The sequence below is a fragment of the Stenotrophomonas sp. PS02297 genome (genome assembly GCF_029959705.1).
In the GTDB taxonomy this organism is placed as follows: domain Bacteria; phylum Pseudomonadota; class Gammaproteobacteria; order Xanthomonadales; family Xanthomonadaceae; genus Stenotrophomonas; species Stenotrophomonas nitritireducens.
Map to the genome: position 1 here is coordinate 1 of NZ_JASCOS010000018.1, position 48309 is coordinate 48309.

Below are 48309 nucleotides of genomic sequence, written 5' to 3' on the forward strand. Positions count from 1 at the left end.
CGCAAGGCGCGACCAGGCTTCCGCCGATGCGGCCCCCTCGCGACTTGCGTCGCTCCTGCAGGCCTACGGGCGGATTGCGAGCAACCGATGACCCACGCCAAAGCCACCCTGCTGCTTCCCGCCCGCAACCGCTTCCCGAACGGCGCGTTGCCGGCACAGGTGGCGAGCGCGCTCGGCCGCGCCGACCGCAATGAGGGCGAGGCCGGCGAGTCGGCGCAGCTGCGCCGGCATTTCGACGTGCAGCCCGATGCCTGGTCGGCGGCCGCGCTGACCCGCCAGGTCGATGCCGGCGATGCCGCGGGCAGCCTGTGGCTGCGCGCCGACCCGGCCAACGTGCAGCCGGACATGCAGGGCGCGCGGCTGATGGCCTCGGCCGAAACCCTGCGCCTGGAACCGGCCGACGCGGCCGCGCTGCTGCCGGCGCTGCAGCCGCTGTTCGCCGGGTTCGGCTTCCAGCTCGATGCACCGGCGCCATCGCGCTGGTACCTGCGCCTGCCCGACGACACGCCGCTGCCGGCCTTCACCGCGCCGGACCTGGCGCTCGGCGACGACCTGTTCGAACACCTGCCCGAAGGCGACAACGGCCGCCGCTGGCGGTCGCTGCTGACCGAGGCGCAGGTGGTGCTGCACCAGCATCCGTGGAACGAGGAGCGCGTCGCGCAGGGCCGTCGCGCGGTCAATTCGCTGTGGTTCTGGGGCGCCGGGCGACTGCCGCAATCGGTACGGACGGCGCATGCGCAGGTGCGCAGCCGCGATGCGCTGCTGCAGGGCCTGGCGGCGATGGCCGGCGTCCGTGTCGATGGCCCGGGCCCCGATGACGGCCGGGCCGTCGACGCGCTGGTGGACCTGCGCCAGCTGCGCTCGCTGGAGCAGCTCACCCGCGACGCCATCGCGCCGCTGCTCGATGCCATCGGCCGCGGCGAACTGCGCGAACTGCTGCTCGATTTCGAGGATGGCGTGCGTTACCGCATCCATCGCGGCCAGCGCTGGCGTTTCTGGAAGAAGCCGCAGGCGGCGCTGCGCGATGAGTGATGCCCTGAAGATCGTCCGCCGCGACGCCGTCGAAGGCGGGCAGTGGGACGAGGGCACGCTGCCGCTGCTGCGCCGCATCTATGCCGCGCGCGGCGTGCGTTCGCAGGAGCAGGCGCAACCGAAGCTGGCGCAGCTGCACGCGCCGGAACTGCTCGGCGGCATGCAGGCCGCGGTGGAGCTGCTGGCCGCGGCGATCGCCGACGGCCGCCGCATCCTGATCGTCGGCGACTTCGACTGCGATGGCGCCACCGCCTGCGCGGTCGGCGTGCGCGGCCTGCGCCTGCTCGGCGCGCGCGACGTGGTGCACGCGGTGCCCAACCGCATGGTGCACGGCTACGGCCTGTCGCCGTCGCTGGTGGCCGAACTGGCGGCGCTGCAGCCCGACCTGCTGGTGACGGTGGACCACGGCATCGCCTGTCATGCCGGCGTGGCCGCGGCCAAGGCGCTGGGCTGGCAGGTGCTGGTGACCGACCACCACCTGCCCGGCGAACAGCTGCCGGCGGCCGACGCCATCGTCGATCCCAACCTTGGCGGCGATGCGTTCCCGAGCAAGGCGCTGGCCGGCGTCGGCGTCATCTTCTACGTGCTGATGGCGCTGCGGCGGCACTTGCGCCAGGCCGGTGCGTTCGCCGACGACAAGGGGCCCGACCTGACCCCGCTGCTGGACCTGGTGGCGGTGGGTACCGTCGCCGACCTGGTCGTGCTGGACGACAACAACCGGGCGCTGGTCGCGGCGGGCCTGCGCCGGCTGCGGGCCGGGCAGGGCTGCGTGGGCCTGCGCGCATTGATCGAGGCCAGCGGCCGCGACGCGCGCAGGCTGAGCGCCAGCGACATCGGCTTCGCACTGGGACCGCGCCTGAATGCTGCCGGGCGGCTGGAGGACATGGCGCTCGGCATCGAGCTGCTGCTCACCGAGGACGCCGCGCAGGCGCGCGGGATTGCAGCCCTGCTGGAAGAGATCAACGCCGAGCGCCGCGCGGTGCAGCGGTCGATGACCGACGACGCCGAGCTGGCGGTATCGCGCGCCTTGCTGGCCGACGACGGCCATCGCCCGGTCGCGGCCTGCCTGTTCGACGCGCAGTGGCACCCCGGCGTGGTCGGGCTGGTGGCCTCGAAGATGAAGGACCGCCTGCATCGCCCGGTGATCGCCTTCGCCCCGGCCGAGCCGGGCGCACAGGCGCTGCGCGGTTCGGCGCGCTCGATCCCCGGCTTCCACATCCGCGACGCGCTGGCCGCGGTGGATGCGCGCCATCCCGGCCTGATCGAGCGCTTCGGCGGTCACGCCATGGCCGCTGGCCTGAGCCTGCCGCAGGAACGGCTGGACGCGTTCCGCGAGGCGTTCGAGCGGCAGGTGCTGGCGACGCTGGATCCAGCCCTGTTGCGACAGCAACTGCTCAGCGATGGCGAACTGTCCGCCGCCGAACTGGATTTCCGCCATGCCGAGGCGCTGCGCCTGGCCGGGCCCTGGGGGCAGGGCTTCCCCGAGCCCTTGTTCGACGGCCATTTCGAGGTCGTGCAGTGGCGCGTGCTCAAGGAGCGCCACCTGAAACTGGAGCTGCGCCTGCCGGGCATGGCCGGCGCACTCAACGCCATCCATTTTGGCGGCTGGACCGGCAACGATCCGGGCCGCCATGTGCACCTGGCCTATCGACTGGTCGGCGACGACTACCGCGGCGGCAGCGCGATCCAGTTGATCGTCGAGCATTGCCAGACGGTCTGATGGGCGAGCCGATCGCCCGCCGCCAGACGGCAGCGGGTCTTTTTCCCGGATGGGGCGGCGTGGTCAGGATCGCGCGTCGGCAGTGCCCGCCAGCGCGATGGCCGCTGGCGCCGCCCGCGGCCTGAGCCCGAACAACGGCCGCAGCCAGCCGACGCGGCGGATCAGCTCATAGGCGCCCAGGCACAGGGCGAAGGTCGCCACCACCAGCAGCACGGCTTCGGCCGCCGCCGGGATGTGCAATGGCTTCAGCGCGTGGGCCAGCACCACGATCACCGTCTGGTGCAGGATGTAGAGCGGGAACACGGCCAGGCTCAGGTAGCGCAGCGCCGGGCTGTCGACATCGCGCCAGCGGTAGGCGAAGCCGAGCAGGGCGGCGATGGCGCACCACTGGTCCAGCGCCCAGGCGCCGCGCAACCACAGCCGCAGCGTTTCGGGCACCGGATTGGCATCGTCGTGGCCGGAGAAATACCAGCTGTGGATCAGCAGCGCATAGCTGGCCAGGGCCAGCAGCAGTGCCGGCCAGCGCAGGCGATGCAGGGACTGCCAGAAACCCTCGTCGAAGGCGGCCAGGAAGCCGATCAGGAACACGCTCGCGTACTGGGCATGGTTGTACCAGTCGTCGACCAGCGCGTGGGTCTGCTCGAAGCGCGCCACCAGCAGCAGCCTTGCCGCCGCCAGCAGCAGCACCGGCACCAGCAGCGCTCTCCAGCCATGCAGGATGCGGCCGGTCCATGCGCGCAGCCCGGCCAGCGCACCCTCCGGCAGGAACCGCCACAGCAGCCAGGCCGACAGGGTGTAACACCACAGGTAGGGCAGGAACCACAGGTGGTTCCAGGTCGGCAGGATCAGGCATTTGCCGTCGATGCCGCAGAAGCCGTGGTAAGCGCCCAGGTACTTGCCATAGAAGTCGAGCCAGCCGCCGGAATAGCCGCCCGGCAGCTGTTCGACCACCTGCAGGTAAGCCTGTGGAGGCACGATCACGAACATCCCGAACAGCAGCGGCAGCAACAGCTGGCGCGAACGCCGGCGCAGGAAGCCACCGGCGGTGCCGCGCAGCATGAAGGCGGTGGCCACGCCCGAGATCAGGAACAGCAGCGACATCCGCCAGGGACTGGTCAGCAGCATGAACGGTTCCGGCGCGACGCTGGCGGCCGGGCTTTTCACGTGCCAGCCCCAGCTCACGTAGTACATGCCCACGTGGTAGAGCACCAGCAGGCAGAAAGCGAAGACGCGGACCCGGTCCAGGTCGTGGCGGCGTTGCATCGTGATTCCATCCCATCGCATTGGAGAGGCGTCCAGCCTTGCCGCGGCGGATGCGCCGGGCCAGCACGAGGGGATGGCCCGGGGGCCGAAAGTGACGAATGGTGGGCGCATGGGGACGGCTGGAATGGCGCGTCCGGCTTGAATGCGGCGGATGCGCGATACCGAACCGGTTCGTGCGAGTGATCCTTACCGGCGGTGCCTGCCCGGCTGTGCTTCGACGGCGACTGCTCAAGGATGGCGAACTGCCTGCCGCCGAAATGGATTGCGGCCATGCCGAGGCCCTGCGCCTGGCCGGGCAGTGGGGACACGTATTCCCCAAATCCCTGGTCGATGGCGTGTTCGAAGTTGTGGCGTGGCCCGCGCACGCACAGCGCCACTTCATCCTGGCGCTGCGCATGCGTGGTCCCTGGCATGCATTAGCGCGATCCATTTCAGTGGCTGGAACGCAATGCCCCGCATCGCGCGCGCCGTTTGCCTATGGCTGGTCAGCGACGACTACCTGATCAGCAACCCGATGCAATTGCCCGTGGAACATCGCAGGCCGGCCTGGGCGGATGTGCGGCCCGGTTCCGCCGCCCGCTGCGAGGCTTATGGCTGCATGCCGGCGGTCTTGGGTATCGGTATCGATGGTGCGGCTGGCCTTGGCTTCAGGCCAAAGAGCGGCCGCAGCCAACCTACACGGCGGATCAGGTATTCGTGCACCATCAGGCAGCCCGCGACGGTACCGCCGACAACCAGGGCGGCTTCAAGTCCCCCTCCTAGTTTCATGGGAATGAGCCAGTAGGCGATGGCGATGATCAGGGTCTGGTGCAGGATGTACCACGAAAACACCGCTTCGCCCGCATAGGGGAGCCAACGGAAAGGGTGGTCGAGCAGGGCACGGCCCCAGCCCAGGATCGCCAGCAGCGCCATCCAGGTGTAGGTGACGCGGGCGATGCGTTCGACCAGGTACCACGGGACGTGCAGTGCCCATTCCGGCATCGGCCCGGAAGGAGGATGGTGGCCGAACCAGCGCAGGCAGAGTTCCACGCCAATCGCCAGCAGCGCTGCGACCAGTGTTCGCCAGCGCTGCTGCCGCGCCCAGTTCCAGAATCCTGATTGGATCGCCAGCACGTAGCCTAATAGGAACAGCGGCAGCGATTCCGCATGGACAACCCAGTCATTGCGCAGGGCATGGGTTTCTTCGAAACGCGGTGCCAGCCACAGGCGAACGCCCAGCAGCCAGAGAACAGGCAGTGTCAGCAACATGAAGACCGATAGCCGCCTGGGCTCGCCTGCATTCCCCCAACGTCCCCGCAACCATTGCAGCAGCGGAAGCGCCGCCAGCAACAGCAGGGTGTAGGGCAACAGGTAAGCCAGGTACCACAGGTGGTTCCATGTCGGGGTGACGAGGCATTGGTCGATGCGACAGAGTCCGCCGCTGGCATAGGGCTTGTAGAAGTGCGTGAATCCGCCGGTGTAGCCGTATTGCTGGATGATCTGGAAGTAGGTCTGCGGCGGCACCACCACCAGCATGCCGAACACCAGCGGAAGAAGCAGGCGCAGGCTGCGTGTTCCGGCGAAGCGCAGGCGGTGGCCCTCGACCCGTGCCAGCCCGATGGCAATGCCGGAGATCATGAAAAGCAGAGGCATCCGCCAGCGGTTCAGCGCGATCATCGGGTATTGCAGCCATTCGGCTTGATACGTGCTCTTGATGTGGAAACTCCAGTCGGCCACGTAGACCATCGCCGAGTGGTAGAGGATAAGGAGGGAGAAGGCGATGACGCGCAGGGCGTCGATATCGTGCCGGCGTGGCATGCGTCGGTATCCGTTGGTGGGGATGCAGACAGCGTCCGCGCCCGTGGGGCTGCTCTTCCACCGGAAAGTGACCATGCGATAGGGGTTTGGGACAAGCCGCGGATTCGAGGGATGGGCCGGGGACGGGGGAGCGAGGGGCAGCCCCTACAATGCGCGGATGGATATGAGCCCTCCGACCTTCTACCAGCGCTATCAACCGTGGCGACGTTTCACCGAGATCGGGTTCTGGGTGGTCCAGTACCTCGCCAGTGGGCTGGCCAACAGCATCACCGTGAACATGGATGTACGCCGGCAGCATCTGGATTTCAGCGCCTGGCAACCGATGGTATGGGAAACCAGCTCCGCCCTGGCGGCGCTGGCGCTGGTGCCTGCTGTGGTCTGGTTCACTCGCCGCTTCCCTTTGCACGTGGATGACTGGCGGCGGCTGTTGCCGCTGCACCTGCTGGGGAGCCTTGCGTGGTCGATGCTGCACGTGGCCGGGATGGTGGCGATCCGCAAGTTGGCCTACGCCAGTGCCGGAGACAGCTACGATTTCGGGTCATGGTGGCGCGAGTTCGGCTACGAATACCTGAAGGACGTTCGCTCCTACGCCGGCATGGTGCTGACCATCGAGGGCTATCGCCTGTTGCTGCGCCGCCTGCAGGGCGAGGCCATGCTGCTGTCGCTGCCCGACGAGGGGCCGCCCGTGGAGCCGGTGGATCGTCCCGAGCGTTTCCTGGTGCGCAAGCTCGGCCGCGAATTCCTGGTCGCCGCCGCCGACATCGAATGGCTGCAGGCCGCCGGCAACTACGTCAACCTGCGGGTGCGCCAACACGATTACCCGCTGCGCAGCACCATCGCCGGGATCGAGGCCAAGCTCGACCCGGACTGCTTCGTGCGCATCCACCGCAGCTACATCGTCAACCTGTCGCAGGTGGCCTCGATCGAGCCGCTGGACAGCGGCGACGCCCGGGTCCACCTGCGCGATGCCACGGTGCTGCCCTGCAGCCGCCGCTACCGGGCAGGACTGCGCGCCCGCGGCGGCGTTGAATAGCGCTCCCGCCCGGCCGGGCTCCCGTCTGAACGGGGCATGCCGGGCAAGCCCGCCGGGCGTTGCCCGGCGCTACAGAACCGCAGCGACCCGCTTCCTGTAGGGCGGGGCAACGCCCCGCTGGGGTATTACCGGGCAAGCCCGCCGGGCGTTTCCCGGCGCTACAAAACCGCAGCGATCCGCTTCCTGTAGAGCGGGGCAACGCCCCGCTGGGGTATTACCGGGCAAGCCCCGCCGGGCGTTGCCCGGCACCACAAAGCCACGGCGATGCCGGGCTTTGCCGGGGATTCCCTGATGAACGCTACGGAGCCGTGACTTACCTGCGGCGGACCAGCAGCCGATAGGCGCCGCTCGCCGACGGGTCGAAGCTGTGCGCCATCAACACGTAGCGGCCGGCTTCCAGTTCGACTTCCAGCATAGGGTCCAGGCTGGTCTCGCTGTCGTCCTGCGAGGCCACTTCCTGGCCGTCGCGCATCAGGGTGACCATGCCGTCCAGGCCGTTGCTGCCGGTCATGGTGATGACGTAACGGCCCTTGCGCGGGATGTCGAGCGTGTACAGGCTGCGCGAACCGGGGATCAGCTGGCCGCTGGTCTCGCGGCCCAGGGCCAGGACCGGGCGGGTCGGGCCATCCGCTGCCGGCGCGGTGCTGGTGGCGAGCTGGAAAATTCCGCCGCGGCCGTTCACCGAGCGCACCGAGACGTTGTATTCGCCCGGGTCAAGTACCTGCGACAGGCGCGAATTGACCCCGTCGCCGCCATCGTCGTCGCTGAGCGTGATATCGGCACCCTGCAGGGTCAGGAGGGTATCGAGGTCGCGGCTGCTGGCGTCGAACTGCACGCGGCGGCGATCGGGCAGGGAGAACACGAAGCTGCGGGTGTCGCCTGCGTTGATGAAGCCGCTGGCCATGTCGTCGATCGGCAGCGCGTGGCCATCCTCGAACACCAGCCCTTCCGGGAGGTCGGTCCGTTCCACGCCCAGATAGAACGCCCCGCTGCTCTGGCTGAAACCGCCGGCGCTCACCGTATAGCGGCCCGGCTGCAGCGGAGCGACCAGGCGCGAATTGGTGCTGTTGCCGCCGTCGTCGTCTTCCAGTTCCACGCCGTTGCCGCTCAGGCCCAGCACGGTGTCGAAGGCGTCCGATTCCAGGTTGAGGGTGTACAGGCCGGGCTTGTCGACCTGCAGCGAATAGGTGTGGCGGGAGTCGACCAGCCAGTCGGCGATGCGCTTGCCGGCGGCCAGCGGCTGGCCGTCATAGGCGACGATCGGCGTGGCGGTGAGCTGGAACGGGCCATAGGCGTTGGCATCGGCACCGCTGACGGCGACGAGGTATTGCCCGGCCTTGTCTGCGCGCAGGCTGAGCCGGGCGCTGTCGCCGCAGTCGCAGCTGGACCCGGAGCCGGATCGGCTGACCAGCAGGTCGCGATGGAAAACGGCGAGGCTGCCCTTCAATGGGCCATCGAGTTTCAGCGACACCGCCTGGCCGGCGGCCAGTTGCAGGCTGAACAACTGGCTGCGGCTGCCGTCGCTGTAGTTCAGCGCGGCGGCGGACGTGATTTCGCCGGAGACTTCGCCGTTGCTGGCGAGCGGACGGGCGGCGGGGGCGGCGTGAACGGTGGCATTCAGGCCGGTGGCGATGGCGAGGGTCAGCAATCCTGCTGCAAGTCGCTTCACTTTGGTTTTTCCTTGGTCTGGAACGGGGGAAACAGGGCCGGCACCGAGCGCGTCGCGCACGACGCTCCGGGAGTGGCCCAGGGGGAGTCGAACGGCCGGCAGGCGCGCGCCCGCCGGCCGGAGACGATCAGTTCGCTACCGCCGCTGCCGCGGCTTCGGCCGCCGCATCGGCGGCATCCTTGCGGTTGCTGTTGGCCGGTGCGGCCATGTCGGCGCCGAGGTCGCTGGTCTCCAGTTCGAACACGCCCTGCTGGCTGCCGAAGCTGGAGACGGTCACGGTGTAGCGGCCCGCGCCCATGTGCAGGGTCAGGCGGGCATTGGTGCCATTGCCGCCGTCGTCGTCCTCGGCATCGATGCCGGGTCCGCTGATGCGCAGCACCGAATCGAAGTTATCGGCGATGGCGTCGAACTGCAGGTGGCGCGCACTGTCCAGGTTGAGCACGAAGCTGCGGCGGCCGCGCGAATCGACCATGCCCTGCGCGGTCTGGCCGATGGTCAGGGCGCTGCCGTCGCGGATGACCAGATCCTTGTCGACCGGGGTCAGGCCGACCTTCAGCTTGAACGAACCGGTGCTGCCGTTCAGCGACGAGGCGCCGATGGTGTAGTCGCCCGGCTCCAGGTAGGCGCGGATGCGGGCGTTGAGGTTGTTGCCGCTGTCGTCGTCCTCGATGTCGACGTTGCGGCCGGTCAGGTGCAGGTAGGAGTCCAGCGTTCCCGACTCCATGCCGATGGTGTAGATGCCGGCCTTGTCCACCTTGAACTTGTATTCCTGCTTGTCGCCCATCAGCCAGTCGATGGCTTCGCTGTCGGCGCCCAGCGGCTTGCCGTCGTACGGGGTGACCGCGCTGCTCTTGAGCTTGAACGGGCCGAACGAATCCGAACCGGCGCTGTTCACCGCGACCAGGTAGGTACCGTCCTTGGGCGCCTTGAACGCCAGGCTGACGTCGCCCGGACCGGCTTCGCCCTCGTAGCCACGCGCCGAGGCGGTGGCCAGCAGGCTCTGCCCATCGAATACCGACAGCTGGCCGTTGAGCGAACCGCCCAGTTCCAGGGCGACGGCCTGGCCGCTCTTGAGGGTGACCTTGTAGCCCTGGTGGCGGCTGCCATCGTTGTAGTTCAGGCGGCTGGAGGAGGTGATTTCACCGGAGACGCTGTCGCCCACGGCAAGGCTGGGGGCATTGTCGGCAGCGCCGCCACCGGGCTTCTGGCAGGCGGCCAGGGCCAGGGTGAGCAGGGAAAGGGCGGCGAACAGGCGGGGGGGGCGTGTATTCAAGCGAGAGTCCTTATCGGTTGAAAGGGCCGCGCGGGGGCACGGCTGGCCGGGATTCTAACGGCAAGCGCCGGCCGCTCCGTGAGAACCCGGCCCGCTTCCCGCATCGCCGACGAGGCGGGTGCGCGATGCTAGAATTGCCGGCTTGTCCGCACCTGCATGGACCGACCATGATCGAACTGAATCCCATCCGCCAGCGAATCGCCGATCTGACCGATCGCGTGGTCTCGCTCAGGGGGTATCTTTGACTACGACGTCAAGAAAGAACGTCTTGAGGAAGTAACCCGGGAGCTGGAAAACCCGGACATCTGGAACAACGCCGAATACGCGCAGAACCTGGGCCGCGAGCGCTCCCTGCTGGAGAAGACCGTGGTCGGCATCGCCAACGTGCTCGATGGCATGGCCGAATGCGGCGAACTGCTGGACCTGGCCGAGAGCGAGCAGGACGAGGACACCGCGCTGGCCGTGGTCGCCGACCTGGACAAGTACCAGGCGCAGATCGAGAAGCTGGAATTCCAGCGCATGTTCTCCGGGCAGATGGATTCGGCCAACGCCTTCGTCGACATCCAGGCCGGTGCCGGTGGCACCGAAGCCCAGGACTGGGCCGAAATCCTGCTGCGCATGTACCTGCGCTGGGCCGAAAGCCGCGGCTGGAAGGCGGAGCTGATGGAAGTCTCCGGCGGCGACGTGGCCGGCATCAAGTCGGCGACCTTCCGGGTGGAAGGCGATTTCGCCTATGGCTGGCTGAAGACCGAGATCGGCGTGCACCGGCTGGTGCGCAAGAGCCCGTTCGATTCGGACAACCGCCGCCACACCAGCTTCACCTCGGTGTTCGTGTCGCCGGAAGTGGACGACAGCATCGACATCGACATCAACCCGGCGGATTTGAAGACCGACGTCTATCGTTCTTCCGGTGCCGGCGGCCAGCACGTCAACAAGACCGAATCGGCGGTGCGCATCACCCACGTGCCGACCAACACGGTGGTGGCCTGCCAGACCGAGCGCAGCCAGCACGCCAACCGCGACCGCGCGATGAAGATGCTGGCGGCCAAGCTGTACGAGCTGGAAGTGCAGAAGCGCAACGCCGAGCGTGACGCGCTGGAAGCCACCAAGTCCGACATCGGCTGGGGCAGCCAGATCCGCAACTACGTGCTGGACCAGAGCCGCATCAAGGACCTGCGCACCGGCATCGAGCGCAGCGACACGCAGAAGGTGCTGGACGGCGACCTGGACGAATTCGTCGAGGCCAGCCTCAAGTCCGGCCTGGAAGCCGGCTCCAAACGCATCGACGCGTAAGAACGGCGCGGCCGCTGGTGCGGCCGTGCCCATTCGCTCTACCGCCCGTCCATCGGCATGATGGCCGGGCCTGTTTCCTCCCCCCGCAACCACCCAAGCCAACGCCATGAACGACCAGACCCCCGCGCAGCAGCCCCCCGCCGACGAGAACAGCCTCATCGCCGAGCGCCGCGCGAAACTCACGGCGCTGCGCGGGCAGGGGATCGCCTACCCGAACGACTTCCGCCGCCAGCACTTCGCCGGTGCGCTGCTGGAAGAGTTCGATGGCAAGGACGGCGAGAAGAAGGAGCAGTGGAGCGCCGAGGCGCTGGAAGCCTCGGGCCGCACGGTGAAGATGGCCGGCCGGTTGATGGCCAAGCGGATCATGGGCAAGGCCAGCTTCGCCCAGATCCAGGACGAATCCGGCCGCATCCAGCTGTTCCTGCAGGCCACCGCGCTGGACGAGGCCTATGCCGCGTTCAAGGGCTGGGACGTGGGCGACATCATCGCCGTCGAAGGCGGCCTGACCCGCACCAAGACCGGCGAGCTGTCGGTCAAGGCCACCGCCCTGCGCCTGCTGACCAAGTCGCTGCGCCCGCTGCCGGACAAGTGGCACGGCCTGGCCGACGTCGAGCAGCGCTACCGCCAGCGCTACGTGGACCTGATCGTGACCCCTGAGTCGCGCGAGGTGTTCATCAAGCGCTCCAAGATCATCCGCGCCATGCGCGCCTGGCTGGACGCGCGCGACTTCCTCGAAGTCGAGACGCCGATGATGCATTACATCCCCGGCGGCGCCACCGCCAAGCCGTTCACCACCCACCACAACGCGCTGGACCTGGACCTGTACCTGCGCGTGGCGCCGGAGCTGTACCTCAAGCGGCTGGTGGTCGGCGGCCTGGAGCGCGTGTACGAGATCAACCGCAACTTCCGCAACGAGGGCGTGAGCACCCGCCACAATCCGGAATTCACCATGATGGAGCTGTACGAGGCTTATGCCACGTACAACGAGGTCATGGACCTGACCGAGGGCGTGATCCGCGACGTGGCGCAGCAGGTGCTGGGCACCACCACGGTGGAATGGGATGGCGCGACCATCGACCTGGCCCCCGCCTTCCGCCGCTGGCGCATGGACGAGGCGGTACGCCACCACAACCCGGAGATCAGCGCGGCCGACTGCACCGACCGCGACGCGCTGCTGGGCCACTGCGGGCGGCTGAAGATCAAGGTCAAGCCGTCGTGGGGCTGGGGCAAGCTGCTGCTGGAGATCTTCGAGGCCACGGTCGAGCACACACTGGTGCAGCCGACCTTCATCACCGATCACCCGGTCGAGGTCTCGCCGCTGGCCCGGGCCAGCGATGCCGGTCCGGGCTATACCGACCGCTTCGAACTGTTCATCAACGGCAAGGAGATCGCCAACGGCTTCTCCGAGCTGAACGACCCGGAAGACCAGGCCGCGCGCTTCCAGGCGCAGGTGGAGGCCAAGCAGGGCGGCGACGACGAGGCCATGCATTTCGATGCCGATTACATCCGCGCATTGGAATACGGCATGGCGCCGACCGGTGGCCTGGGCATCGGCATCGACCGCCTGGTGATGCTGCTGACCGGCCGCGGCTCGATCCGCGACGTGCTGCTGTTCCCGTACATGCGCCCGGAAAACTGACCGCGGCAGGTCGTACCGGTCCCCGTGAAGGGCGCGCGAGGACCCTCGTCCGCGCGCCGGTGTATTGCAGGGCCGGCGCATGCGGTTGATGATGCGATGTCCGCCGGATCGCGCCCTCAGGGGCCGGTGAGGAGGCGCGGCGTGCCGGGAGCCTCCCTTCCCGGCAACAGCGGTTTCATCGGACAGACAGTCACATGCGCTTGGAAATCGTCATCGTCGACGACCAGACATCGGCCCGCAGCATGGTGCGGCACGTGCTGGAAGACATCTCGCCGGAACTGGGCGTGCACGACTTCGCCGATCCGCTGGAGGCGCTGGCCTGGTGCCAGTCGCACGAGACCGACCTGCTGCTGCTCGACTACCGCATGCCGAACATGGACGGCCTGGAGTTCGCGCAGCGCTTCCGGCGCCTGCCCGGCAACCGCGACGTGCCCATCGTGCTGATCACCGTGGTCGGCGACGAACCGCTGCGGCAGAGCGCGCTGGAAGCCGGGGTCATCGACTTCCTGGTCAAGCCGATCCGCCCGCGCGAACTACGCGCCCGCTGCAACAACCTGCTGCAGCTGCGCCGCCACAGCCAGAGCGTGCGCCAGCGTGCGCTGTCGCTGGAACAGCGGCTGCTGGCGAGCATGCACGAGGTCGAGGAGCGCGAACGCGAGACCCTGTCGCGGCTGGCGCGCGCCATCGAGTACCGCGACGCCGGCACCAGCGCCTTCCTGGAGCGCATGGCCCATGTCGCCGGACTGATCGCCGATGAGCTCGGCCTGCCCAGCGAGGACGTGCGCACCATCGAGATGGCCGCGCCGCTGCACGACATGGGCAAGATCGCCATCCCCGATTCCATCCTGCTCAAGTCCGGCAAGCTGGACGAGGAGGAGATGGTGGTCATGCGCCGCCACCCGCGCATCGGCCACGAACTGCTCAGCGGCAGCAACAACCGCTTCATCCAGATGGGCGCGACCATCGCCCTGCGCCACCACGAACGCTACGACGGCAGCGGCTACCCCGATGGCCTCGTCGGCGATGCGATCCCGCTGGAGGCGCGCATCGTCGCGGTGGCCGACGTGTTCGACGCGCTGCTGTCGCCGCGCCCCTACAAGGAAGCCTGGTCGATGGACGCCGCGCTGGCCTATCTCTATGCCCAGCGCGGGCGCCTGTTCTGCCCGCGCTGCGTCGATGCGCTGCTGCAGGCGAGGGAACGGCTGGAGGAAGTCTGCGCACGCTATTCGGCCGCCTTCCCGAGACCGGAAGCCTGAAATGACGAACGCGTTCGCCTGGCTCCGGCAACGCCTGCGGCAACGCGGGGACAGCGAGCACGCGCAGGCGCTGGTGCGCATCGTGATGATCGCGCTGATCCTGTGCTACGTGCTGTTGTCGGCCGGCCGCTGGAGCCTGCCGCCGGCGCAGCTGCGGCTGGTGATCGCGCTGATCCTGATCGCGCAGGGCCTGTCGCTGGCGCTGATGGGCTGGCTGCTGTGGAAGCCCGGGCGTTCGGACCTGCGCCGCATTCTCGGCATGGTCGACGACTACGCACTGATGTCGGCGGCGATGAGCACCATCGGCGAGCCGATGGCCTGCATCTACGTGGTGGTGATGTGGGTGACCGTCGGCAACGGCATGCGTTTCGGCAACCGCTACCTGATGCTCGCGGTGGTCATGGCCACCGCCAGTTTCGGCATCACCCTGGCCCTGAGCGACTACTGGCAACGCAACCTGGGCCTGGGCATCGGCCTGCTGGTCGGGCTGGCGGCGATCCCGCTGTATTTCTCCAGCCTGCTGCGGCAGCTGACCGAGGCCATGGCCGAAGCGCGCCGCGCCAGCGACGCCAAGAGCCGCTTCCTGGCCAACATGAGCCATGAGTTCCGCACGCCGCTCAACGGCCTGTCGGGCATGACCGAACTGCTCGCCACCACCCGCCTGGACGAGGAGCAGCGCGAGTGCCTGGGCACGATCCAGGCCTCGGCACGGACCCTGCTGGCGCTGGTGGAGGAAGTGCTGGACATATCCGCCATCGAGGCCGGCAAGCTGCGCATCAGCGCGCAGGACTTCTCGCTGGCCGAGCTGGTCCAGTCGATCGGCCTGATCCTGGGGCCGCAGGCGCGCGCCAAGCGGCTGGACTACCGGGTATTCGTGGAGTCCGGCGTGCCCGACGGGCTGCATGGCGATGTCGGCCATCTGCGCCAGATCCTGCTCAACCTGGCCGGCAACGCGGTCAAGTTCACCGATCAGGGCCAGGTGGAGATCCGCGTCTCGGTGAGTCCGTCCGGGGAGGATGGGCCGCTGCGGCTGCGCTTCGAGATCCTCGATACCGGCATCGGCGTGGCGCCTTCGTTGCGTCCGCGGTTGTTCGACGCATTCGAGCAGGCCGATGTTTCCATGGCCCGGCGCCACGAGGGCACCGGATTGGGCACGGCGATCGCCAAGGGCCTGGCCCAGGCGATGGGCGGCCAGATCGGCTATCGCGAGAACCTGCCGGTCGGCAGCTGCTTCTGGGTGGAGCTGCCGCTGGGCCGGGCCGCGCTGGCGGCGGCCGATGGCGAGGCGGCCGCGGCGGCCGAACCGCTGGCGGTCGAAGACCCGGGCAATGTCATCGCCTTCACCGATCCGTTCCGCCGCCACCGCGCGCGCGTGCGCAGCCTGGACATCCTGGTCGCCGACGACCACGAAGCCAACCGCATGGTGCTGCAGCGGCTGCTGCAGAAGGCCGGCCACCGCGTCACCTGCGTGCATGGCGCCGAGCAAGCGCTGGATGCGATGGCCGCGCGCGATTTCGACGTGGCCATCACCGACCTGCACATGCCGGGCATGAGCGGGCTGGACCTGCTCAGGCAACTGCGGGTGATGCAGGCCGGCGGCGGCGCGCGCACGCCGGTGGTGATCCTCAGCGCCGACGTCACGCCCGAGGCGATCCAGCGCTGCAACCAGGCCGGCGCGCACGCGTTCATGGCCAAGCCGGTGGTGGCGGCCAGGCTGCTGGAAACCATGGCCGACATCGCCAGCGGCGCCGCTGCCGGCAGCCGCGACATGGCCGCGGTGGTTCCCGCCGTCATCGATGGCGATGCCGTGCTCGACACCGGCGTGCTCGACGAACTGGCGGCGCTGGGCATGGGCAAGGGCTTCGAGCGCGAGTTCGTGCGCCAGTGCCTGGAGGACCTGGAAAGCGGGATCGGCGCCTTGCCCGGCGATGCGCAGGCGCAGGACTGGACGCGGATGCGCGAGCACGCCCACGCGATCAAGGGCGTGGCCGCCAACCTTGGGTTGCTGAAAGTCGCCCGGCAGGGGGGAGAGCTGATGCGCATGGCCGACTGGCAACTCAAGGGCGAATGGAAGCCGCTGCACGCGCGCATCGGTGCCGCGCTGCAGGAGGGACGCCAGGCGCTGGACGCGCGCGCGCGCGGGCGCGCGCAGTCGCACGACGATGTGACCGGCTGAGGTCCATCGCCGCCCAGGCTCGGCTCAACCGCGCACCTGTCCGCTGCGGCGGGTCTGCGCCTTGACCAGCCGGTCCATGGTGCGCAGCGACTTCTCGTCCAGCGCCAGCGCCGCATCGACCCACACCCGGGTGATGTCCAGCAGCTCCTGGTAGTCGACCCGGTTGGAGATGCCGCGCACCGCGTTCATCGCCAGGTACGACTGCGGGATGCGCTGCTGCTGGCGGATCAGGTCGTTCACCGCCTGCTCGCCCTGGCCGCGCGGCACCAGGATGTCGACCACGCCCATGGCGTGCATTTCCTCGGCCGTGTGCACGCGGCCTTCCAGGATGATGCGCTCGGCCAGCTGCGGCGACACGCGGCGGCTCAGGAAGTTGTACGCGCCCATGCCCGGGAACAGGCCGAACAGGACCTCCGGCAGCCCCATGCCCACGCCTTCCTCGGCGACGATGGTGTGGCAGGACAAGGCCATTTCCAGGCCGCCGCCGAGCGCGTCGCCCTGCAGCAGGGCGATGGTGCGGAAGCTGCCGTCCAGGCCGGCGTGGAAGCGGTATACGCCGTCGATGCAGCTGCGCGCATAGCGCAGCAGGCCTTCGCCGTCGCGTGCGCGGATCAGGCCGGAGAACACATCCAGGTCGCCGCCGAGATTGAACGCGTCGGCCGCGGACGCCAGCACCAGGTGGCGCAGGTGTCCGGACCGGGCCTGCGGAGCGCCGGTGATGCCATCCAGGTAGGCATGCATCTCGGTCATCAGCGGCTTGCGGAAGCAGGGGCGCACGCCGGGGCCTGCGTCGGCATGCATGTGCAGCCAGTGCACGTCGCTGGCCGCGTCGTCGTGCACGCGGATGGTGGAGTAGGGGGTGGCGGGGGCGCCGACAGGCAGCAGTTCGATCGCATTCATGGGCTGGGTCCTTGCAGGAGGCCCGCGGAATCGGAAGCGTGGGCGGCGGGCCGGACGCTGGCACTCCGCGATCCTACACGCGGTACCAGTCCCGTGAATGCGCGAAGGCCCCGCCGGAGCCGGCGGGGCCTTCACGGGGACGGCTGGACAGGCCGGCTTCAGCCGGTCGGCGGCGCGTCGCGCAGTTCGCGGCGCAGGATCTTGCCGACGTTGGTCTTGGGCAGTTCCTTGCGGAACTCGACGATGCGCGGGTGCTTGTAGCCGGTCAGGTTGGCGCGGGCGAACTCCTTCACCTGCTCCTCGGTCAGGTTCGGGTCCTTCCTGACGATCACCACCTTGACCACCTCGCCGGACTTCTCGTTCGGCACGCCGACCGCGGCTACTTCCAGCACGCCCGGCATCATCGCGATCACGTCCTCCACTTCGTTCGGGTACACGTTGAAGCCGGAGACCAGGATCATGTCCTTCTTGCGGTCGACGATGTAGAAGAAGCCCTTCTCGTCCATGCGCGCCATGTCGCCGGTGTGCAGCCAGCCGTCGGCATCCATCGCCTTGGCGGTCTCGTCCGGGCGGTGCCAGTAGCCCTTCATCACCTGCGGGCCGCGGATGCACAGCTCGCCGACTTCGCCGGTGGCGACCATGTTGCCGTCGTCGTCCTTCACGCAGGCGTCGGTGGAGGGAATCGGCAGGCCGATGGCGCCGTTGTACTCGGCCAGGTCCAGCGGGTTGATGCAGGCCGCCGGCGAAGTCTCGGTCAGGCCGTAGGCTTCCACCAGGGTGGTGCCGGTGATCTTCTTCCAGCGCTCGGCCACCGCACGCTGCACCGCCATGCCGCCGCCCAGGGTGACCTTGAGCGCGGAGAAATCCACGTCCTCGAAGCCGGGCGTGTTGAGCAGGCCGTTGAACAGCGTGTTGACGCCGGTGATGGCGGTGAAGCGGTTGTTGCGCAGCTCCTTGACGAAGCCCTTCATGTCGCGCGGGTTGGTGATCAGGTAGTTCAGGCCGCCCAGCTTCATGAAGACCAGGCCGTTCGCCGTCAGCGCGAAGATGTGGTACAGCGGCAGCGCGGTGATGATCACTTCCTCGCCCGGCTTGACTCCCGAGGCCGAGATCCACGCCGAGGCCTGCTGCATGTTCGCCACCAGGTTGCGGTGGGTCAGCATGGCGCCCTTGGCCACCCCGGTGGTGCCGCCGGTGTACTGCAGGAAGGCGATGTCGTCGTGGCTGACGTCCACCGGCGGCAGCGCATGGCGCGCGCCCAGGCGCAGCGCCTCGCGGAAGCGGACCGCACCGTGGATGCGGTAGTCCGGCACCATCTTCTTCACGTACTTGAGCACGAAGTTGACGATCGCGCCCTTGGGGAAGCCGAGCATGTCGCCCAGGCCGGTGGTGACCACCTGCTTGACCGGCGTATCGGCGATGACCTGCTGCACGGTGTCGCCGAAGTTGTCCACCACCACCAGCACCGAGGCGCCGGCATCCACCAGCTGGTGCTTGAGTTCGCGGGCGGTATACAGCGGGTTGACGTTCACCACGGTCAGGCCGGCGCGCAGGATGCCGAAGGTGGCGATCGGGTACTGCAGGCAGTTGGGCATCATCACCGCGACGCGGTCGCCCTTCTTCAGCTGCAGCTCGCCCAGCAGGTAGCTGGCGAACTGCGTGACCAGGGCATCGGCCTGCCCGTAGGTCAGCACCTTGCCGAAATTGGAGTAGGCGGGACGGTCGCGGAACTTGGCCACGGAGGCATCGAACACCGCGGCCACGGAGCGGAATTCATCGACGTCGATCTCGGCCGGCACGCCGGCGGGATAACTCTGCAGCCAGGGACGTTCCTGATTCATCTTCCCCTCCAGGAAATGGTTTGTGGTCTAGTTGGCATGGGCGGCCGTCCGCCGATGGCGGCCGTCACCGCAGCATACCGTCCAGAATGGAAAAGGCGAAGGGAGCGATGATCCGAACGGTCCTCAACTGCGCGCGTATTGCGCTGATCGTGCTGGCCCTGGCCGCGTGCGCGCGGCAGGCGCCCGAGCAGCGCCTGCGCCAGGCCGTGGCGCAGATGCAGGAAGCCGTGGAGCAGGGCAGGCCCAGGGACTTCATGGCCGACGTCGCCGACGACTTCATCGGTAACGATGCCCTGGACCACGCTGGACTGGATCGGCTGCTGCGCGGCCAGCTGCTGCTCAACGCCAAGGTCGGCATCCGCACCGGACCGTTGCAGGTGGAGATGGGGCAGGGCGATACCGCGACGGTCCGCTTCGGCGTGCTGCTGACCGGCGGCGACGGCCGTTTCCTGCCCGAGCGCGGGCAACTACAGCAGGTGACCAGCCAGTGGCGCGAGCGCGATGGCCGGTGGCAGGTCTACAGCGCCAGCTGGGTGCCTGCCGTGGAATAGATCCGCCCCCTCTTGCCCGCGGGGGAGGGAGGCATGCGCACCATCGGTCCGCTGTCCCTTGAAGGTTCCCGCGTCGGGACAGGAATCCGCGCACCGGGCGGGAGTCGAAGCGGCCGCTGCGGCGATGCGCGGCAATCCGCGATTCCGTCCCCCCCGGGGAATGCTCTGGCCGGACACCTGCGTCATGGATCCTACCGGCCTGGACGTTTCCCCGCGGGCGGCGCCTGCTCATTCCACCGCTATCTGCCCGCCGCCAGCTCCTTGCCGGACCACACCCTTCGGTTCCACCCTCGGACAGCTACCTGAATGGAGGCCCCGCGAGGCACCGTGTCGTCATGCGCCAATCGCGCAGGCCTGTTTATGCTGCCCGCGCAAATCACGCTGGCATGGCCGGCCCTAGACGGAGATTCCCCGATGAGCACCCGCACCGTTATCCGCACTCTTTCCATCGGCCTGGTGACCGCCGCCGTGCTGTCGGCCTGCGCTACTGGCGGCTCCTATGTACAGAGCGACCCGTACGGCAACCAGACCCAGCAGCAGAACCGCACCGGCAAGGGGGCGCTGATCGGCGCGGCCATCGGTACCGCCGCCGGACTGCTCAGCGGCAGCAGCGCCACCGAGCGCCGCCAGCACGCGATGATCGGCGCAGGCATTGGCGCGCTGGGCGGCGCGGCCGTCGGCAACTACCAGGACCGCCAGGAACGCGCCCTGCGCGAGCGCACCGCCAACACCGGCATCGACGTCCAGCGCCAGGGCGACAACATCACCCTGAACCTGCCCGACGGCATTACCTTCGACTTCAACAAGACCACACTCAAGCCTCAGTTCTATGGCGCCCTCAACGGCGTGGCCTCGACCCTGGCCGAGTACAACCAGACCATGATCGAAGTGGTCGGCCACACCGACAGCATCGGCACCGACGCGGTCAACAACCGCATCTCCAAGGAACGCGCCGACGCCGTGGCCGCCTATCTGGCCGCGCAGGGCGTGCAGCGCGAACGCATCGAGACCCTGGGCGCCGGCAAGAACTACCCGATCGCCAGCAACGATACCGACGCCGGCCGCGCGCAGAACCGCCGCGTCGAGATCCGCGTGATCCCGCTGCGTTCGTGACCCGGCCTTAGTCCCGGTCCTGGAAGAGCCGCGCAAGCGGCTCTTTCTTTTTGTGGATTCCCGCCAGGGCACGAAGCCGCGGCCGGCACGGCAGGCGTGATTGCCGGACAGATGATCCCGGGGCGCACGATGCGCTGTAGCGCAGGGCAACGCCCGGCGAGGCTTGGCCGGTAATGCTCCAGCGGGGCGTTGCCCCGCTCTACAGAAGAGGGGCGCTGCTGTTCTGTAGCGCCGGGCAACGCCCGGCGGGGTTTGGCCGGTAATGCTCCAGCGGGGCGTTGCCCCGCTCTACAGAAGAGGGGGGCGCTGCTGCCCTGTAGCGCCGGGCAACGCCCGGCGGGGTTTGGCCGGTAATGCTCCAGCGGGGCGTTGCCCCCGCTCTACAGAAGAGGGGCGCTGCTGCCCTGTAGCGCCGGGCAACGCCCGGCGGGGCCTCGCCGGGGACGCTCCGGCGCGGGGTTGTCCCGTGATCAGCGACGGGCAGGTTTCTTCTCCGTTTGTCCGGCAGTGCTGTGGGGGAGCGCCGTGCGGCTCAGCCCAGGTCCTCGGCGATCACCACGCTGTTGCGGCCATTGCCCTTGGCCAGGTACAGCGCCGCGTCGGCGCGCGAGAACCAGTCCTGCCAGTACTGCTCGCCGGCATACATCGCCGCGCCCAGCGAGATGGTGATGCCGCCGCCGGGGCCATGCAGGGATTGCTGCACCGATTCGCGCACCCGCTCGGTGAAGCTGGCCAGCGCGTCGCGGCTGCCGGCCTCGGCCAGGATCACGAACTCCTCGCCGCCGAAGCGGAATACCTTGTCCTGCTCGCGCAGCTCCAGCCGCAGGATCGCCGCCAGCTCGACCAGCGCATTGTCGCCGGCGGTATGGCCGTAGTGGTCGTTGACGTCCTTGAAGTGGTCGATGTCCAGGATCACCAGGGCATGCCGGAACCGGCCCTGGCGGGCGCTGCCGATCTCCTGCACCAAGGTCTTTTCCAGCGCACGGCGGTTGGGCAGGCCGGTCAGCTCGTCCAGCGAGGCCAGCAGCTCCAGCCGTGTACGATCGCCCTGCAGGCGCCGCGAGAAGCGGAAGCCGAAGCCCAGGATCAGCGCGATCACCACCAGCGCCTGGATATCCAGCGCCGGCGTGCGCAGCACGCCCGGCATCGCCAGCAGGCCGGCCACCATCACCAGGTTCGCCGGGGTGGCGATGCGGTTGTGGACCAGGAAGAAGTTGACCATCAACGCCAGCAGCGACCAGGGCAGGGCGCGGTGGCCCAGTTCGCCCACGGCCAACAGGCAGCCGGCCACGTTCGACAGGCACAACAGCAGGCCGGCGCTGGACAACTGCGCAGTGCGCTTGTGTACCAGCCAGGTCGCCACCGCGGCCGGCGCCGCGCAGGCCAGCGCGGCCAGCATCTGCAGCGGCAGGCGGTGCCATGCCAGCCAGCCGGCGAACACCAGCAGCGCCAGCGTGGCGACCGGGGCGATGGTACGCAGCGGCACGCTGCGCAGTTCGCGCGGCAGCGAGGGAATCGTCGGAGGTCCGGCGGCGGGTTTCATGACTGCGCAACATAGCAAGGAAGGTGGCAATCAATCCTTCACTCAGTGCGCACCTTCGGCTTGTCTTCCGCCGCCGCCCCTCCGGATGCCCGGCCATGCCGGCCGTGGCCTGGCCCCGCGGGTGGGCGACCCCTTGCTTATGGCCCATCCGCCGGCAGCGGGCGCGGTGCTAGATTCGGCCGCTACCGGCTTCCATGCCGGCGTCTTTCCAGCGCATGAGGGAAACCATGAGCGTCCGTTGCACTGCCTGGTCCGCGGTACTCGCCGCGACCGCCACCACCTTGTTGGCCAGCATGCCCGCGCATGCCGAATACGCCAAGCCGCCGGCCGAGCTGCTGAAGGTGCTGACCGCACCGCCACCGCCGGCGCCCAGCGTCGACCCCACCGGCAGGCGCCTGCTGCTGACCACCAGCCAGACCTATCCGTCCATCGCCCGCGTCGCCCGGCCCTATCTGAAGCTGGCCGGCCTGCGCCTGGAGCCCGGCAACCGCAGCCGCCATGACACCCCGGGCGGCTACGGCATTCCGGCCTGCGTGGCCGATTTCACCCTGGTGGACATCGGCAGCGGCAAGGAAACCCGCGTGCCGCTGCCGAAGGACGCCTGCGCCGGTGGCGCGCTGTGGTCGCCGGACGGCCAGCGTTTCGCCTTCCAGAACGTCGTCGCCGATTCGGTGCAGCTGTGGGTGGGCGACGCCGCCAGCGGCCAGGTCCGGCAGGTTGCGGGGGCGCGCCTGAACCCCATGTTCGGCAGCACCGTGCAGTGGCTGGACGGCGGCAACCGCCTGCTGGTCAAGCTGGTGCCTGCCAACCAGGGCCCGGCGCCGGCAGGCGATGACGTGTATGGCCCGGACGTGCAGGAATCGCTCGGCGCCAAGGGCGTGAGCAGCACCTACGAAACCCGCGACACCCTGGCCAGCGAACACGACGAACGCCTGTTCGCCTACTACGGCCAGTCGCAGCTGGCGGTGGTCGAGGCCGCATCCGGCAAGGTGAGCCCGGTCGGTGCGCCGCAGCTGTACAACGGCGTCAACGGCGCGCCCGACGGCGTGCACGTGCTCACCCAGACCCTCAAGCCGCCGTTCTCGCACGCGGTCACCTACCAGCGTTTCGCCTACGACGTGGACGTGCTCGATGTGGCCACCGGCAAGAGCGTGCGCATCGCCGCGCTGCCGCTGGCCGAGCGGGTGCCGGTGCATGGCGTGCCGGAAGGCCCGCGCGATTTCGACTGGCGCGCCACCGACCCGGCCACCCTGGTCTGGGCCGAGGCGTTGGACAAGGGCGACTGGAACGTCAGCGTGCCGCAGCGCGACAGGCTGATGCTGCAGTCCGCACCGTTCACCGCAGCGCCGCGCGAGATCGCCCGCACCACCCAGCGCTATGCCGGCCTGGAATGGACCGCGCGCCCGCAGCGCAGCTTCCTGCACGAATACGACGAGAACCGCCACTGGCAACAGACCCGCATCGTCGACATCGATGATCCGAAACAGGAAGCGCGCCTGCTGTGGGACCTTTCCAGCGACGAGCTGTACGGCGACCCGGGCAGCTTCGTCTACCAGCGCCTGCCCAGCGGCGCGGTGGTCGTGCGCGAAGAGGACGGCAAGGTGTTCCTGCGCGGGCAGGGCGCATCGCCGCAGGGCGACCGCCCGTTCCTCGACCGCCTGGACCTGGCCACGCTCAAGAGCGAGCGCCTGTTCCGCAGCGCCCCCGACGCCTACGACCAGTTCCTCGGCTTCACCGCCGCGCCGGGCCGCTACCTCACCTGGCACCAGTCGGTGATCGATCCGCCCAACGCCTGGCTGCGCGAACTGGGTGCGCGCGACGCCGCGGCGAAGGAAGGCGAAGCGCAGTACGCGGCCGACGGCCGTGCGCTGACCCACATCGCCGACCCCACCCCCGAAGTGCGGCAGATCCAGAAGAAGCTGGTCACCTACAAGCGCGCCGACGGCATCGACCTGTCCTTCACCCTGTACACCCCGCCGGGCTACAAGGAAGGCCAGCGCCTGCCGGCCATCCTCTACGCCTATCCGGCCGACTTCGCCAACAGCGCGCAGGCCGGGCAGGTGTCCGGCTCGCAGCAGACCTTCACCCGCCTGGCGCCGTACCGGCTGATGCTGCTGGCCGGCTACGCCATCATCGACAACGCCTCGTTCCCCATCGTCGGCGACCCGAAGAGCGCCTACGACACCTACCTGGAACAGCTCACCGCCGACGCCAAGGCCGCGGTGGACAAGGCGGTGGAACTGGGCGTGGTGGACCGCAACCGCATCGGCGTCACCGGCCACAGCCACGGCGGGCTGATGACCGCCAACCTGATCGCCCACACCGACCTGTTCAAGGCCGGCGTGGCTACCAGCGGCTCGTACAACAAGACCTTCACCCCGTTCGGCTTCCAGAACGAGCGCCGCTCGGTATGGCAGGCGCAGGACGTGTACCTGAAGGCCTCGCCGTACTTCTACGCCGACAGGATCAAGCTGCCGCTGCTGCTGGTGCATGGCGAGGACGACGCCAATCCCGGCACCGAACCGTTCCAGTCGCGCAAGCTCTACCAGGCCATCCGCGGCAACGGCGGCACCACCCGCCTGGTGATGCTGCCGCACGAACCGCACTGGTACACCGCGCTGGAATCCAACGAACAGCTGGTGGCCGAAATGCTGGCCTGGTTCGACCGCTACGTGAAGAACGCGCCGGCGGCTTCGTCCAAGTGAGCCGAAGGTGAGTTGATCGATCAACAGGAAGAAGCCCGCGCAAGCGGGCTTCTTTCTTTCCACGTGTTGGCGGATTGGGTTGCACGAATAAAGCCAGCGGCGTGCGCTGGTGGTTGAATCACTGCTGCCCGGGACCGCCTGCTCGCCCTTCTTGCCATGGCTGATCAACAACACCCCGTTGCCGACTGCCACCTGCAGCCATCGCCCACTGCAAACCCGCAATGCTCCAGCCAGCGCCGGACAAACGAAGCCTGCGCACCGCACAGCCGATGATCTGCTCACCGTGGCGCGCGGGGCAGTGCAATGGCCCATCGTGCAACGCGTGGGCTGGCGTGCGCGGCCAGGAGTCGCAAGCGGGGGAGGGCGTGCCTGTTGCTGTTCCCTTTGCGGGCATCCTGCACATTCAAGCGTGGTGCGTCGGCTTGATGACGGGAACGTCGATGGAACGCTTGAAAAGGCTGCTGTCGGACTCCCCGTTTCCGTGGGAGTCCACCATGGCGCTGTCGATCGCGATGGCGGACGGTACACGGTTGGCAGACCGGACTGGCGGACCATGCGGTCTCCACGCACCACCTGCCATTTGGTCATGCGCGGAAGGCGCCAGCATCAATGATGGGGGCTGTGCACCTCCGTCTTTCAGGCTGTCAAACCCCGCTGCGGAATTCGCCGTAGCGGGTGAATGGTGCGATCCGCTCTCCAGGGATGCGAATCGGACTTTCCCGCATTGATCCGAAGCAGAAAAAGGCGAGGCGATACCGCTCGGCCGACAGGGCGGAATGACGGTCCGCCGATCGCTTGTTGGCCGGATTCGGCCGACCTAAGATTGCCAGGGCAGTGCCTGATGACGGCCTGGAACCATGGCCGATCACCTTCCGGCCATCGCAGTCCGGACCCGGCAACTGGGGACTGGCCGGCTCTGTCAAAGCAACGCTCATCCGGTGCGACAGGTTCATCGCCTGCCGCTGGCAGGGCATCACCCACCCGATCCACCCAAGCGAGCGATATGAAGAGATTGGCTGCCCTGTTGTTGCTTCTTCCGGCGTTCGTGCTCGCGCATGCGGCCCCTGTACCGGCGCAGGACCTGCATGGGGAAAGGCTGGACGATTTCCTCGGCTACGTGGAAAACAACAATGGCGGCATCGGCAGCCTGACCATTTTCAGGGGCGGCCGCGAGGTCTATGGCAGGAGCTTCGGGCAGAACAACCTGCCTGGCGTTGCCCATGACGGGAACAGCAAGTACCAGATCGCGTCCGTGACGAAGATGGTGACGGCGATACTGGCGTTCAAGCTGATCGAAGACGGGCGATTGAGCCTGGATGACCGCCTGTCCGCCTTCTATCCCGACATGCCGTCGTCGCGGGAAATCACCATCGGGCACCTGCTGGCGCATACCAGCGGCCTGGGGAATTTCGCGATCCGGAACGGCTCGGTCTGGGTGGTCGACGAAGTCGGCCAGCCGCAGATACTGGAGGAGATAAAGCGGCAGGGCACGGCTTTCGAGCCCGGCGAACGCGTCGCTTATTCCAACTCCGCCTACTTCCTGCTGCGGATGATCCTCGAGCAGAAATATGGGCGTGCCTACCATGAGATCGTCGCGCAGGAGATCGCAGAGCCGCTTGGCCTGAGGAATTTCGCCTCGGCAGGATCCCATCCCGCCAACACCTTCAAGTCCTATGCGTTCGCGGGGCAGTGGGGAGAAATCAAGGACATCGCCTACTCCAATGTGATCGGCGTGGGTGACATCGCAAGCACGACGCGGGACATGGGGGCGCTGATCACCGGCCTGTTCCAGTACAGGATCCTGCGCAGGGACACCCTGGAGCAGATGGAGCCGGCCCCGGGCAACGGCTGGGGCCGGGGCCTGGCGGAGTTCACGTACGGAGAGAAGCGCTTTCTGGGCCACGCCGGCGACGTGCTCGGCTCTCATTCGCGGGTCATCTACAACCCGAAGGACGAGGTGGCCATCGCCTACTCGACCAATGGCGAGCGCATTCCGACCAATGCGTTTCTGGAAACCATCGTGGGCATCGTCTATGGCGATGACGTAGCGTTTCCGGAAATAAAGTAGCCGCTCCAGATCCGCAGGACATCCGGCGGGCGCGACCCATCCTTCGGCATGATGGATCGCTGGTGTCGGTCGTAAGCCGGCAATGGGCCCATGGGCAGCAGACGCCATTGCTGGCGCTCACCTCAAGCGCAACGCGACAGCTCGCTTGGCTGCCAGCCGTCATCAGTGCTGAGCCGATGCCGCGCTCTTGCGCTCCAGGCGCGCGGAGTACGGCCGGACCCTTCGCCGGAGTTGCCGCAGAGGCGCCGCCACACGGTGCATGAGGTCCTCATCATCCAACGTCACCAATGTGACTTCCTGCTGCCCGCTTTGCGCAGGGAATCGCGACGCAGTGTCCGCATGCCTGTATCCAGCGCATTGCCGGTGTTGTCGCGTGACCATGCCGCATCGAAGCAATCGACATGGCTGTCCTCGCAGATGAATCGGGAGGAGCCGGCGACATCCCTGGAAGACCCGCCGTGTAAAAGCGATGCACTCATCAAGGCAGGCTGCTCGTCCCTGACTGGGGCTCGGATGCTTCAGACAGCTTTGTGACAGCTGATCGGATGCTGCAGGTTCTGCACGATATCGATGGATCCAGGTCGCAGTTCCTGCGCGTTTGCGCATCTTCACGACCCTTCCACGTGCGCCAACATCAGCTGAAGGCGGGGTCATGGCTTCTGCGAAAAGGCCGCTATATTCCAAGCTCCCCGACGAAGGAGGAGTGGAATGTTTCTGACCAAACAACATCTGAAAACCGCGGGCATGCTCGGCGTCGCATTCGTCGCCACCTCTGGCCTTGGCGCCTGTGCCACCTACAAGAACGAGTTCGCGAACATCAACACCCGCCTGGACCAGCTCGACGCCAAGGTGCAGGGCGCAGCCCAGAGCGCCGAATCCGCCAATCAGTCCGCGCAGCGGGCCAACCAACGCCTGGACCAGATCGAAGGTCGCGTCCAGCAGCTCGAAACGGCGCCTCGCCGCGCGGCGCGCGGCTGACCGCTCTTGCACCGTTCGTAACGCCTGAATCAGGAACCGGTGGCCTTTGCAGGCCACTGGTTTCCTTCCATCACACGGTCTTTGTTCCAGGGAGTCATTCCATCCGCATGTACAGATACGCTGCCGTCCGGATCGTTCATGGCGCGCTGCTGGTGGTGTTGGCATGCGCGGGCATCGGCGTGGCCAGTGCCGAGGATGCCGCCACGCAGCCGGCAGCGGCCGTCGATCAGCTTCCGCAGGGCCAGGACGTGTCCGACACGGTGATCGAGCTCGCCGGCTGGGTGGTTGCAAGCAGGGACAGCGAAGGCTATCCCTTCGCGATCATGGACAAGGCCGCTGCACAGATCCTGGTGTTCGGCGGCGACGGCAGGCTTCGTGGCGCGGCGCCGGCGCTGTTTGGCTCGGCAATCGGCGATCACATTGCTCCCGGTGTCGCCGGCCTGGCGCTTCGCGAAATTCCGGGCCGGGATCGCACGACGCCCGCGGGTCGCTTCGTCGGCGGTTTCGGTCCATCGATCGATGCCGGACGCGTGTTGTGGGTGGATTACGATTCGGCGGTCTCCATCCATCCCACCGCCACCGGCGTGCCATCCGAGAGGCGCCCTGAACGTCTCGCATCGCCTTCACCGGACGACAACCGCATCACCCATGGCTGCATCAACGTCTCGCCCGGGTTCTACGAGCAGGTCGTCCGCAAGACGTTCGAACGGGGCGGGGTTTTCTACATCCTGCCGGACAAGGCGTCGCTGGCGGAGACCTTTCCCGAGTTCGCGCGGAGCCGCTCGACCGCGCAGGGCAACAGTGGCGAAAGCGTACGACGCGCCCGCCATTGAAGGGCGCGTTGGCGTATCGGTCGAAGGCAGGCGAAGCGGCAGCGTGGCAGATCAGCTTGATGTCCGGGCAGCTTGTGAAAGCGGGTCGTCAGCCCGTCCATGGCCGAGCAGATCAGGCACCCGCCTCGAATGCGCTGTGATAGCGGACTTCGGCGGCGGGTACTCCATCGGCCAACGGCAACGCCTGGAAATACTCCGCAGGCACACCGGGCAATACCAACTGTGCGCATGCCTCGAACCCAAAGCGTGCGTAGTAGCCCGGATCGCCCAGCAGCACGCAACCGGCGCCGCCCATCGCCTTGAGCTTTTCGATGGCTTCAGCCATCAATGCCGAGCCGATGCCGCGGCCTTGCCGGTCCGGACGCACCGAGATCGGACCGAGTCCGTACCAGTCGGCGTCACCGGAGGACAACGTCACCGGCGACACCGCGACATGGCCAATGAGATCGTCGCCTTCCAGCGCCACCAGCGAGACGCTCAGCTGCCCGGCCTCGCGCAGGGCGGCGACGATGAGGTGTTCGGTGTGGCTGCCATGCGGCGCATTGGCGAATGCGGCTTCGGTGAGGCGGGCGATGGCGCTCGCGTCTCCGTGGCGTTCGTCGCGGATATGGAGGTTCATGGGCATCAGCAGATGGTGGGTCATTCGCGCACGGGGAAATCCAGATAACTGCTGCCGAACCAGCCGATCTCCAGGGGTTGCCCGGCATCGGCCAGGGTTTCGTCGGCCGGTGGTCTGCCGCTGCCGAGATTGAGCTGCTGATCGGGTTGCTTGACGACACCGACGGTGACGACCAGCCGGCTGCCGGCGGCAAGACGGCGGCCGAGCAGGCGGGTGTCGGCGATGCGCAGGCGTTGCCGCGCGCCCGGCTGCAGCAGCTGCCGGTGGCTGCGGTCAGCGGCATGGCTCAGGCGTTGCAGCCACCAGGCCAGATCGAGGTAGTCGCCGGCGGCGGTCTGTTCGTGGATGCCGATGGCGATGTCGGCATCGGCCTTGTTGAGGACGAAATCGAGTTCGCCGCCGAACGGACCGGCCAGTTCGGTGTCGTGCGGCAGCGGTTCGCCGCGGAACACCAGCCCGGCGTGCGGATCGAGTTCGCGGTTGAGCACGGTGGGCGACGGCGTCCAGCCGGCGTCGCCGCGATCGGTGAAATCCACGCGCTGGACGGTGACGGCATCAGCGGACGGTGCGTCGGCCAGCCGGTGCGAAGCCTCGCCGGGAAGCAGGTACAGGCGTTCGCTGCGCGTGGCCATCGCTTCGAGCGTGGGGGCGTGCCGCCAGCGGTCGGCGCCCATCACCTGCCAGTTGACGCGGTTGGCCAGCAGCTCCGGCCTGGGCGTGCCCTTGAATACATGATCGAACCAGGCCAGGCGCAGTGCCTGCAGGTCGTGGCGCGCGGAGGCGTCCGGCGTGTAGCCCTGCACCACCGGCGCTACGCCGGCCTGCATGGTGAAGTGCTCGTAAGGGCCGATCAGCAGGGTGTGGTCGGCGTCGGGGCGCTGGCGCAGGTGTTCGCGGAAATAGTGCAGGGCACCGATCTGCGCGCCGTCGAAATAGCCGGTGGTGACCAGCACCGGGATGTCGATGGCGGCGAACTCGCGCCCCTGTGGGGTCATCGCCTGCCAGTAGTCGTCGTAGACCGGGTGTTGCAGCCAGCGTTCGAACACCGGATTGGAGGCAGCGTCGATGCGCGGCAGGTCGCGGTAGGCGCGGCCGCTGCGGTACCACTCGCGGTTGAGCTTCTCCCAGCGTTCGCTGTCGCCGTAGGTGGCGTCGTCCAGCGCACGGTTGCCGGCGACGTAGAAGGGCCACGGGTACATGAAATTCAGGAAGACGCCGCCTTCCATCGGCACGTCGATGCCCGGCGCTGCCGTGGCCGAGGTGGCGATGGCCTTCAGTGCCGGCGGTCGCTGCTTGAGCGCTGCCCATTGCGTGTAGCCGCTGTAGCTGCCGCCGTACATGCCGACGCGGCCGTCGCTCCATGGCTGCGCCGCGGCCCATGCGATCGCCGCAGCGGCGTCGGCGCCATCGTGTTCGAAGGGGACGATGGCATCGCGGCTGCGGCCCTTGCCGCGGCTGTAGACGACCACGCCCGCATAGCCGTGCGCGGCCATCTTTTTGGCGTCGGCCCAGGCCCAGTCGTCGTTGGCATAGATCGTGAAAGTGAGCAGCACCGGCAGAGGCGGCGCCCTCGCCGGGCGCACCACCAGCGCGGCCAGTTCCACGCCGTCGGGCGTGCGCACCATCGCGTCGCGGTCGATCGCGTAGCGGCGTGCGTCATCCACCTTCAGGGCGGTGGTGAAGTACGGCTGGAACGCGGCATAGGCATCGTGCACCTGCCACGCGCGGACCAGGGCGATGGCTTCATCGATGGACAGGCGCGGCTTGCCGCGGGCACTGGCGATCTGCGCATCCAGTTCGTCGCGCATGCGCGGCAGCCAGCCGCCGAAGGCGAACTCGGCCTGCAGTGCGGTGCGCTCGTCGAGCGCTCCGAACCGTTCGGCGAATGCCTGTTGCCAGGCATCGGCATAGGACGCGTGCGTGTTGGCCTGGCGCTGTCTGGCGAGGGCATGGATTTCGTATTGCAGGAACAGCGGTGACTGGCCAGCAGCATGGTCTCCCAGTTGGCGCAGTTCGTGGATGCTGGCGATGGCCTGCGGATACTGGCCGGTGGCCGACTGCAGGCGGAACAGCGTTCCCAGGTAACGCTTCCGATCCTCGTCGCGGTAGTGCGCCATCACCTGTCGGGCGAAACCAGGCATGGCCGCGTCCATGCCCCCGTCGAGCAGATGCGCCGGCATGGGAACGGTCGCCGGCCGGGCGAAGGTGGTTCCGGTGGCGAGCAACAGCAGCAGGCCCAGCAGGCGCGACAGGGACATGGGCGGTCGATGGTCGAAGAATGCGTCTGGATACCATATCGCGAACGCGGGAGGGCCGGTCCGATACGTCACGCCGCGCTTACGACGCCGGTCGTCAGATACCGGAAACGACCGGGAGTGCTGCCATGCTGGATGGATGGGTGGAACGCAACCGCGATGGGCTGATCCTGCTGGCGCGGATCCTGTTGATGGTGCTGTTCGTGGTGTCGGGCTGGGCCAAGCTGACCGATTTCCAAGGCACGGTCGGCTACATGGCCTCGCTGCACGCACCGCTGCCGCAGGTGGCAGCCGGTGTGGCGGTCTGCATGGAATTTCTGGTCGGCATCGCCCTGCTGCTGGGGATCCAGGTGCGGCTGCTGGCGCTGCTGTTCGTCCTGTTCGTGCTGGGCACCGGCGTGCTCGGCCATGCGTTCTGGAGCATGGAAGGCGCCGAGCGCGCGATGAACATGACCCAGTTCCTGAAGAACCTGTCCATTGCCGGCGGGCTGATGCTGCTGGCGGTGACCGGCGGCGGGCGTTATGCGGTGGTCGGGCGGCCGCGCTGAGGGCGCACCTCAGGCCGTGCCCCGGCAGGTCGGGAAACGGCTGCAGCCCATGAAGAAGGCGCCGGTTTGCCGGTTGCGCCGCTCCACCATGGCAGCGCCGCAACGCGGGCAGGCCGTCACGTGGGTGGGCGATGCGCTGGCGGGTTGCCGTGCATCGGTGGCGGATGCCGATGTGGGCGCTGCCGGTTGCACTGCACGGATCATCGCCAGCAGTTGTTCGCCGGTGATCAGTTCGATGGGTTTGCCTGCCGCGAAGGCGGCTGCGGCTTCCGTATAGGCGCCGGTGGAGACGATCTTCACCGCGTCGGCGTGGTGATGGACAAGCAGGCCGTACATCTCGCGCACGATGGCCACGCCCACCTGCTCGCTCCGCCATTGCTTGCATTGCAAGAGGATGCGGCGGCCGTTCTTGACCAGCACCAGATCGATACCGCCATCGGGGCCGCCGTGGTGGTTCTCTTCAACGGCATGGCCCTGCCGGCGGAAGGCTTCACCTACGAGGCGTTCGAAATTGCGCCAGCCGGTTGCGGACAGGCTTTCCAGGTCGGTGCGGGTGTCGAGCAGGCGACGGCGGTTCCTGCTGCGGATAGCGGAAATGAGGGCGCCCAACAGGCAGGCAGCCAGCCATAGACAAGCCAGCACGCCGGACATCGGGGAAAGCGCGCCGGCCAATGGCCCGGTGTCGCCCAGCCATGCAGGCAATCCAATACGGAGTACCAGGAACCCGAGGATCCCGGCCGCGATGCCTGCTGGCCACGGCAACGCAGCCATGGCGTCCATCAATCCGTCGTTGCGCCGTCCGCGTCCCATGCCGGCCCTCCTTGCGTCCAGGCATGAAGATAACAGGGCGCAACGCATGCATCGACGGCGGCCACCGGTTGCGGCAGCCGCCATGCAAGGACGTCGATCAGCCGAGAATACCCGGCAGGTCCAGTCCCTTTTCCTTCGCGCAGTCGATGGCGATGTCGTAGCCGGCGTCGGCGTGGCGCATGACGCCGGTACCGGGGTCGTTCCACAGCACGCGGGCGATGCGCTGGTCCGCTTCGGCGCTGCCGTCGCAGACGATGACCACGCCGGAGTGCTGGCTGTAACCCATGCCCACGCCGCCGCCGTGGTGCAGGCTCACCCAGGTGGCGCCGCCGGCGACGTTGAGCATGGCGTTGAGCAGCGGCCAGTCGGACACGGCGTCGCTGCCGTCCTTCATCGATTCGGTCTCGCGGTTGGGCGAGGCGACGCTGCCCGAATCCAGGTGATCGCGGCCGATCACCACCGGCGCCTTCAGTTCGCCGTTGCGGACCATCTCGTTGAAGGCCAGGCCGAGCTTGTGGCGCAGGCCCAGCCCGACCCAGCAGATGCGCGCCGGCAGGCCCTGGAAGCTGATGCGCTCGCGCGCCATGTCCAGCCAGCGGTGCAGGTGCGGATCATCGGCGATGATCTCCTTCACCTTGGCATCGGTCTTGTAGATGTCTTCCGGGTCGCCGCTCAGCGCGACCCAGCGGAACGGGCCGATGCCGCGGCAGAACAGCGGCCGGACGTAGGCCGGTACGAAGCCCGGGAAGTCGAAGGCATTCTCAAGGCCCTCGTCGAAGGCCATCTGGCGGATGTTGTTGCCGTAGTCCACGGTCGGGATGCCGGCGGCATGGAAGGCCAGCATCGCCTCCACGTGCACGCGCATGGCGGCCTTGGCGGCGTCGCGCACCTTTTCCGGATTGGCCTTCTGTTCGGCCAGCCACTGCTCCACCGTCCAGCCGATCGGCAGGTAGCCGTGCACCGGGTCGTGGGCACTGGTCTGGTCGGTGACCGCATCCGGGCGCACGCCACGACGCACCAGTTCCGGCAGGATCTCGGCGGCGTTGCCGAGCAGGGCGATGGATTTGGCTTCGCCGGCGGCGGTGTATCTGGCGATGCGTGCCAGTGCGTCGTCGATGTCGTTGGCCTGCTCGTCCACGTAGCGGGTGCGCAGGCGGAAGTCGATGCTGCTCTGGCGGCATTCGATGGTCAGCGAGCTGGCACCGGCCAGCGAGGCGGCCAGCGGCTGCGCGCCGCCCATGCCGCCCAGCCCGGCGGTGAGGATCCACTTGCCGGTGAGGCTGCCGCCGTAGTGCTGGCGGCCCATCTCGACGAAGGTTTCGTAGGTGCCCTGCACGATGCCCTGCGAGCCGATGTAGATCCACGAGCCGGCCGTCATCTGCCCGTACATCATCAAGCCCTTCTTATCGAGCTCGTTGAAGTGCTCCCAGTTGGCCCAGTGCGGCACCAGGTTGGAGTTGGCGATCAGCACGCGCGGCGCGTCGGGATGGGTGGGGAACACGCCGACCGGCTTGCCGGACTGCACCAGCAGGGTCTGGTTGTCGTCCAGGCGCTTGAGCGTTTCCAGGATCCTGTCGTAGCTCTCCCAGTCGCGCGCGGCGCGGCCGATGCCGCCATAGACCACCAGCGAGGCGGGATCTTCGGCCACTTCGGCGTCCAGGTTGTTCTGCAGCATGCGGAACGGGGCTTCGGTCTGCCAGGATTTGCAGTTGAGCGTGTTGCCGCGCGGTGCGCGCGGGCTGCGGGTAGGGTCGTGGCGGGTCATGCATTTCTCCGGGTAGCAAATTCCAGGCAAGCGCCAAGCACTTGCTGCAAGGTGTTGCGGACGGGGGTCGCGTGGTCGGGGTCGTAGGGCGTGGGCCAGCTGTGCTCGTCCACGTCTTCAGGCGCCGGTTCGTGCATGTAGCCGCGGCAGCCCAGTTCCATCTGCAGCGTATGCACGCCATGGGCGGTGTTGCTGTAGTGGCGGGTGATCCAGCCACCCTTGAAGCGGCCGTTGCGCACATGGCTCATGCCGCTGATCGCGCACAGGTTCTCGACCACGTCGGTCAGCGCGTTGTCGCAGGAGGTATCCGGCGCACCGCTGGGACCGGCGCTGCCGATGTTGAACTGCGGCAGTTCGCCGTCGAACAGGTGCGGGATGTGCGAGCGGATCGAATGCGCGTCGTAGACCACCACGGTCGGGTGCCGCTGGCGCAGGCGTGCGATCTGCGCGGCGAGCGCGGCGTGATAGGGCGCGAAGTAGCTGTCGCGGCGGCGCGCGATCTCGGCCGTGCCCGGTTCGTGGCCGGCGCGGTATAGCGGCTGGTTGTCGAAAGTGGTAGTGGGGCACAGGCCGGTGGTGTTCTGCCCGGGATACAGCGAGGCGCCGGACGGGTCGCGGTTGACGTCGATCACCGAGCGCGAGACCGCGGTACGCACGGTGGTGGCGCCCAGGCCGCGGGCGAAGGCGTACAGTTCGTGCACCCACCAGTCGGCATCGCGCCGCGCCAGCCACGGCGAAACGAAATGGCCGGTGAGCTCGTCGGGCAGTTCGGTGCCGGTGTGCGGAAAGCTGACGATCAGCGGGGCGTCGCCTTCGTGGACCTGCAGCCAGTCGGGAGGGGTGTTCATCTGCGCATCTCCGCAGGGTGTGGAATGTAGGGCGGGGCAAAGCCCCGCTGAAGCCATGTCGCCGGGGCAGGCCCCGGCGGGGCGAGGCCCGGCGTTACAGGACCTCCACCTGCGGCAGCACGCTTTCCAGCCCGCGGGCGAGGGCGCCGTCGCGCACCAGCGCGGTGGCGGCGACCATGTCCGGGTGGAAATAGCGGTCGTCCTGCAGGGTCGGCACCTGCGCGCGCACGGTGGCGCGAGCCTGTTCCAGCGCGTCGCTGGAGCGCAGCGGGGCGTGGAAGTCGCAGCCCTGCGCGGCGGCCAGCAGTTCGATGCCGACGACATTGGCGGCGTTCTCCGCCATCGCCAGCAGGCGGCGCGCGCCGTGCGCGGCCATCGACACGTGGTCTTCCTGGTTGGCCGAGGTCGGGATCGAATCGACGCTGGCCGGATAGGCGCGCTGCTTGTTCTCCGAGACCAGCGCCGCGGCGGTGACCTGCGGGATCATGAAACCGGAATTCAGGCCGGGCTTCGGGGTCAGGAACGCAGGCAGGCCGGACAGCGCCGGATCCACCAGCATGGCGATGCGGCGTTCGCTGATCGAGCCGATCTCGCATACCGCCATGGCCAGCATGTCGGCGGCGAAGGCCACCGGCTCGGCGTGGAAGTTGCCGCCGCTCAGCGCTTCGCCGGTGTCGGTGAACACCAGCGGATTGTCGGACACGCCATTGGCCTCGATCTCCAGCGTGGTCGCGGCCTGGCGGATCACGTCGAACGCCGCACCCATCACCTGCGGCTGGCAGCGCAGGCAGTACGGGTCCTGCACGCGCACGTCGTTGTCGCGGTGCGATTCGCGGATCGCCGAACCGGCCATCAGCGTGCGCAGCGCGGCAGCGGTGGCGATCTGCCCGCGCTGGCCGCGGATGCTGTGGATGCGCGGGTCGAATGGGGTGTCCGACCCCTTGGCCGCTTCCACCGACAGCGCGCCGGTGACCAGCGCGGCCTGGAACACGGTCTCGATCTCGAACAGGCCGGCCAGCGCATAGGCGGTCGAATACTGGGTGCCGTTGAGCAGGGCCAGGCCTTCCTTGGCGCCGAGCGTCAGCGGGGCATGGCCGATCCGTGCGAGCGCATCGGTGGCGGACATCCGCACGCCATCGACGAAGGCTTCGCCGACACCGATCATCACCGAGGCCAGGTGCGACAGCGGCGCCAGGTCGCCGGAGGCGCCGACCGAGCCCTGGCACGGAATGACCGGGATGAAGTCGTGCTGCAGGAACGCTTCCAGCAGCGCCAGCGTCTGCATGCGGATGCCCGAGGCGCCCTGCGCCAGGCTGGTGAGCTTGAGCGCCATCATCAGCCGCACCACGCTGGCCGGCATCGGCTCGCCGACACCGGCGGCATGCGACAGCACGATATTGCGCTGCAGGGTTTCCAGGTCCTCGCGCTCGATGCGCACGCTGGCCAGCTTGCCGAAGCCGGTGTTGATGCCGTACACCGGCTCGCCCTTGGCGACGATGGCTTCCACCACCTGCGCGCTGCGCAGCACGGCGGCCTGCGCCGATGCGTCCAGGCGCACGCTGGCGCCGCGGTAGATCTGGCGCCACTGGGCCAACGGAACATGGCCGGGGCGAAGCACGAGGGGGGAAATCATCGGGTTACTCCAGATTTTCAAGGGTAGGTGCGGGGCTTGCCCCGCACGGTTTTCGGCGAGGTACGGGGCAAGCCCCGCACCTACGGTGTTGTTGGTTGCCCGCGGAACACGCGCGCGTGCAGCGGGTTGAAACCCATGCGGTAGACCAGGTCGGCCGGGGCGTCGATGTCCCAGATCGCGAGGTCGCAGTCCATGCCGGCGGCGAGCCGGCCGACGCGGTGGTAGCGGCCGAGCGCGCGCGCCGCTTCGCGGGTGAAGCCGGCGATGCATTCGTCCACGGTCATGCGGAACAGGGTCGCGCCCATGTTCATCGCCAGCAGCGGGCTGGTCAGCGGCGAGGTGCCGGGGTTGCTGTCGGTGGCCAGCGCCAGCGGCACGCCGGCATCGCGCAGTTTCTGGATCGGCGGCACGGTGGTGTCGCGGGTGAAGTAGAACGCGGCCGGCAGCAGCACGGCGACGGTGCCGGCCGCGCGCATCGCGGCGATGCCTGCCTCGTCCAGGTGTTCGATGTGGTCGGCCGACAGCGCGCCATGCCGCGCCGCCAGTTCGGCGCCGTGCTGGTTGCTCAGCTGTTCGGCGTGGATCTTCACCGCCAGCCCGTGGCGATGCGCGGCCTCGAACACCTGCGCGGCCTGTTCGCGCGAGAAGGCGATGTTCTCGCAGAACACATCCACCGCCTCGGCCAGGCCTTCGGCGGCGATGGCCGGGATCATGGCCTCGCAGACTTCGTCGATGTAATCCTGCGCCTGCCTGCCCGGCGGCACCGCATGCGCGCCGAGGAAGGTGGGCACCACGTCGACCCGGCGCAGCTGTTCCAGCCGTCTGGCCACGCGCAGCTGCTTGCGCTCGTCGTCCAGCGTCAGCCCGTAACCGGATTTGATCTCGATGGTGGTGACGCCTTCGGCCAGCATCGCGTCGAGGCGGGGCAGGGTGGCGGCGATCAGCGCGTCGTCGTCGGCATCGCGGGTGGCGCGCACGGTGGCGACGATGCCGCCGCCGGCGCGGGCGATGTCGGCATAGCTCACGCCCTGCAGGCGCTGCTCGAACTCGTTGGCGCGGTTGCCGGCGTAGACCAGGTGGGTGTGGCAGTCGACCAGGCCCGGGCCGATCCAGCGGCCTTCGCAGTCGATGCGCCGGGCGGCGTCGAACGCCGGCGCGTCCGCGGCCGGGCCGACATGCACGATCCGCCCGTCGCGCGCGGCGACGATGCCGTCGCGGACGATGCCCAGGCCGCCCGCGGCGTCGTCGAGCGTCATCAGGTGGGCGTTGTGCCAGACCGTATCGCAGTGCATGTGCACCCTTCCGCGTTTATTTGTATATACAATAATCACCACCCACGGAGAGTGTCCAGTGATGGCGAGCGAAGTTTCCAGTCCGGTCCGTTTCCACGCCGCGCAGGCCTTGCTGCCGCAGGGCTGGGCGCAGTCGGTGAGCATCGAATGTGCGCATGGCCGCATCGTGTCGGTGACCGCCGGTGCGCCGGCCGGCCCCGGCGCGCAGCCGTTGGGCGCGGTGGTGCCGGGACTGGGCAACCTGCACAGCCACGCCTTCCAGCGCGCCATGGCCGGCCTGACCGAGGTCGGCGGGCGCTCGGGCGACAGCTTCTGGAGCTGGCGCGAACTGATGTACCGCTTCCTCGACCGGCTGACCCCGGATGACCTCCAGGCCGTGGCCGAGCAGGCCTACATGGAGATGCTGGAATCGGGCTTCACCCGGGTCGGCGAATTCCATTACCTGCATCACGCACCGGATGGCCGGCGTTACACCGACCACGCCGAAATGTCCGGCCGCATCGCCGCTGCCGCGAACGCGATCGGGCTGGGCCTGACCCTGCTGCCGGTGTTCTACGCGCACAGCGATTTCGGCGGCGCCGCACCGCTGCCGGCGCAGCGCCGCTTCCTGCATGACGTCGACGGTTTCGCCGCGCTGCTGGACGGCTGCCGGCAGGCGCTGCGCGACACGCCGGACGTGGTGCTGGGGCTGGCGCCGCACAGCCTGCGCGCCTGCACGCCGGAGCAACTGCAGGCGCTGCCGGCGCTGGTGGACGGACCGATCCACATCCATATCGCCGAGCAGGTGCGCGAAGTCGAGGCCTGCCTGGCCTGGAGCGGGCAGCGCCCGGTGCGCTGGCTGCTGGACCATGCGCCGGTGGACGAGCGCTGGTGCCTGGTGCACGCCACCCACCTGCTGGACGACGAAGTGCGCGGCATCGCCGGCAGCCGCGCCGTGGCCGGGCTATGCCCGGTCACCGAGGCCAACCTCGGCGACGGCCTGTTCCCGATGCGCGGGTTCGTGCAGCACGGCGGGCGTTTCGGCGTCGGTTCCGATTCCAACGTGCTGATCGACGCGGCCGAGGAACTGCGCCTGCTCGAATACGGCCAGCGGCTGGCGCTGCGCGGGCGCAACGTGGTCTCCCCGGGCGAACTGTCCAGCGGCCGCTGGCTGTACCAGCAGGCGCAGGAGGGCGCCGCGCAGGCGTTGGGCGTGTCGGCCGGGCTGGTCGCCGGCGCGCCGGCGGACCTGGTCGAACTGGATGCCGCGCATCCGTCGCTGCATGGCCGCGCGGGCGACGCGCTGCTGGACAGCTGGGTGTTCGCCGCGCGCGGCGGCGCAGTGCGTTCGGTGTGGCGCGAAGGCCGGCAATGGGTGCGCGACGGCCGCCATGTGCGCCGCGACGAGGTGGCCGCGCGCTATCGGGCGGCATTGCAGCGGATACTGGGCTGACTCCAGGCAGGATCCACGAGTGAAGGACAAGAAGGCGCCCAGCCTCAACCAGCGCATCCGCGGCGACATCGAGGGCCGCATCCTCAGTGGCGAGTGGGCGCCCGGTTTCCGCATTCCCTACGAGCACGAACTGATGGCGCAGTACGCCTGCTCGCGGATGACGGTGAACAAGGTGCTCACCGCGCTGGCCGAGAGCGGCATGATCGAACGCCGCCGCCGCGCCGGGTCCTTCGTCGCGCGGCAGCCGCCGCACCTGGAGCAGGTGGCGCTGGAAATCCCCGACATCGCGCTGGCGGTGAACGGGCGCGGCCACCGTTACGGCTTCCAGCTGCTGGAACGGCAGCAGCGCCGCGCCGATCCAGCGGTGCCCGAGGAACTGCGGCTGGTGGGCGAGGGCGAGCTGCTGGCGATGCGCTGCCTGCACCTGGCCGACGGCCGGCCGCTGGCGCTGGAGCGGCGCCTGATCAACCCCGGGGCGGTGCCGGAAACGCTGGCGGTGGATTTCTCCGCCCACGCACCGGGCAGCTGGCTGCTGCAGAACGTGTCATGGACGCGCGGCCAGCATCGCATCAGCGCGGTGGCCGCCACCGCCGCCGAAGCCGCGCTGCTGGACGTGCCGCTGGGTACCGCCTGCCTGGTGATCGACCGCCAGACCTGGCGCGGCGAAACGCCGATCACCTGGGTGCGGCAGAAATTCCTGGGCGATGCCTACGATCTGGTGGCGCGGTTTGCGCCCGGAGCGAAGATCTAGGAAGCAGGGGAACGGCGGCTGTTTTGCTTTTCCGGGTTACTGCTTCAAAAAGTCCGGCACTGGCGCCAGCGGACCGGCTCGCCGGTGCCGGGACGCGGGTTGAGCTGGACGCGCACGGTGCGCAGCGCCGGGTAGTGCTCGACCTCGCGGCAGATCAGCGGCCAGACCGTGGCGTCGTCGCCGCTGCGTTCGACCGACAGGGTGGAACGTGTCAGCCAGATGCCGCTGATGACGCCCGGCGTGGCGGCCAGTTTCCTGGACACGGCCTGCTGGTAGCGCAGCAGGGTTTCCGGATCGGGATCTTCCTGCAGGTCGTCCGCCGCAGCCACGGCGGCAGACGCGGCCGGTGTCGGCTGCGGTGTCGGCTGCGGTGCCGCGCTGGCGGTAACGGTGGAAGCGCTGGCGTCGGCCATAGCGGGCGCCGCTGCCGGGGCGGGCGCTTCCGCTGCGGACGCGGGATGGCGCGCATCGGCCGCTGGCGTCGATGCGGTCACCGGCGCGGGCGGGCGCGGGGAAAGGTTCTCGTCCACCTGCGCGGTCATGTAGCCCAGGCCGGCGAGCAGGCCCACCGCCGTCGCGCCGAGCGCGGCGATGCCGGTCTGGCGTGCCGCTTCGCGGCGGGCGATGCCTTCCACCATCGTGCGCATGTCCTCCGGGACGCACGGAGCGAGGAACTGCCACAGCACGCGGCCGTCCAGCACTTCGATGGATTCCTTTTCCGCCGCGGCCAGACCGTCGCGCTCGACCAGGCCCTCGGTGATGAGGATGCCGCCGGTCGCGCCGGTCAGGCGCAGGGCGGCGCCGAGTTCGGTGATCGCCGGGGCGCCGATCCGGTAGGCGCGGCCGTGCTTGCACGACAGCAGCCAGCGCTGGCCGTCGCGTTCCATCAGGAAATCGCTGCTGGTGCCGCGGTCGCTGTTGTCCTCGCCGGTCAGGTCGTGCAGGCCGCGCTGTTCGTTCATGGCGCGGCGCACGATCTGCGAGAACTCGCGCCAGCGCATTCCCGCCAGCGCGGCCAGGCCGTGCTGCGTCTCGGTTTTCCGGCGCTTGACCATCCACAGCCAGGCGGAGGTCAGGCCCCATACGAACAGTGCGAGCAGCAGGGCCAAAATCCAGGAAAACATCGTTACGTCCGGTGAGCAGGCGAGAGGGCAGGCGCGCAGTTTATAGCGCTTCCCGCGTGGTCGAAGCGTGCTGGCAGGCAGGCGTTCAGCTGTTGCCGCCCGGCCAGTAATGGCTGTCCGGGACCGCCCGCGCGCCGAAGATGGCCTGGCCGACGCGCACCACGGTGGCGCCTTCCTCGATGGCGATCTCGAAGTCGCCGGACATGCCCATCGACAGTTCGTCCAGGCCGATGCCGTCCGGCGCGTCCTGGCGCAGCCGGTCGCGCAGCCCGCGCAGGCGCACGAAGCAGGCGCGCACCCGTTCGGTGTCGTCGGAGAACAGCGCCAGGGTCATCAGCCCGCGCACGCGCAGGGCCGGGAACCGCGGCAGTTCGCGGATAAAGGCCGCCACGTCATCCGGCGCCAGGCCGTACTTGCTGGCTTCCTCGGACGTGTTGACCTGCACGAACACGTCCAGCGTGCGGCCCTCCAGCTGCAGGCGGCGGTCCAGGGTCTCGGCCAGGCGCAGGCTGTCCAGCGCCTGGAACTCGCTGGCGAAGCGTGCCACCAGCTTGGCCTTATTGGTCTGCAGGTGCCCGATCACCGACCAGCGCAGGTCGCCCAGGTCCTGCATCGCCTCCCACTTGTGGTGGGCTTCCTGCACCTTGTTCTCGCCGAGGAAGCGGCAGCCGGCGGCATAGGCATGGCGGATGCGGGCTTCGTCGATGGTCTTGCTCACAGGCAGCAGGCGCACGCCGGCCGGGTCGCGCCCGGCGCGGCGGCAGGCGGCGGCGATGCGCGCGTGGACCACGTCGAGGTTGTGGCGGAAATCGTCGGTGGTCTCGGCGCGGGGGTAGCGGCCGTGCTGGTCGTGGCGGGTGGGGGTGTCCGTCATTGGGCGTTCCTTGGGCAGCGATGGTGCGGCTGCATTATCGGCGCTCCGGCCGGCAAACGCCCGGCACCGCAATCGCCGGCTTGGGTTCCTCTGCAGGAACGGCGTAGGCCGCGGCGGGGCGCTGCCCGGCAACGCCCTGTCGCGGCCGAAGCCGCGCCTGCCGGGACGAGGCGGGCGCTCAGAGCAGCGGTGGCTGCAGCGGGACCTGGTCGTGCAGCCACTGTTCGAAGTCGCCGGCGGAAAGCGCGTGCGAGAACAGGTAGCCCTGCAGCGCCGGCGAGCCGTTGTCGATCAGGAACCGGCGCTGGGCCTCGGTTTCCACGCCTTCGGCGACCACGTGTTTGCCCAGGCTCTCGCCGATGCGCAGTACCGACAGGATCAACGCGCTGGCGGTCGGATCGTGGCCGATCTCGCTGATGAAGCTGCGGTCCAGTTTCATCTCGCTGATCGGCAGCCGGTGCAGATGGCTGAGGCTGGAATAGCCGGTACCGAAATCGTCCAGCGAGAGCCGCACCCCCAATGCATGCAGGGCGTGCAGGTTGGCGGGCACCTGCGGTTGTTCGGAGAGCATGACGCTCTCGGTGATCTCCAGCACCAGCGCGCCGGGCGCCAGCTGGTGGCGTTCCAGCAGCTGGCGTACCTCATCCACCAGTGAGGGCAGTTCGAAGGTGCTGGCCGACAGGTTCACCGCGATCCGCGGCACCTCCAGTCCGCGGCGCCGCCAGTCGGCATGCTGGCGGCAGGCCTCCTCCAGTACCCAGCGGCTGAGTTCGGTCATCAGCCCGCATTCCTCGGCCAGCGGCACGAAGCGCGCCGGCGGAATCTCGCCCAGATGCGGATGGCGCCAGCGCAGCAACGCTTCCACGCCATACAGGCTGCTGCCGTCGCCCTGCACCTGCGGCTGGTAATGCAGGCGCAGGCCGCCATGGCGCAGCGAATCGCGCAGCGTGGCCTCCAGCAGCAGGCGTTCCTGCGCCAGCCGGTTCATGTCCGCGCTGAAGAAACGGAAACGCCCGCCGCCTTCGTCCTTGGCCCGGCGCATGGCCAGGTCGGCGTGGCGCAGCAGGGTGTCCATCGCGCGGCCGTCTTCGGGGTACATTGCCACGCCGATGCTCGCGCTGGCATGCAGGGTCATGCTGCCAACCACGTTGGGGGCGGCGACCATGGCCAGCAGTTCCTCGCACAGCGTGACAGCCTGGTGCTGCGCGCAGTGCGGAACCAGCAGGGTGAATTCGTCGGCGACCTGGCGGGCGACCACGGACTCGGGACCGGCGATGTCGTGCAGGCGGCGCGCCAGGTCGCGCAGCAGGCCGTCGCCGGCCGCATGCCCCTGGCTTTCGTTGATGCGCTTGAAGCGGTCCAGGGTCACGAACAGCAGCGCCATCGGCACGCCCTGCTGTTCGGCCTGCATCAACGGCTGTTCGCTCAGCGCGTTGAACATCACCCGGTTGGGCAGGCCGGTGAGCACGTCGTAGAACGCCAGCCGGTGCATGCGCGAGCGCGCCTGCTCGCGCTCCAGCGCCAGCGCACACAGGTGCAGGCAGAGTTCGGCCAGCCGGCGATGCCAGGACAGCGGTGCGCCAGGGCGGTGGCAGTGGAACGCCAGCGTGCCCAGCACCTGGCCGGCGGTGGAGCGGATCGGATTGGACCAGCAGCCGCGCAGGCCCAGTCCCAGCAGCGTCGCGCGGTGGCTGTCGAACATCGGGGCGCTGGCGATGTCCTCCACTTCCACCGCCCGCCCGCGGCGCAGCGCCTGCATGCAGGCCGGATGATCCCAGGCGGCCGTGCCGTCGGCCGGCATCAGGGCGGAGGGCGCGGCGAGGACGGACAACTGCCCGTCGGCCTCTCTGCGGGTCACCACCACGCGCAGGTCGGGCGCGACCCGTTCCACTTCCTGGCATACCAGCGCCATGCTCGTGGCCAGCGGTTCCTCGCGCACCAGCGCATCCAGCACCTTGCCGTTGAGCACCTCGTGGGTCTTGGATTCGGTGATGTCGGTGAACACGTTGACCAGGCTGCGGCTGGCATCGGCCAGCGGCGTGGCCACCACCGACAGCCACAGCGGGCTGCCGTCCTTGCGGTAGCCGAGCAGGTGGTCGCGGTGGGCGCGGCCGGCGCGGTGCTGTTCGCCCAGCCGGTCCAGCGTCGCCGCGTCGGTGTGCGGGCCGCGGATCAGTTCGCCCGGCAGCTTGCCCAATGCTTCGTCCGGCGCATAGCCGAGCATGCGCACGAAGCCCTCGTTGACGTAGCGGATGCGCGCCTGGCTGTCGCACAGGAAGATCGCGTTGTCGCTGCAGTCCAGCGCCTGCGACAGCAGGCGGATGCGCTCCTGCTCCTGCGCATGTTCGGTGGCCGGGCGCAGCACGGCCATGCGCGGGAACCCGCCCGGGCCGACCGCCAGCCAGAGGTCGCCACGGCGTCCGGGCCGCGCCTCGGCGGCCAGCAGCAGCGGTACAGGCGGCTGTGCCTGCAGCGCTTCATGCCATTGCAGGTACTCGTCGGGGGTCAGCAGCTCCGGCAGCGCGGGAGCGTCCGTGCGCTCCGGCGCCAGCCCCAGCAACTCGTCCGCCCTGCGGTTGCGCAGCAGGATGCGGTCGTCCCGGTCGAGAACGAGAATGCCGTCCGGCGCTTCCTGCAGGCATTGGCGCAGCGCCGTTTCACTGGCCGCATCGGCCGGTCGCGCTGTCGATGCCCATGGCCCGGCCGGTCCGGCGTGCGACATCCGTCAGCCCTGCTGCGCCCAGGCCAGCAGGCGCGGGGCCACCTGGTCCAGCGCTACGACCTCGTCGGCGGCGCCGAGCTTGAACGCGGCGCCGGGCATGCCCCAGACCACGCTGGAGGCTTCGTCCTGCACCAGGGTGCGGGCGCCGGCCTGCTTCATCTCCAGCAGGCCACGCGCGCCGTCGTCGCCCATGCCGGTGAGGATGGCGCCGATGGCATTGGCGCCGGCGTTCTGCGCGACGGAACGGAACAGCACGTCCACCGCCGGCTTGTGCAGGTTCACCGGCGGCGTGTCGTCGATGCGGCAGCGCCAGCGGGCACCGTCGCGGATGATGCGCAAGTGGCGGCCGCCGACCGGCAGGTAGGCATGGCCGGGCAGGATCGCCTCGCCATCGCTGGCTTCGCGCACGGACATGGCCGAGTGGCGGTCCAGGCGTTCGGCGAAGGCGGTGCTGAAACTGGCCGGCAGGTGCTGGGTGAGTACGATGGCCGGCGCGTCGGCCGGCATCATCTCCAGCACCACGCGCAGCGCCTCGGTGCCGCCGGCCGAGGAGCCGATGGCGATGAGGCGGTCGGTGGTGCGGAACTTCAGCGACGACGGATTCGCGGCGCCGGTCGGCGCGATCGTGTCCAGCGTGCGCTTGGCCTGCGACGGCACGGCGAGCGCGCGCACCTTCGACCGGGCGGCCATCTTGACCTTGGCGCAGATCTCGGCGGCATAGCTTTCCAGGCCGCGGGCGACGTCGAGCTTGGGCTTGGCGACGAAATCCACCGCGCCCAGCGCCAGCGCCTGCAGCGTGGTGTCGGCGCCGCGCTCGGTCAGCGAGGACACCATCACCACCGGCAGCGGGTGCAGGCGCATCAGGTTCTCGAGGAAGGCCAGCCCGTCCATGCGCGGCATTTCCACGTCCAGGGTCAGCACGTCCGGATTCAGGCGCTTGATCTTGTCGCGCGCGATCAGCGGGTCGGAGGCGGTGCCGACGACCTCGATGCCCGGATCGCGCGCCAGCAGGTCGCTGAGGATCTGCCGGACCAGCGCCGAATCGTCCACGACCAGCACGCGGCAGGGGGCCTGCAGGCTCATTCGAACAACTCCACGCCACCGGTGACCGGCGCCTTGGACAGGCGGGCGCGCACCGCCGATTCGGCAGCGGCGACTTCGGCCTCGTGGGCATGCGGCAGGCGCTGCACGACCACGCGCCCGGTCTGCGGGAAGAACCAGACCTTGCGCGGATGGATGCCGAGCAGGTCCTCGGCAATCACCGGGATGTGTTCTGCGCGCAGGTACTGGCGCACGAACTCGGCGTTGCGGGTGCCGACCGGGTTGCTGGTGAAGCCCTTGAGCACGTTGGCGCCGCCGAACACCTTGGCCTCCAGGCGCTTGCGGTTGGCGCCGCGCTTGAGCAGGTCGTTGATCAGCAGTTCCATCGCGTAACTGCCGTAGCGCGCGGGGGCGCCGTCGCCGACGTTGCCGTCGGGCAGCAGGAAATGGTTCATGCCGCCGATCTTGAGCACCGGGTCGCGGATGCAGGCGGCCACGCAGGAACCGAGCGTGGTGGTCAGCGCGGTGTCGTCGTCCACCACCAGGTACTGGGTGGGCAGCAGTTTGGCGGCGATGGTCTGGAAACGCGTGTCGCGGTAGCGCATCACGTCGTCGGCGGGAGCGGCCATGCTCATGCCCCGGCACCGCGCGCGCGGCGGTACAGGGTGCGCCCGCAAGGCTGGATCAGGTCGGCGGCGTGCAGGTAGTTCTCGGAGTGGCCGGTATACAGCAGGCCGTCGTCGCCCATGTGCTGCACCAGCCGCGACAGGATGCCGCGCTGGGTCGGTTTGTCGAAATAGATCATCACGTTGCGGCAGAACAGGGCGTCGTATGGACCGCCGACGTCGTAGCGCGGCGCCAGCAGGTTGAGCTGGCGGAACTCGATCAGCTTGCGCAGCGCCGGCACCACGCGGCACTTGCCTTCGTTGGGGCCGCTGCCACGCTGGAAGTAGCGGCGCTTGAGCGACGGATCGAGGCCGGCGATGCGCTCGACCGGATACACGCCCTGGGCGCCGGTGGCCAGCACCTGCGTATCGACATCGGTGGCCAGGATGCGTACCGGCGGGGCGAGGCTGCCGAAGGTCTCGCAGGCGGTGATCGCCAGCGAGTAGGGCTCCTCGCCGGTGGATGCCGCGCACGACCAGATATGCAGCGGCGCGCGGTGGGCGCGTGCCTGCAGCTCCTCGCGCAGCTTCTCGAAATGGTGCGGCTCGCGGAAGAACGAGGTCAGGTTGGTGGTCAGCGCGTTGGTGAACGCCTGCCATTCCTCGCCGCCGCTGCGCTCGAGCTGGTCCAGGTATTCCTCGAACGACTGCAGGCCGAGCGCCCGCAGCCGGCGCGACAGGCGCCCGTAGACCATGTCGCGCTTGGCCGGCGCCAGCGCGATGCCGGCGCGCTTGTGGATCAGCTCGCAGACGCGGCGGAAGTCGCGGTCGTTGAACTCGAAATCGCGGGAGGCAGGAGCGGACAGGGACACCGTGGAAACCTCAGCTGGCCAGCGCCAGGGGACGGGAAGCGTGCGCGGAGGCCTGCAGGCGGAAGGCCGACACGGCGTCGTTCAGCACCATGGCCTGTTCCTCCATCGCGCGCGCCGCGGCGGTGGCTTCCTCCACCAGCGCGGCGTTCTGCTGGGTGGTCTCGTCCATCTGGGTGACGGTCTGGTTGACCTGCTCGATGCCGGCGCTCTGTTCCTGCGAGGCAGCCGAGATCTCGGCCATGATGTCGGTCACGCGCTGCACCGAAGTGACGATCTCGCCCATGGTGGTGCCGGCCTGGTGCACCAGCTGCGAGCCCTCGGACACCTTGTCGACCGAGGTCTCGATCAGTTCCTTGATCTCCTTGGCGGCACCGGCCGAGCGCTGCGCCAGCGTACGCACCTCGCTGGCGACCACGGCGAAGCCGCGGCCCTGCT

General features: G+C 68.7%; 38 protein-coding genes and 1 pseudogene. 17 read left to right on the plus strand and 22 right to left on the minus strand.

Features of this window, described 5'->3' with window-relative positions; all coding sequences use genetic code 11:
- The first annotated feature begins 87 nt into the window (after positions 1 to 87).
- Complete coding sequence (locus QMX80_RS06205; RefSeq protein WP_282275935.1) at positions 88 to 1032, plus strand: phosphoglycerate mutase; 945 nt, start codon at positions 88 to 90, stop codon at positions 1030 to 1032.
- Positions 1025 to 2752, plus strand: coding sequence for a single-stranded-DNA-specific exonuclease RecJ (gene recJ, locus QMX80_RS06210; RefSeq protein ID WP_282275936.1), 1728 nt, complete (start codon positions 1025 to 1027; stop codon positions 2750 to 2752). Before QMX80_RS06205 ends, recJ begins: the two co-directional genes overlap by 8 nt.
- Positions 2753 to 2815: 63 nt before the next feature.
- Here the strand turns inward: recJ and QMX80_RS06215 are convergent, their stop codons facing one another.
- Positions 2816 to 4015: an acyltransferase gene (locus QMX80_RS06215; RefSeq protein WP_282275937.1), complete on the minus strand. Its 1200-nt coding sequence runs from the start codon at positions 4013 to 4015 to the stop codon at positions 2816 to 2818.
- 98 nt (positions 4016 to 4113) lie between these two features.
- Here QMX80_RS06215 and QMX80_RS06220 point away from each other — a divergent pair, with 98 nt between their 5' ends.
- Positions 4114 to 4518: a hypothetical protein gene (locus tag QMX80_RS06220; protein WP_282275939.1), complete on the plus strand. Its 405-nt coding sequence runs from the start codon at positions 4114 to 4116 to the stop codon at positions 4516 to 4518.
- 85 nt (positions 4519 to 4603) lie between these two features.
- On the opposite strand, the gene QMX80_RS06225 is transcribed toward QMX80_RS06220, so the two are convergent.
- Entirely contained in the window at positions 4604 to 5812 is a 1209-nt protein-coding gene (locus QMX80_RS06225) for an acyltransferase family protein (RefSeq protein ID WP_282275940.1), read from the minus strand.
- A 163-nt stretch (positions 5813 to 5975) separates the two neighbouring features.
- On the opposite strand from QMX80_RS06225, the gene QMX80_RS06230 reads away from it, so the two are divergent.
- On the plus strand, positions 5976 to 6845 hold the full coding sequence (locus QMX80_RS06230) for a LytTR family DNA-binding domain-containing protein (protein ID WP_282275980.1): 870 nt from the start codon (positions 5976 to 5978) through the stop codon (positions 6843 to 6845).
- Between the two features lie 313 nt (positions 6846 to 7158).
- Here the strand turns inward: QMX80_RS06230 and QMX80_RS06235 are convergent, their stop codons facing one another.
- Both QMX80_RS06235 and QMX80_RS06240 read right to left on the minus strand, forming a co-directional pair.
- A complete protein-coding gene (locus QMX80_RS06235; RefSeq protein WP_273081635.1) occupies positions 7159 to 8514 on the minus strand; it encodes an ABC transporter substrate-binding protein in 1356 nt (451 codons plus the stop codon).
- 127 nt (positions 8515 to 8641) lie between these two features.
- A complete protein-coding gene (locus tag QMX80_RS06240; RefSeq protein WP_282275941.1) occupies positions 8642 to 9787 on the minus strand; it encodes a PPC domain-containing protein in 1146 nt (381 codons plus the stop codon).
- A gap of 167 nt (positions 9788 to 9954) precedes the next feature.
- On the opposite strand from QMX80_RS06240, the gene prfB reads away from it, so the two are divergent.
- The 4 genes from prfB (at position 9955) to QMX80_RS06260 (ending at position 16151) form a co-directional block, all read left to right on the plus strand.
- Positions 9955 to 11080 (plus strand): peptide chain release factor 2 gene (prfB, locus tag QMX80_RS06245; RefSeq protein WP_152984196.1). Its coding sequence is split into 2 segments (ribosomal slippage): positions 9955 to 10029 and positions 10031 to 11080, totalling 1125 coding nucleotides; the frame shifts between segments, so codons are not numbered across the junction.
- A gap of 106 nt (positions 11081 to 11186) precedes the next feature.
- On the plus strand, positions 11187 to 12719 hold the full coding sequence (lysS, locus tag QMX80_RS06250) for a lysine--tRNA ligase (RefSeq protein WP_055773175.1): 1533 nt from the start codon (positions 11187 to 11189) through the stop codon (positions 12717 to 12719).
- Positions 12720 to 12913: 194 nt separating this feature from the next.
- A complete protein-coding gene (locus QMX80_RS06255) occupies positions 12914 to 13975 on the plus strand; it encodes a two-component system response regulator (protein ID WP_055773178.1) in 1062 nt (353 codons plus the stop codon).
- Position 13976: 1 nt separating this feature from the next.
- On the plus strand, positions 13977 to 16151 hold the full coding sequence (locus QMX80_RS06260; protein ID WP_282275943.1) for a response regulator: 2175 nt from the start codon (positions 13977 to 13979) through the stop codon (positions 16149 to 16151).
- Positions 16152 to 16175: 24 nt separating this feature from the next.
- Here QMX80_RS06260 and QMX80_RS06265 read toward each other — a convergent pair whose 3' ends face one another.
- Positions 16176 to 17051 carry a crotonase/enoyl-CoA hydratase family protein gene (locus QMX80_RS06265; protein ID WP_282275945.1) on the minus strand — a complete coding sequence of 292 codons (876 nt, stop codon included), beginning with the start codon at positions 17049 to 17051 and terminating at the stop codon, positions 16176 to 16178.
- 158 nt (positions 17052 to 17209) lie between these two features.
- Complete coding sequence (locus QMX80_RS06270) at positions 17210 to 18892, minus strand: long-chain fatty acid--CoA ligase (protein ID WP_282275946.1); 1683 nt, start codon at positions 18890 to 18892, stop codon at positions 17210 to 17212.
- 107 nt (positions 18893 to 18999) lie between these two features.
- Here QMX80_RS06270 and QMX80_RS06275 point away from each other — a divergent pair, with 107 nt between their 5' ends.
- Both QMX80_RS06275 and QMX80_RS06280 read left to right on the plus strand, forming a co-directional pair.
- Positions 19000 to 19443, plus strand: a complete 444-nt coding sequence (locus tag QMX80_RS06275; RefSeq protein ID WP_282275947.1) for a nuclear transport factor 2 family protein — start codon at positions 19000 to 19002, stop codon at positions 19441 to 19443.
- A 414-nt stretch (positions 19444 to 19857) separates the two neighbouring features.
- The gene (locus QMX80_RS06280) at positions 19858 to 20556 is read left to right on the plus strand and encodes an OmpA family protein (protein ID WP_055773194.1); all 699 of its coding nucleotides are present in this window, start codon (positions 19858 to 19860) and stop codon (positions 20554 to 20556) included.
- 532 nt (positions 20557 to 21088) lie between these two features.
- On the opposite strand, the gene QMX80_RS06285 is transcribed toward QMX80_RS06280, so the two are convergent.
- The gene (locus QMX80_RS06285; protein WP_282275949.1) at positions 21089 to 22099 is read right to left on the minus strand and encodes a GGDEF domain-containing protein; all 1011 of its coding nucleotides are present in this window, start codon (positions 22097 to 22099) and stop codon (positions 21089 to 21091) included.
- Between the two features lie 227 nt (positions 22100 to 22326).
- Here QMX80_RS06285 and QMX80_RS06290 point away from each other — a divergent pair, with 227 nt between their 5' ends.
- Entirely contained in the window at positions 22327 to 24804 is a 2478-nt protein-coding gene (locus QMX80_RS06290) for a prolyl oligopeptidase family serine peptidase (RefSeq protein ID WP_282275951.1), read from the plus strand.
- A gap of 644 nt (positions 24805 to 25448) precedes the next feature.
- On the opposite strand, the gene QMX80_RS06295 is transcribed toward QMX80_RS06290, so the two are convergent.
- The gene (locus QMX80_RS06295) at positions 25449 to 25757 is read right to left on the minus strand and encodes a hypothetical protein (RefSeq protein ID WP_282275953.1); all 309 of its coding nucleotides are present in this window, start codon (positions 25755 to 25757) and stop codon (positions 25449 to 25451) included.
- Between the two features lie 59 nt (positions 25758 to 25816).
- On the opposite strand from QMX80_RS06295, the gene QMX80_RS06300 reads away from it, so the two are divergent.
- The 3 genes from QMX80_RS06300 (at position 25817) to QMX80_RS06310 (ending at position 28683) form a co-directional block, all read left to right on the plus strand.
- Positions 25817 to 26872, plus strand: coding sequence for a serine hydrolase domain-containing protein (locus QMX80_RS06300; protein WP_282275954.1), 1056 nt, complete (start codon positions 25817 to 25819; stop codon positions 26870 to 26872).
- Between the two features lie 708 nt (positions 26873 to 27580).
- The gene (locus tag QMX80_RS06305) at positions 27581 to 27850 is read left to right on the plus strand and encodes a hypothetical protein (RefSeq protein WP_273081615.1); all 270 of its coding nucleotides are present in this window, start codon (positions 27581 to 27583) and stop codon (positions 27848 to 27850) included.
- A 146-nt stretch (positions 27851 to 27996) separates the two neighbouring features.
- Entirely contained in the window at positions 27997 to 28683 is a 687-nt protein-coding gene (locus QMX80_RS06310; RefSeq protein WP_282275982.1) for a hypothetical protein, read from the plus strand.
- A 112-nt stretch (positions 28684 to 28795) separates the two neighbouring features.
- On the opposite strand, the gene QMX80_RS06315 is transcribed toward QMX80_RS06310, so the two are convergent.
- Positions 28796 to 29302, minus strand: coding sequence for an N-acetyltransferase (locus QMX80_RS06315; RefSeq protein ID WP_282275983.1), 507 nt, complete (start codon positions 29300 to 29302; stop codon positions 28796 to 28798).
- A 20-nt stretch (positions 29303 to 29322) separates the two neighbouring features.
- A complete protein-coding gene (locus QMX80_RS06320) occupies positions 29323 to 31560 on the minus strand; it encodes a CocE/NonD family hydrolase (RefSeq protein WP_282275957.1) in 2238 nt (745 codons plus the stop codon).
- 125 nt (positions 31561 to 31685) lie between these two features.
- Between QMX80_RS06320 and QMX80_RS06325 the strand changes: the two genes are divergently transcribed.
- A complete protein-coding gene (locus tag QMX80_RS06325) occupies positions 31686 to 32105 on the plus strand; it encodes a DoxX family protein (RefSeq protein ID WP_282275959.1) in 420 nt (139 codons plus the stop codon).
- 9 nt (positions 32106 to 32114) lie between these two features.
- On the opposite strand, the gene QMX80_RS06330 is transcribed toward QMX80_RS06325, so the two are convergent.
- The 5 genes from QMX80_RS06330 to hutI all read right to left on the minus strand — a co-directional run bounded on the left by QMX80_RS06330 (position 32115) and on the right by hutI (position 38453).
- A complete protein-coding gene (locus QMX80_RS06330) occupies positions 32115 to 32915 on the minus strand; it encodes a restriction endonuclease (protein WP_282275961.1) in 801 nt (266 codons plus the stop codon).
- Between the two features lie 97 nt (positions 32916 to 33012).
- Positions 33013 to 34680, minus strand: a complete 1668-nt coding sequence (gene hutU / locus QMX80_RS06335; protein ID WP_282275963.1) for a urocanate hydratase — start codon at positions 34678 to 34680, stop codon at positions 33013 to 33015.
- The gene (hutG, locus tag QMX80_RS06340) at positions 34677 to 35528 is read right to left on the minus strand and encodes an N-formylglutamate deformylase (RefSeq protein ID WP_282275965.1); all 852 of its coding nucleotides are present in this window, start codon (positions 35526 to 35528) and stop codon (positions 34677 to 34679) included. Before hutG ends, hutU begins: the two co-directional genes overlap by 4 nt.
- Positions 35529 to 35622: 94 nt before the next feature.
- On the minus strand, positions 35623 to 37161 hold the full coding sequence (gene hutH, locus QMX80_RS06345; RefSeq protein WP_282275967.1) for a histidine ammonia-lyase: 1539 nt from the start codon (positions 37159 to 37161) through the stop codon (positions 35623 to 35625).
- Positions 37162 to 37241: 80 nt separating this feature from the next.
- The gene (hutI, locus tag QMX80_RS06350; protein WP_282275969.1) at positions 37242 to 38453 is read right to left on the minus strand and encodes an imidazolonepropionase; all 1212 of its coding nucleotides are present in this window, start codon (positions 38451 to 38453) and stop codon (positions 37242 to 37244) included.
- Positions 38454 to 38514: 61 nt separating this feature from the next.
- On the opposite strand from hutI, the gene QMX80_RS06355 reads away from it, so the two are divergent.
- Entirely contained in the window at positions 38515 to 39885 is a 1371-nt protein-coding gene (locus QMX80_RS06355) for a formimidoylglutamate deiminase (protein ID WP_282275970.1), read from the plus strand.
- Between the two features lie 19 nt (positions 39886 to 39904).
- Positions 39905 to 40636, plus strand: a complete 732-nt coding sequence (gene hutC / locus QMX80_RS06360) for a histidine utilization repressor (protein ID WP_282275971.1) — start codon at positions 39905 to 39907, stop codon at positions 40634 to 40636.
- A gap of 44 nt (positions 40637 to 40680) precedes the next feature.
- Here hutC and QMX80_RS06365 read toward each other — a convergent pair whose 3' ends face one another.
- The 7 genes and pseudogenes from QMX80_RS06365 to QMX80_RS06395 form a co-directional block, all read right to left on the minus strand.
- Positions 40681 to 41760, minus strand: a complete 1080-nt coding sequence (locus QMX80_RS06365; protein WP_282275972.1) for a restriction endonuclease — start codon at positions 41758 to 41760, stop codon at positions 40681 to 40683.
- Between the two features lie 85 nt (positions 41761 to 41845).
- Complete coding sequence (locus QMX80_RS06370; protein WP_282275974.1) at positions 41846 to 42634, minus strand: YggS family pyridoxal phosphate-dependent enzyme; 789 nt, start codon at positions 42632 to 42634, stop codon at positions 41846 to 41848.
- Positions 42635 to 42812: 178 nt separating this feature from the next.
- On the minus strand, positions 42813 to 45356 hold the full coding sequence (locus QMX80_RS06375; RefSeq protein ID WP_282275976.1) for an EAL domain-containing protein: 2544 nt from the start codon (positions 45354 to 45356) through the stop codon (positions 42813 to 42815).
- 3 nt (positions 45357 to 45359) lie between these two features.
- Entirely contained in the window at positions 45360 to 46439 is a 1080-nt protein-coding gene (locus QMX80_RS06380) for a chemotaxis response regulator protein-glutamate methylesterase (protein WP_273083309.1), read from the minus strand.
- Positions 46436 to 47032, minus strand: a complete 597-nt coding sequence (gene cheD / locus QMX80_RS06385) for a chemoreceptor glutamine deamidase CheD (protein WP_055773248.1) — start codon at positions 47030 to 47032, stop codon at positions 46436 to 46438. The genes QMX80_RS06380 and cheD overlap by 4 nt, the downstream gene beginning before the upstream one ends.
- Complete coding sequence (locus tag QMX80_RS06390) at positions 47029 to 47874, minus strand: CheR family methyltransferase (RefSeq protein WP_273083311.1); 846 nt, start codon at positions 47872 to 47874, stop codon at positions 47029 to 47031. The genes cheD and QMX80_RS06390 overlap by 4 nt, the downstream gene beginning before the upstream one ends.
- A 22-nt stretch (positions 47875 to 47896) precedes the next feature.
- Positions 47897 to 48309: pseudogene (locus QMX80_RS06395) on the minus strand (methyl-accepting chemotaxis protein); the annotation flags it as partial.

Excerpts from the sequence above, each read along its gene's own strand:
- QMX80_RS06205 (WP_282275935.1), top strand. The coding sequence starts at position 88 with ATGACCCACGCCAAAGCCACCCTGCTGCTTCCCGCCCGCAACCGCTTC.
- recJ (WP_282275936.1), top strand. The coding sequence starts at position 1,025 with ATGAGTGATGCCCTGAAGATCGTCCGCCGCGACGCCGTCGAAGGCGGG.
- QMX80_RS06215 (WP_282275937.1), bottom strand. The coding sequence starts at position 4,015 with ATGCAACGCCGCCACGACCTGGACCGGGTCCGCGTCTTCGCTTTCTGC.
- QMX80_RS06220 (WP_282275939.1), top strand. The coding sequence starts at position 4,114 with ATGGTGGGCGCATGGGGACGGCTGGAATGGCGCGTCCGGCTTGAATGC.
- QMX80_RS06225 (WP_282275940.1), bottom strand. The coding sequence starts at position 5,812 with ATGCCACGCCGGCACGATATCGACGCCCTGCGCGTCATCGCCTTCTCC.
- QMX80_RS06230 (WP_282275980.1), top strand. The coding sequence starts at position 5,976 with ATGAGCCCTCCGACCTTCTACCAGCGCTATCAACCGTGGCGACGTTTC.
- lysS (WP_055773175.1), top strand. The coding sequence starts at position 11,187 with ATGAACGACCAGACCCCCGCGCAGCAGCCCCCCGCCGACGAGAACAGC.
- QMX80_RS06255 (WP_055773178.1), top strand. The coding sequence starts at position 12,914 with ATGCGCTTGGAAATCGTCATCGTCGACGACCAGACATCGGCCCGCAGC.
- QMX80_RS06260 (WP_282275943.1), top strand. The coding sequence starts at position 13,977 with ATGACGAACGCGTTCGCCTGGCTCCGGCAACGCCTGCGGCAACGCGGG.
- QMX80_RS06265 (WP_282275945.1), bottom strand. The coding sequence starts at position 17,051 with ATGAATGCGATCGAACTGCTGCCTGTCGGCGCCCCCGCCACCCCCTAC.
- QMX80_RS06270 (WP_282275946.1), bottom strand. The coding sequence starts at position 18,892 with ATGAATCAGGAACGTCCCTGGCTGCAGAGTTATCCCGCCGGCGTGCCG.
- QMX80_RS06275 (WP_282275947.1), top strand. The coding sequence starts at position 19,000 with ATGATCCGAACGGTCCTCAACTGCGCGCGTATTGCGCTGATCGTGCTG.
- QMX80_RS06280 (WP_055773194.1), top strand. The coding sequence starts at position 19,858 with ATGAGCACCCGCACCGTTATCCGCACTCTTTCCATCGGCCTGGTGACC.
- QMX80_RS06285 (WP_282275949.1), bottom strand. The coding sequence starts at position 22,099 with ATGAAACCCGCCGCCGGACCTCCGACGATTCCCTCGCTGCCGCGCGAA.
- QMX80_RS06290 (WP_282275951.1), top strand. The coding sequence starts at position 22,327 with ATGAGCGTCCGTTGCACTGCCTGGTCCGCGGTACTCGCCGCGACCGCC.
- QMX80_RS06295 (WP_282275953.1), bottom strand. The coding sequence starts at position 25,757 with ATGAACCTGTCGCACCGGATGAGCGTTGCTTTGACAGAGCCGGCCAGT.
- QMX80_RS06305 (WP_273081615.1), top strand. The coding sequence starts at position 27,581 with ATGTTTCTGACCAAACAACATCTGAAAACCGCGGGCATGCTCGGCGTC.
- QMX80_RS06315 (WP_282275983.1), bottom strand. The coding sequence starts at position 29,302 with ATGAACCTCCATATCCGCGACGAACGCCACGGAGACGCGAGCGCCATC.
- QMX80_RS06320 (WP_282275957.1), bottom strand. The coding sequence starts at position 31,560 with ATGTCCCTGTCGCGCCTGCTGGGCCTGCTGCTGTTGCTCGCCACCGGA.
- QMX80_RS06325 (WP_282275959.1), top strand. The coding sequence starts at position 31,686 with ATGCTGGATGGATGGGTGGAACGCAACCGCGATGGGCTGATCCTGCTG.
- QMX80_RS06330 (WP_282275961.1), bottom strand. The coding sequence starts at position 32,915 with ATGGGACGCGGACGGCGCAACGACGGATTGATGGACGCCATGGCTGCG.
- hutU (WP_282275963.1), bottom strand. The coding sequence starts at position 34,680 with ATGACCCGCCACGACCCTACCCGCAGCCCGCGCGCACCGCGCGGCAAC.
- hutG (WP_282275965.1), bottom strand. The coding sequence starts at position 35,528 with ATGAACACCCCTCCCGACTGGCTGCAGGTCCACGAAGGCGACGCCCCG.
- hutH (WP_282275967.1), bottom strand. The coding sequence starts at position 37,161 with ATGATTTCCCCCCTCGTGCTTCGCCCCGGCCATGTTCCGTTGGCCCAG.
- hutI (WP_282275969.1), bottom strand. The coding sequence starts at position 38,453 with ATGCACTGCGATACGGTCTGGCACAACGCCCACCTGATGACGCTCGAC.
- QMX80_RS06355 (WP_282275970.1), top strand. The coding sequence starts at position 38,515 with ATGGCGAGCGAAGTTTCCAGTCCGGTCCGTTTCCACGCCGCGCAGGCC.
- QMX80_RS06365 (WP_282275972.1), bottom strand. The coding sequence starts at position 41,760 with ATGTTTTCCTGGATTTTGGCCCTGCTGCTCGCACTGTTCGTATGGGGC.
- QMX80_RS06370 (WP_282275974.1), bottom strand. The coding sequence starts at position 42,634 with ATGACGGACACCCCCACCCGCCACGACCAGCACGGCCGCTACCCCCGC.
- QMX80_RS06375 (WP_282275976.1), bottom strand. The coding sequence starts at position 45,356 with ATGTCGCACGCCGGACCGGCCGGGCCATGGGCATCGACAGCGCGACCG.
- QMX80_RS06380 (WP_273083309.1), bottom strand. The coding sequence starts at position 46,439 with ATGAGCCTGCAGGCCCCCTGCCGCGTGCTGGTCGTGGACGATTCGGCG.
- cheD (WP_055773248.1), bottom strand. The coding sequence starts at position 47,032 with ATGAGCATGGCCGCTCCCGCCGACGACGTGATGCGCTACCGCGACACG.